Raw genomic sequence first — 55,625 nt, 5'->3', positions numbered from 1 at the left:
GGCGGCTTGATGGTGACGGCGAATTTGAAACCGATCGCGGTCGACTGGAAGGTCGACGCCGTGCCGGTCACGCTGATCGGCATGACCATGACCGCGGTGACGTTCGCAGCGACCATCGACCGCGTGCTCAACGGCCTGACGCGTCCGTTCTTCGGCTGGATCTCCGACAATATCGGCCGCGAGAACACGATGTTCATCGCCTTCGGCATGGAAGGTTTTGGCATCTGGATGCTCTATCTCTGGGGCCAGGATCCGATCTGGTTCGTGATCCTGTCGGGCTTCGTGTTCTTCGCCTGGGGTGAGATCTACTCGCTGTTCCCCTCGACCTGCACCGACACGTTCGGCGCAAAATTCGCGACCACCAATGCCGGCCTGCTCTACACCGCGAAAGGCACCGCCGCGTTGCTGGTGCCGCTCGCGAACTATGTGCAGCAGACCTCCGGCCATTGGGACAACGTGTTCATCCTCGCGGCCGGCGCCAACATCCTGGCCTCGCTGCTGGCGCTGTTTGTGCTGAAACCCTGGCGCAAGGTCGTGGTCGCGCAATCGACCATCTGAGCTCGCTCCCACACCACCATCTCGCGCACGACGCCCGGCCTCGCGGCCGGGCGTTTTCGTTTTGTGCGAAGCACCAATTATTCTCCAAATCCGAACGGAACTGCGCACTTTCCTGGAGGCGCCTCGAAGATAGGGCTTGCATTCTGGAATATGGTATACCAAGCTTCCTGTCGCGCTTGCGACGATAAGACACAATGTTTGCGACATCAGGTCATCTTGGCATCTGATGCCGACCAGACAGGCGCTTGGGAGGTTGTTGATGATGTCCAGCACGGACGGCGCGGTAACCGCTGCGCCCTTACGAACCGGTTTCCGTTGGCTCCAGCTCGGCATGGGCATCGCCTGCATGGCGATGATCGCCAATCTGCAATATGGCTGGACGCTGTTCGTCGATCCGATCGACGCGGCCCACCATTGGGGACGCGCGGCGATCCAGCTCGCTTTCACCATCTTCGTCGTCACCGAGACCTGGCTGGTGCCGGTCGAAGCATGGTTCGTCGACAAATACGGCCCGCGCATCGTCATCATGTTCGGCGGCGTGATGATCGCGCTGTCCTGGGTCCTCAACTCCTATGCTGACTCGCTTCCCCTGCTCTACGCGGCCGCGGTCGTCGGCGGCATGGGCGCGGGCGCGGTGTACGGCACCTGCGTCGGCAACGCGCTGAAATGGTTTCCCGACCGCCGCGGTCTCGCCGCCGGCGCGACAGCCGCAGGCTTCGGCGCGGGCGCCGCGCTGACCGTGGTGCCGATCGCGATGATGATCGCATCGAGCGGCTATCAGCAAGCGTTCCTCACCTTCGGCATCGGCCAGGGCCTGATCGTGTTCGTGCTCGCCTTCTTCATCCAGCCGCCGCGGCTCTCGATCCCGCCGAAGAAGAAGCAGCTCAATCTGCCGCAGACCAAGATCGACTTCACCCCGCCGCAGGTGCTGCGTGCCCCTATTTTCTGGGTGATGTACCTCGTCTTCGTCATGGTCGCCTCCGGCGGCCTGATGACCGCGGCGCAGATCGCCCCGATCGCGCACGACTTCAAGATCGCCGATACGCCGGTCACGCTTCTCGGCTTCCAGATGGCGGCCTTGACCTTCGCGATCTCGCTGGACCGCATCTTCGACGGCTTCGGCCGCCCGTTCTTCGGCTACGTGTCCGATACGATCGGCCGCGAGAACACCATGTTCATCGCCTTCGGCACCGCGGCGGTGATGTTGCTGACGCTCTCGGCCTACGGCCACGTGCCGGTGGTGTTCGTGCTCGCGACTGCAGTTTATTTCGGCGTGTTCGGCGAGATCTATTCGCTGTTCCCCGCCACCTGCGGCGACACGTTCGGTTCGAAATATGCGACCACCAACAACGGCATGCTCTACACCGCGAAGGGCACCGCCGCGTTGCTGGTCCCGCTCGCAAGCGTGATCTCGGCCGCCTATGGCTGGAAGGCCGTGTTCGTGGTGGCGGTGGCGCTGAACGCGACGGCCGCGCTGATGGCGCTGTTCGTGATCAAGCCGCTGCGTCGCTCCTTCATCCTGGGCAAGGAAGCCGAGAGCGCCAACACCGCAACGGCGAGTGCCGAGACCAGAGCCAAGACCGGGACGGCGTGAGCCGCCACACTCCGGCACGACGGTCAAAAGGGGCGCAGCGATGCGCCCCTTTTTCTTTGCGTCACGACGACAAACGTCAGCATTGCTGCCGCAAGAATTTTCGGATCAGCCAAATCCAGCGCTTGACCTTTGGCATTATGTATACCACACTTAGCTCCGTCATTCACCCAAGGAGGCTGCAATGCTGGTCGGAGACATTCTGCGCAAGAAGACACCGCGCGTTGTCACGGTGCGAATGAACGAAACGGTTTGTATCGCCGCCAAGCTGATGCGGGCCAACAACATCAGCGCGCTGGTGGTGAAGGACGTGGTCCGCTCGGAAGGCAACACCGCGGTCGGCATGTTCACCGAGCGCGACGTGGTGCGCGCGGTCGCCGAGCACGGCGCCAACGCCGTCAACGTCAAGGTCTCACAGCTCGTCTCGGTGCAGCAGCTGGTCTCCTGCACCTCGTCGGACACGATCGAGCACGTCAGGCATCTGATGAACCGGAATCACATCCGGCACCTGCCCGTGATCGACGACTACAGCCTCGTCTCCGTCATCAGCATGCGCGACATCGCGGCTGCCGTTGACGAAGCGACCAACAGCACGTCGCAAGCAGCCTAAAGCGCGACCACTCTTCCCCTGTGACTGCCGGCCCCGGCTCGGACACCTCCGAGCCGGACCGGATCTTTCGTCCCAAATTCCGCTACCCCCGCGAGGATTTCATGAAGATCTGCATCTACGGCGCCGGCGCGATCGGCGGATATCTCGGCGTGCAGCTGGCGCGCGCAGGCGCCGATGTCAGCCTGGTCGCGCGCGGCGCGCACCTCGCCGCAATGCGCGAGCACGGCCTGACGCTGCTCGCCGGCGAGGAGAAGCACACGGTCTATCCCCGCTGCACCGACAATGCGGCCGAGCTCGGCGTGCAGGACTACGTCATCGTCACGCTGAAGGCGCACTCAATCACCGGCGTGATCGAGAAGATGCAGCCGCTGCTCGGGCCGCACACCCGCATCGTCACCGCGGTCAACGGCATCCCCTATTGGTACTTCCACAGGCACGGCGGCGATTACGAGAATTCGACGCTGGAGAGCATCGATCCCGGCGGGCGGCAATGGCGCGAGCTTGGCGCCGAACGCGCGATCGGCTGCATCGTCTATCCCGCCACCGAGATCGAGGCGCCCGGCGTGATCCGCCACGTCTACGGCAATAATTTTCCGCTCGGCGAGCCCTCCGGCGAAATCACCAGCGACGTGCAGCGCCTCGCCGACCTCTTCGTCGCGGCCGGCCTGAAGGCGCCGGTGCTCGATCGCATCCGCGACGAGATCTGGCTGAAGCTCTGGGGCAATGTCTGCTTCAACCCGATCAGCGCGCTGACTCACGCCACGCTCGACGTGATCTGCACCGATCCTTCCACACGGGCGCTGTCGCGCGCGATCATGGTGGAGACGCAAGCGATCGCCGAGACTTTTGGCGTCAAATTCCGCGTCGATGTCGAGCGCCGCATCGAGGGCGCCCGCAAGGTCGGCGCGCACAAGACCTCGATGCTGCAGGATCTCGAGCGCGGCCGCCCGATGGAGATCGACCCGCTCGTCACCGTGGTGCAGGAGATGGGCCGCCTGACCAGGATCCCCACACCGGCACTGGACTCGGTGCTGGCGATGGTGACCCAGCGCGCCCGCGTCGCCGGCCTCTATGACGGCGTCTCCTCGCCATCCGATCCTCGCGCATTGGCGGTGGCGTGATGGCGGGCGAGATGAAACAGTGGCTCCGCTTCCGCCACGCCGGCGCGACCTGCTTCGGCACACTCTCCGCGTCAGGCATCAGCGTGCATGAAGGCGAGATGTTCGGCCGCAACTCGGCGACGGGTAAGACGCTGGCGCTGTCGGAGGTCGAGCTGCTCGTGCCTTGCGCGCCCAGCAAGATCGTCGCGCTCTGGAATAATTTTCACGCGCTCGCGGCAAAGCTCAATCAACCCGAGCCGCCGGAGCCGCTCTATCTGCTCAAGGCCACCACCACCATCACGACACCCGGCGCCGTGATCCGCCGTCCCTCCTATTACGACGGCAAGACCACCTATGAGGGCGAGCTCGGCATCGTCATCGGCAAGACCTGCGCCCGCGTTTCGCCTGCCGAGGCGGACGGTTTCATCTTCGGCTACACCTGCGTCAACGACATCACCGCCAACGACATCCTGACCAGCGATCCCACCTTTCCCCAGTGGGCCCGCGCCAAGGGCATCGACGATTACGGCCCGTTCGGCCCTGTGATCGCGACCGGCCTCGATCCGGCAAAGCTCACGGTGCGCACCATCCTCAACGGCGCGGAGCGGCAGAACTATCCGATCTCCGACATGATCTTCAGCGCGCAAGCCCTGGTCAGCAAGATCTCCCACGACATGACCCTGCTCCCCGGCGACCTCATCGCGGTCGGCACCTCGGTCGGCGTCGGCGTCATGAAGGAGCCGGTCAACACGGTGACGGTGGCGATCGACGGCATCGGCGAGCTGACGAACGAGTTTCGGCTGTAGGAGGCGAGGACGTTAGACGTCCAGGTCGGTTTGCGCGTAATTGAGGAAGTACCCCGTGAACACCGTCGCCCCCAAATAGGCAAACGCATCGGTCAGTTGCTCATCGTTCCAGCCGCCTTTCTGAGCTGCTTTCCAGGTGGTGTCGGCAACATGTCCCGAATTGGCAGCGGCTTCCCTCACCAGCCCTGCCAGCACATCGATTTTGGCGTCGCTTGTCGAAATGCCCGTCGCCAAAGCAGTGACCTGCTCTTCGGTCCAGCCATTCATCTGGGCGAGCCGACTGGCGATACGGGTCATGTAGTTGTTGCCGACCCCAGCCGCAGCCGCGAGAGTCAGGGCCGCCCCCACCTTCGGATCGAAGGTCGTGGCGGCAAGCGCAGCGCGTAGCGACGTATACGCTGTCAGGACCGCCGGAGAATGCGCCATCTGGGCATGCAGGTTCGCGGGGCGTCCCATCGGGGTGGCCTCAACGATCTTTTGCAGGAGCGCCCGCGATGCAGCGGGGGCGTCCTCGACTGTGTGGGTTGGGATCCGGCTCATCGGTATCACCTCATTTATGGGTTGCTGGATGCATCGAACGCGCGGACGGATCGGCGCCTTGAAGAAGCGCGTTCCAATCCTGCGCCTTCGCCCACGACTCGAAGTCGTGAAAGGCGACGTCGGGGAATTCACGGCGGAGCGCCGCGCGATCGAATGCGAAGCCGACACGGTCAAACCACTCGTACATCTTGGCGCCGTCTTCACCCAGGCGTTGGCGGATGACGTCCAGTGGGACCTGGAAATAGGTGAACGGCCGGCCGGTGACACGCGAGAGAATGGCGAGAACGTCGTTGCCCGTGAGTTCATCGCCTCCGAGGTCGAAGCGCTTGCCTGCAAAGCGGCCTGGGTCCTCAAGGAGACGAACGGCGACGGCGCCGATGTCCGCGAGGGCGACTTGCGCGAGCGGTCTCGTTGGTGGGAGCGGCGCGGCGTAGATGCCCTTCGCGAGTTGCTCTTTGCCGAAATAGAGGTTTTCCATGAAATAGACGGGCGCCAGGACCGTGGCGCGCACGCCGATCCTGGCGATGTGCTTCTCGACCTCGTATTTGCTGTCGAAGTGCGGGACTCCCGTCTGTCGATTGGCAGAGCCGACGGAGGTGAAGACGAGATGTACGCCTGCGGCCTTGGCCGCGTCAGCGGCGGAGATGCCCTGTCGCGTCTCGGCTTGCGGACCTCCTTCGAATGGCGTCGTCATCAAGAACAGCGAGGCCGCTCCCTCGAGCACCCTCGTAAGCGCGGCTGTGTCTTCGAGTGACGCGCGCACGAGCGTGACGCCGGCGCTAGCAAGCGCTCTCGCCTTGGCGGAGTTGGTATCGCGCGTGACGGCGCGAACCTCGTGACCGCGTTCGAGCAGGTTCTTCACCACCGCGCCACCTTGTTGGCCTGTAGCTCCCGTGACGACAACAGTAAGCTTCTGACTCATGACACTCTCCTCTCACTGTGCGGATGCGGCGTGGCGCCCGGTTTGCAGCGTGCGGCTCCACCAGGACAGGTCATCCAGCAGAGCGACCGCCGCCTGTTCGAGATGCGGAAAATCCGCGAATTCCTTGCCCTGCTGCCAGATGGCGAGGAACTCGGCCATGCCGACGTTCACAGATTTGGGAATCGGCGCCATCTGAAGTTCGACGGCGACCATGCGCAATTGCTCGATGGCGCGTGCGGCGCCGACGCCGCCATAGCCGACGAAGGCCGCCGGCTTACGGTTGAATTGCTGGAAGGCGTAATCCAGCGCGTTCTTCAGCACTGCGCTGTATCCGTGATTGTATTCGGGCGTGACGAAAACGAGCCCGTCAAGCTCGGCGAGCTTCGCCGCCCAGCGCTCGGCGACGTGATGCTTTGGTGGCATCCAGGCTGGCGATGCCGGTTCATCGAAGAATGGCATCGGGTAGTCGCGCAGATCGATAATTTCGACGCTGAGATCGGTGCGGTGGGCCGCAATCCTGTGAAACCATGCGGCCGCCCGCTCGCTGAAGCGGCCCTCTCGCGTCGAGCCGACGACGATACCGATATGCGGGATCTTGGGCATGTGGGCTGTTCCTTTCAGGTGATCGAACAATCGGGGACTGAGTGCGTGTCCCGTTGCCCGCTACATGGCCGTCACATGTTTAATTGACTACATGGGGATATCGGATCTAACTCCCCCATTTTTCGAGGGAATGTCGACGATGCTCGACCTGAATGATATCGGCCTGTTTGTACAGGTCGTTCGCTTCGGCAGTTTCGCGGAGGCCGGACGCCGTCTGGGGATTCCCGCCAATACGGTCAGCCGGCGCATTCAAGAATTGGAGGAGCAGCTCGGCGCTCGGCTCATGCAGCGATCAACCCGGAAGCTGAAGCTCACCGATGCCGGGCACGAACTCTATCGTCATAGCGCTGTGGCCGTGGACGGACTGCAACAAGCGGGAGAGGATCTAATTGCCGGCGCGCGGGTACCCAGGGGGCTGATACGTGTGGCGATGCCCGCCGACTTCTTCGACTTCTACAGGATGGAATGGGTGGCCGAATTCCTGGCCTCACACCCACTCGTGCGTGTCGAGTTCGTGTTAAGCGACGCCACGGTCGATCTTATCGAAGAGGGCATCGATGTTGCCTTCCGAGGCAATGCAACGCGTGGTCCGAACTATGTTGTGCGCAAGATCCAGAGCCGCTCGATCGGACTTGTCGCCAGCCCCTCCTACCTCACCGCGCGCGGGACGCCAGCCACATTGCAGGACCTGACCCGTCATGACTGCCTGTTCGTGCCACAGGCTCGGGACTATGCGACGTGGCACCTTCAAGGTCCCGACGGCTCCGACGAGGAGGTGAACGTTACCGGCCGCGTGATGGCGAATACCGCGCAAGCGATCCGAAAGGCGGCGATAGCAGGCCTCGGCATCGCGCTCACTCCGATACTGGGGACGGCCGATTTTACGGCCGGCCGGCTGGTGCCGGTATTGCCCCAATACGCGCGTCGCAATCTCGGCATGAGCGTCGTCTACCCCAACCGGGCTCACCTGCCATTGGCCGTTTCAGCTTTCATCGATTCCGTCGTCGGCAGGATGCGGGCCGAAATTGTCAGCGCACAAGAATTGCAGTAATTCGCGCCAGCGCCAACCGATGACGGGCATACGCGCCCTCCCGCGTTCTCGGATAAGACCGAAGAACGTCGCAGTTGGGTCGGAAGTGGTCAAAACCTATTCGCGGGGAGTAGATTGAGGGTCCGCAGGTTTTGCACAGCCCCGCCCCCAAAATAACCGGCAACCCGCCCGGCCCTTGATCTCGGTTCCGCTCTCCAATAGCAATCATGGCGAGATTGTGCCGGCGTGGGGCGTCACGATGTGGCTGTTTTTCCTGGTTGCCTGGGCTGTCCTGCTCGCCGCCATCGCGTTTCTCGCTCCGCAGGCGTTTGGTTACGACGTCACCCATTTGCCGGCCGCGTTTGTCGCCCTGCCGATGCCGCAGCGCATTGCGGTCGGTGCGATCCTGGTGGTCGGGCTGGCGCTGATCGGCGCCTCGGCCTGGCGGCTCTCGCGCCAGGACCGGCGCCTCGACGCGCTGCGCGACCGCCTCAAGAAGACCCGGGAAGACGTCGTCGTCGCCCACGCCCTGCAAAATCACCTCGACACCACCGTCCAGCACCTGATCGAGAGCGATCCCAGGGAGGCCGTCTCCGCGCTCCACGACAAGCTCGGCGAGACCGAGCAGCGCGCGCTGCTCCAGCAGGGCCGCAACCAGTCCACCGACATGCACGACCAGCTCGCCGAGATCCGCCGCCGCCAGCAGGGGCTGCGCGAGATGGTCGGCAAGGTCGCCGATCAGCGCCGCGCGGTCGAGCCCGTCTTCACCGAGATACGCGACCGCCAGAACCAGCTCGAACGCGCGCTGCTCGACCTCGAGACCGACGACCGCAAGAACAATCTCGCCGACCGGCTGAAGAACATCGCCCGTGACGTATCGACGCTGCTGGGCCGGGTCAACGCGGTGCAGGACACGTTCGCGACGCTCAACCAGTACAAGGAAGATCTGGCAAAATCCCATGCCGAGCTGGTGCCGCTGCGCTCATCGGATGCCGGCATCAACGCCCTGATCGGCGAGCTCGGCCTCAGCCATGACCGCCTCGTCAAGAGTGTCGACGAGATCGAGGCCGGCGGTGAGACGCCGCTCAGCGCACGCGTCGAGACCCTGTCGAACAACAGAAACGAGATCGAGCAGCGTCTCGCGCGTATCGACGACAGCGCCAACATCCTCAAAGCCATCCGGCTCGATTTCGAGGAGCTCGGTCAGCGCCGCGCCCAGCTCGAACGCTCGCTCGCCGACGTCGAGACCGATCCCGACGGCAAGACGCTCGTCGACCGCCAGAACGCGCTGAACGATTTCGTGCTCCAGTCGCGCCAGCGCCTCGGCGCGTTGCAGGAAACGCTGGCCACGCTGAACGCCTTCAAGACCGAGCTGTCGAAATCGCGGGCCGATCTCGTGCCGCTGAAGGCGCCGGTGTTCGGCATCGAGGCCATGATCGCCGATGTCAGCACCACCCGCGATCTGCTGGCCAAAACCGTCGGCGAGATCGAGGCCAATGGCAATGTCACCCTCACCTCGCGCGTCGATGCGCTGACGAGGAGCAAGCGCGAGGTCGAAGATCGCCTCGCCCGCATCTTCGAGAATTTCAACGCGCTCGATGGCTTGCGCAAGGACATCGGCGGCATCTTCTCGACCATCCGCAACAGCCTGAACCGGATCGGGTGAAGGCTAAACGACAGACCGACTCGAACCGCGACTGACCTGCACGCGACCAATCGCACATGCGCTTCATCCTCGGCCTCCTGTCTGCCCTGCTCGGCGCGCTCGCCGGCTGGTCCGGCCTTGCAGCGCTGGTGGTCATGCTCGCGGGGCCGGACCGCGATGGCGGCATCGCCATGGGAGCCTTCTTCGATATCGGCCCGATCGGCGGCGTAGCCGGCCTGATCGCGGGCATCTGGTTGTTCGTGCGCTTCGGCCTGGTCCGGGACGCAACGCCACAGCCGCCTGCGGAAAGCTCCGATGCCCCGCCTCACCGCGCCACGCGGCTCTCCTTCCCCTTTGCCGCCACCGTGCTGCTCATCGCGGCCATCCTCGGCTATTGGGGATGGTACGAATTCATCCGCTCGCCCAATCTCAGCCACGGCTTCATGACGCTCCAGGTCGAGTTTCGGCTTCCCCCCGGCATGACCCTGCCGGACCAGGAGGAGGACGTGCATATCGAGGTCGAGGAAGCGACGGGCTATGCCAACGCGATGTTGCCGGCGAACTGGCGCGCGCATGACGGGGACCGCAAGGCGATCATTTCCACGGCGTCTCTGATGTACAAGACACGCCACCGCGCCGTCAGCCTGACGCTTCCGGGCGTGCCGACGCAGCGCTGGCCGATCGATCTCGGTTCCGATCCTGATCCCACGCCCGGCTTTTCGCCCTGGCGCACCGCGAGCGAGCCATCACAAGCCAAGATCGAGATGCATTTCCGCCTCAGCGCCGATCGCTGACGCGGCGTTCCGAAACATTTTTGACACACATCACTTCTGCCCGATCAATGCCGCCAACAAGCCGCGGGGGTGCCGCACTGTGGTCGCATTCGGCCGCCCTTGTGTGAGACGTGTCTGGGGGCACGGCTCAGCCGTGTTTGGACCAAACCTGCTAGGGGTATGACTGTGAAGAAGATTGTAATTGTTCTGGGTGCGACGCTTGCTCTGGTGACGGCTGCGAACGCTGCGGATCTGCCGCGCCGCCAGCCCGTGCCGGTCTATCCGGCCGAGCAGGCCCCGATCGGCAAGATGCCGATTGGCAAGAGCCCGATTGGCAAGGCCCCGATCGGCAAGGCGCCCGGCCCGGTCGCAGCGCGCTACTGAGGCGCAAAAATCTGCGCAAGCGGCCGACAGTCGAGGGGCACACGTGACGAACAAACCTGATCGATCGGGATTCTGCATCCTTGCAGGTCTCGCGCTTGCGGCCATGGCCGCATGCATGACGCCATCGGCCTCGGCCCACGAAGCGAACAAGCGCGTTGCCGATGCAAATGCGCTTGCTACGACCGACCCCACATCGCAACAGGCGCCGCAATCGACGCGGCGCTCCGTCGCGCGTGCGGAGAAGGGTCCGTACTACGTCGACTTCCGCGCGCGGACGGCGGCGAGCTGGGGCCATGCCTTCGTCTGGTACGGCAAGACCAGCGAGCGCGCCGTCGAGGTCGCGGGTCTCACGCCCAAGGGCGACACCTTGAGTTACGTGCTCGGTCACCTCACCTGGGTGCCATCCGAGACCGGCGCGAGCTACGGCGATCTCGATCCGGACTATCTGACCGCGAGCTATCGCGTCTATCTGAACGAAGCCGACGCCAGGCGCGTGTTCGCCTACATCAAGAAGCTGCAGGCGAGCTCGCCGGTCTGGAATGCCGAGACCACCAACTGCACCGGCTTCATCGGCGACATTGCCGAGTACATGGGACTGAAGGTCCCCTATCGCTGGCAGCGACCGGAAAACTTCGTCAACAGCCTGAAAGACATCAACGGCGGCCGCCAGATGGTGCGGCTGTCGGCGGAGTAGCCGAAGCGCTCTCACTGTCATTGCCCGCGAAGGCGGGCAATCCAGTATTCCAGAGACAGCGAGATTAGAACCGAGAAGCCGCGGCGTACTGGATACCCCGCCTTCGCGGGGTATGACGACGGAATGCGAGGAAAGAGCCTGCCCCATGGGCAACGGCGCACCCGAATTATCCGCCCCGCGGAATCACCCTCACGCCCTGCATGACGCCCCGCCCTCACCGCACAGCGGCGAAATAGACTTTTCCTGACCCCAGCGGCATCCTCCCGCCATCAATCGATAACAGAGCCTGCGGGCCACCCGGGGAAACATCATGCTGCAGACACGTTTCACAAAGCTCGTCGGCGTCGAGCACCCGATCGTCCAGGGCGGCATGCAATGGGTTGGGCGGGCCGAGCTGGTCGCAGCGGTCGCGAACGCCGGCGCGCTCGGCTTCATCACCGCGCTGACCCAGCCGACGCCGGAGGACCTGACCAGGGAGATCGCGCGCTGCCGCGACCTCACCGACAAGCCGTTTGGCGTCAACCTCACCATCCTGCCCGCCATCAAGCCGCCCCCTTACGCCGAATACCGCGCCGCCATCATCGAAGCCGGCATCACCGTGGTCGAGACCGCCGGCAACAAGCCGCAGGAGCATGTCGACGAGTTCAGAAAGCACGGCGTCAAGGTCGTGCACAAATGCACCAGCGTCCGCCATGCGCTCTCGGCCGAGCGGATGGGCGTCGACGCCATCTCGATCGACGGGTTCGAATGCGCCGGCCACCCCGGCGAGGACGATACCCCCGGCCTGATCCTGATCCCGGCCGCCGCCAACAAGGTCAAGATTCCCATGATCGCCTCCGGCGGCTTTGCCGACGCCCGCGGCCTCGTCGCCGCCCTGGCGCTGGGCGCCGAGGGCATCAACATGGGCACCCGCTTCATGGCGACCAAGGAGAGCCCGATCCACCAGCTCATCAAGGAGAAGATCGTCGCCAATGACGAGCGCGAGACCGAGCTGATCTTCCGCACCATGCGCAACACCTCGCGCGTCGCCAGGAACGAGATCTCGACCAAGGTCGTCGCCATGGAGAAGGAAGGCGCCAGGTTCGAGGACATCCGCGAGCTCGTTGCGGGCGCCCGCGGCAAGATGGTCTATGCGACCGGCAATTCGGACGAAGGGATCTGGTCGGCCGGCCAGGTGCAGGGCCTGATCCAGGACATCCCGAGCTGCGGCGAGCTCATCTCGCGCATCGTGCGCGAAGCCGAGGCGATCATTCGCAGCCGGCTCGAAGCCATGATCGCTCATCCAAGCGCGCAAGCCGCGGAATAATCACTGCAAGAAGCGAGAGTAATTCATGAAGGCTTATGTCTACGGCCCTGACGGCGCTCGGATTTCCGACGTCGCTCAACCAAAACCAAAAGGCACGCAGGTGCTGGTACGCGTGCGCGCCTGCGGACTGAACCGCGCCGACACCGGCATGCGCAAGGGCCATGCCCATGGCGCCGCGGGTGGCGTCGGCACCGTGCTCGGGATGGAATGGGCCGGCGAAGTCGCCGAGCTCGGACCGGATGCGAAGGGCGTCAAGGTCGGCGATCGCATCATGGGCTCGGGCGGCGCGGCCTTCGCCGAATACACACTCGCCGACCACGGCCGGCTGTTTCGCGCGCCCTCGAACATGAACTTCGAGGAGGCCGCCACCCTGCCGGTCGCGCTCGCGACCATGTACAACGCCGTCGTCATGGTTGGCGGCGTGCAGCCCGGCCAGGCTGTGCTGATCCAGGGCGCCAGCTCCGGCGTCGGCCTGATGGCGATGCAAATTGCAAAACTCAAGGGCGCCAAGCTCGTGATCGGCTCGTCGACCGATGCCTATCGCCGCGGCCGGCTGACCGAATACGGCGCCGACCTCGCAGTCGACTCCTCCGACCCCAAATGGGTGGACGCGGTGTTGAAGGCGACGAACGGCGAAGGCGTCGACCTCATTGTCGACCAGGTCTCAGGCCAAGTCGCCAACCAGAACCTGGCTGCGACGAAGATTTTGGGCCGCATCGTCAATGTCGGCCGGCTCGGCGGCACCCATGCCGACTTCAACTTCGACCTGCACGCGGCCCGCCGCATCTCCTATATCGGCGTCACCTTCCGCACCCGCACCATCGAGGAGGTCCGCGCGATCTTCGACGAGGTCCGGAAGGACATCTGGGGCGCGGTGGAGTCGCGCAAGCTGCAACTGCCGATCGACAAGGTCTACGCCTTCTCCGACATCGACAAGGCGTTCGAGCACATGGAGGCGAACAAGCATCTCGGGAAGATCGTGGTGACGGTGCCGTAGGCATCATTCCGGCGGAGGTCTCGTAGGGTGGGCAAAGCGAAGCGTGCCCACGATCTGTATCCGTCACGGAGGAATGGTGGCACGGCGCTACGCGCCTTTGCCCACCCTACGATACCGCGCAAGACGCGGATCGCTCCTGCAACTCACTAGCGACTACTTCTGTGGATCGTCGCTTGATGTTCGCGGACGCCCTGCTAAATCCCCGCCATGAGCGGACAACACGACAAGACATCGGTCGCGGCCATCTCGATCCTGGCCAGCGGCGGCATGGCGGCGGCCAAATTCGTGGTCGGGATCGCGATCGGCTCGCTGGCGCTGGTCTCCGAAGCGCTGCACTCCACGATCGACCTGGTTGCGACCATCATCACCTGGGCGGTGGTGCGGGTCTCGGACAAGCCGGCCGACGACGAGCACCATTACGGCCACGGCAAGCTCGAGAGCATCTCCGCGCTCGGCGTCACTGCCCTGCTCTACGTGCTCGCCGGCGGCATTCTGGTTCAGTCCTATAGCCACCTCCGCGAGGGAACCCCGCCGCCGACGATTTCGGCCGTGCCGTTCGTGGTGCTGGTGATCGATATCGTCGTCAATCTCTGGCGCGCCCGCGCCCTGCACCGGGCCGCCCGCAAGACCCGAAGCGAGGCGCTCGCTGCGGATGCGCTGCACTTTGCATCAGACGTCATGGGCTCCTGTGCCGTGATCGTGGGCCTGATTCTCGCAGCCTTCGGCTTCTGGTGGGGTGACGCCGCGGCCGCCGCGGCCGTGGCCGTGATGATCGCCCTGCTCGGCCTGCGGATGGCACGCTCCACGGTGCAGACGCTGCTCGACCGCGCGCCGGAAGGCGCGTTGGAGAAGGCCACCACGGCGATCCGCAGCGTGCCCGGCGTGATCGATGTCGAGCGGCTGCGGGTGCGCATGGTTGGGGCGACCACGTTCATCGACAGCATCGTCAACGTGCCGCGGACCTACCCGATCGACCGCGTCGAGGAGATCAAGCGCAACGCGCAAGCCGCCGTCACCAAGACGTTCGGCGATGCCGACCTCACCTTCACCGCGGTCCCCGTCGCGCGCGACAACGAGACCGTGCGCGACCGCATCATGGTGATCGCGCACAATTCGGGCCTCGCCATCCACCACGTCACGGTGCACGACTTGGGTACAATTCAAGACTTGGGCGGCAAGCTGATCGTCGGCATCGACCTCGAGGTCGACGCCGAGATGGCCCTCGAGGCCGCCCACGACGTCGCCAACACACTCGAGCGCAAGATCCAGGAGGAGTTCGGCGCGGACGTCGAGGTCGACGTCCATATCGAGCCGCTGGAACCGGAGCTGCCGTTCGGGGTCGATTCCGCGCCGGAACGGGTGCAGACCATTGCCGCCGCGCTCACCGAATATGCCGCCGGCGGCGAGATCCACGACATCCATAATGTGCGCGTGCGCGATACCGAGGGCGGCGAGATCGTCAACTTCCATTGCCGCGCCACGCCGTCGATGAGCGTGATCAAGGTGCACGAGCAAGTCGATGCGATCGAGCGCCGCTTGCGTCGCGCGTTCCCGAGCGTGAAGCGCGTCATCAGCCACGCCGAACCGCCGCGTGCGTGAGGGAGTCACACGTTCTCGTTTCGGACTCGTCACGCACGTGAGTTTGCGGACTCAAAACGCGCGAAGTCTCCATTGGATAAGAATTATTTCGCGTTAACCTTTCGTTGACTCTCGACAGCCTGCGCAAACTGGATTCAAATCGCTGTGATTCGAAAGCAACGTGGGGCTGCTTTCGAAACTCGTCGTAAGCTGGTTTCAGGGGGCCGAAGGCATGGCGCGCGCAGACGCCGCGGACGCGTGCGTCCAATCCGATTCGATCAAAGGATTGGCGCAATCGATCGCGAAACCTGCCTATCATCGGCTCCTGATCGCGGAGCCGGCGCTGCGTCGCGCCGTGCCGACGCTCATCATCGCCTTCCTCATCACGATCTGCCTCGGTGCCTTCGTCCAGGTCGTCGATCAGACGCGCCAGAAGCGCCAGGTGATCCAGAACGACATTTCATTCCTCGCCGAACTGCTCGCCGAACGCATCGACCGCCTCACCTCCGTGCGCGCGGAGCGGCTGAAGAGCGTCGAGAACCTGCCAACGCTGCTGCCCGACATGATCCCGTCCCGGGCCAGGGTCTCGGGCCGCCACGTCGTCGTCACCTCGGCCGGAATCGAACGCCGCGTCCTCGCCCGCATTCCGATCGACAGCGATCCCTCTGGCAACGACAGCCTGCTCGATGCGATCACCACCGCGCAGTTGCTTGCCGCGCCGCCGCGCGACAATGACGTCTCCAACATGACGCTGCCGAACGGCAACGCCGCGATGGCGACCTCGCGGCCGATCAAGTCGCTGCCGGGCCTCGTCACCGTGATCCAGGAACGCAACGAGCCGATCTGGGGTTCGGACGCAGCCCTTTCGGTGACGCTGTCGGCCACCACCGGCTTCGTCGTCCTGATCCTCGGCTTCGCCTTCCACTGGCAATCGACCCGCGCCCGCGAAGGCGACCTCATCAACGACGCCGTGCGTGGCCGGATCGACACCGCGCTCAACCGTGGCCGCTGCGGCCTGTGGGACTGGGACCTGTCGCGCGGCCGGATCTTCTGGTCGCAATCGATGTTTTCGATGCTGGGCCTCGACGGCCGCAACGAGCTCCTCACCTTCGGCGAGGTCAATGCGCTGGTGAAGTCGGACGACATCGACCTGTTCGCGATCGCCGACCAGCTCATCTCGGAAAAGATCGACCACATCGACCAGACCTTCCGCATGCAGCATGTCGACGGCCACTGGATCTGGCTCCGCGTCCGCTGCGAGCGGACGCACGGGGCGGGCGATTCCGGCGTGCACCTGATCGGCATCGCGGTCGACATCACCGAGCAGAAGAGCCTCGCCGAACGCACCGTGGAAGCCGACCTTCGCCTGCGCGACGCGATCGAGACCATTCCGGAAGCCTTTGTGCTGTGGGACGCCAGCGACCGCCTGGTGCTCTGCAACTCGCATTTCCAGCGCCTGCACAAGCTGCCCGACACGGCCGTGATCCCCGGCACCTCCTACGAGACCGTGCTGGAAGTCGGCCGCATGCCGGAGGTCCGCACCCGCCACAACGAGACCGCTGCCCAAGGCCCCGGCGCGCGCACCTTCGAGGCCCAGCTCGACGACGGCAGCTGGCTGCACATCAGCGAGCGCCGCACCAAGGACGGCGGCTACGTCTCGGTCGGCACCGACATCACCCGCATCAAGGAGCACGAGCAGAAGCTCGTCGACAACGACCTTCGACTGCGCGCCACCGTCATCGACGTCAAGCGCTCGCAGGCGGCGCTGGAACGCCAGACCATCGAGCTCGCCGACCTCGCCGAGAAATATCAGCGCGAGAAGACCCGGGCCGAGGAAGCCAACCAGACCAAGTCGAAATTCCTCGCCAATATGAGCCACGAGCTGCGCACGCCGCTCAACGCCATTATCGGCTTCTCCGAGATCATGGGCTCGGGCATGTTCGGTGAGCTGGGCTCAGAGAAGTACCAGGAATACTGCCACGACATCCTGACCAGCGGCCATTATCTGCTCGAGGTCATCAACGACATCCTCGACATGTCCAAGATCGAGGCCGGCCGCATGAAGCTCGACATGGAGGAGCTCGACCTCGGACAGACGCTCGCGGAATCCCTGCGCGTCGTCGCCGGCCGGGCCCAGGACAAGAATCTGGCGCTTGACGCCGAGGTCGAGAAGTCCATCTCGGTCGTCGCCGACCGCCGCGCCACCAAGCAGATCATCGTCAATCTGCTGTCCAACGCCGTGAAGTTCACGCCCGAGGGCGGACGCATCGTGGTGCGCAGCCTGCAGCTCGAGGACAGGATCGTGCTGATGATCGCCGACACCGGCATCGGCATCGCGCCGCACTCGCTGGCGCGGCTCGGACGCCCGTTCGAGCAGGTCGAGAGCCAGCTCACCAAGACCTATCACGGCTCCGGCCTAGGGCTCGCGATCGCGCGCTCGCTGGCGCAGCTCCACGGCGGCTCGATGAAGCTGCGCTCCAGGCTCGAGGTTGGCACCGTCGTCCGCGTGACGCTGCCGCGCGACGCCATCAAGGCGGCAGCCGGAATTTCCGCCGCGGCGTGAATTTCATGATGACTATCTGCGGGCTTGCTCCGCCTCTCCCGCTTGCGGGAGAGGCCGACGCGCCCCGGGCGATGCGAAGCATCGTCCCGCGCGCGGCGGGTGAGGGCTCTCGCCACGCAGGGACATCCTCGGCAATCCCTGACAATCCCGATGCGGAGACACCCCCACCCCAGCCCTCCCCCGCAAGCGGGAGAGGGAGCCCAGCGCCGATGCCGTTACATCGTGCACACCAAGTGCGATCCGCTTCAGGATTGCAGCGACGGCGCCACTTCGCGTGCGACATTGACCAGCGCCGCGATCAGCGGCGTCATCGGATCGCGCTGCGGGATCACCAGACCGATGCTGTAATTGACATCGGGATCGGTGATCGGGATCGAGCGGACCTTGTCGGAGAGGCCGAGCGTCTCGGCGAGCTTGGCCGGCATCACACTCGCCCACCGCCCGGTCTTGACGTGCGTGTACAGCACGAGCAGCGAGTTCGAGGTGAGTGTCGGCGTCGCCTCCGCGCCGACCGAGCGCAGCGCGCGGTCGATGATGCGGCGGTTCTGCATGTCGGGTGTCAGCAGGCACAGCGGCACCTGGCCGACCTCGCTCCAGGTCACGGACTCCCGGTCGCCGAACATCGCATCCGGCGCGGTCAGGAGGCGGTAGCTCTCGTTGAACAGCGGAATGGTGCGCACCTTCCCGATCGGCTCGTTCTCGATATAGGTCAGCCCGGCATCGACCTCGAGATTTTCGAGCAGCCCGAGCACCTCGGACGAGGTCGTCGACTGGATGCGGAAGCGGACCTCGGGATGCTTGGCGCGGAACGGCGTGGTCAATGAGGCCACCATGCCGAGCACGGTCGGGATCGCCGCAATACGAATCTCGCCGGAAAGCTTCTCCTTCAGCGAGTTGATCTCCTGGCGCATCGCGCGGGCATCGCCCACGATCCGCCGCGCCCAGTCCAGCGCCCGCTCGCCTTCGGGGGTAAATCCCTGGAATCGGGACCCGCGCTCGACCAGCATCACGCCGAGGATCTCCTCGAGCTGCTTCAGCCCGGTCGACATGGTCGGCTGGGTGACGCCGCAGGCCTCTGCCGCCCGTCCAAAATGCCGCTCCTTGGCGAGCGCCAGCAGCAGTTCAAGCTTATCGAGCAACCGTGTGTCCTCTCGAATTCTGTCGTGGCATACAAGCTATCACGCCGGGCCCGCACCAACACGCAAAAACCGGCAACCGATACAAGTTTCATTGGCATTTCGTATCGACCGATTGCGCCTCAAAATCGATCTGAATTCGCAATCGCAGCATGAGACAGCTTTATTGATCTTCGAACGATTCCAAATAGTTTGCAGCGTAGGGACGCTCTGGTTGAGAACGAAAAATGACAGCGGTTTACGAGCCTTCTTACGAGCCTCGTTACGAGTCTTGGGACGAGACGCGCGGCGCCGAGATCATCGCCGAACATGCCAGGGAGGAAGGCGCGACGCTCGTCATTCTGCACGCGCTCCAGGAAGCGTTCGGCTATGTGCCGGAGGCCGCGATTCCCATGGTGGCGCAGGCGCTGAATCTGTCGCGCGCCGAAGTTCATGGCGTCTTCACCTTCTACCATGACTTCCGCCACAAGCCGGCCGGCCGCCATGTGCTGAAGCTGTGCCGCGCCGAGGCCTGCCAGGCCGCCGGCAGCGATGCGCTGGCTGCGCGCGCCGAAGCGAAGCTTGGCGTCTCGCTTGGCAACACCACAGCGGATGATCGCGTCACGCTGGAGCCGATCTACTGCCTCGGCCTGTGCGCGACCGCGCCGTCGGCGATGCTCGATGGCCGCCTTGTCGGCCGGCTCGACGAGAAGCGCATCGACGCGCTGGTCGCGGAGGCGCAGCGATGAAGATGAAGATTTTCGTCCCGCGCGATGCGACCGCTGTCGCCGTTGGCGCCGATGAAGTTGTCGCTGCGTTCGAGCAGATCGCAGAGCAGCGCGGCCTGCCGATCGAGATCGTCAGGACCGGCTCGCGCGGACTGCATTGGCTGGAGCCGATGGTCGAGGTGGCGACGCTGAAGGGCCGCGTCGCTTACGGCCCCGTCAGTGCTGAGGACGTCGCCTCAGTGTTCGAGTCCATGACGAGCAACGGACCGCACGCCCTGCGTCTTGGCGTCGCGGACGAGATCCCCTGGCTGAAGCGCCAGACCCGCCTCACCTTTGCCCGCTGCGGCGTGATCGATCCGCGCTCGCTCGAGGATTATCGCGCTCATGGCGGCTACAAGGGCCTGGAGCGCGCGCTGTCGCTCGGCTCCGATGCGATCCTCACTGAGGTCACCGCCTCCGGCCTGCGCGGCCGTGGCGGCGCGGGCTTCCCGACCGGCATCAAATGGAAGACGGTCGCGCAAGCCAAGGCTGACCGCAAGTTCATCGTCTGCAACGCCGACGAGGGCGACAGCGGCACCTTCGCCGACCGCATGATCATGGAAGGCGATCCCTTCCTCGTCATCGAGGGCATGACGACGGCCGGCATCACTGTCGGCGCCACCAAGGGCTACATCTACATCCGCAGCGAATATCCGCATGCGGTCGCGGCGATGAAAGCTGCGATCGTCGCAGCACAGCGCGGCGGCTATCTCGGCGACAAGATCGGCGGCTCGGCCCATAGCTTCGACATGGAAGTGCGCGTCGGCGCCGGCGCCTATGTCTGCGGCGAAGAGACGTCGCTGCTGGAGAGCCTCGAAGGCCGCCGTGGCCTCGTGCGCGCAAAGCCGCCGCTGCCGGCGCATCACGGCCTGTTCGGCAAGCCGACCGTCATCAACAATGTGCTGTCGTTTGCAGCCATCCCCTTCATCCTCGCCGAGGGCGCCAAGGCGTACGCCGATTTCGGCATGGGGCGCTCGCGCGGCACCATGCCGATCCAGCTTGCCGGCAACATCCGCCAGGGCGGGCTGTTCGAAACGGCGTTCGGCGTGACGCTCGGCGAACTCGTCGACGACATCGGTGGCGGCACCTTCACCGGCCGCCCGGTCCGCGCCGTGCAGGTCGGCGGTCCGCTCGGGGCCTATTTCCCGCGCGCCCTGTTCGACACCCCGTTCGACTACGAAGCCTTCGCCGCGCGCGACGGCCTGATCGGCCATGGCGGCATCGTCGTGTTCGACGACAGCGTCGACATGCGCAAGCAGGCGCGTTTCGCCATGGAATTCTGCGCCGTCGAATCCTGCGGCAAGTGCACGCCCTGCCGGATCGGCTCGACCCGCGGCGTCGAGACCATCGAGAAGATCATCCGCGGCGAACGCGTCAGTGAAAACCTCGCGCTCGTCGAAGACCTCTGCAACACCATGAAATTCGGCTCGCTCTGCGCACTCGGCGGCTTCACGCCCTACCCCGTGCTCAGCGCATTGAAGCACTTCCGGGAAGATTTTGTCCCCGCCCCGACCACGCTTCAGGCCGCGGAATAGGAGAACGACGATGTCTCTGATCGAAGAAATCGACTACGGCACGCCGCGCTCCAAATCGGAAACGATGGTGACGCTGACCATCGACGGCAACAATGTCACGGTGCCCGAAGGCACCTCGATCATGCGGGCCGCGATGGACGCCGGCCACCAGATCCCAAAACTCTGCGCGACCGACATGGTCGATGCGTTCGGTTCCTGCCGTCTCTGCGTCGTCGAGATCGAGGGCCGCGCGGGAACGCCGGCCTCCTGCACCACGCCGGTGATGCCGGGGCTCGTCGTGCACACCCAGAGCGAGCGGCTGAAGAAGCTGCGCAAGGGCGTGATGGAGCTCTACATCTCCGACCATCCGCTCGACTGCCTCACCTGCGGCGCCAATGGCGATTGCGAATTGCAGGACATGGCCGGCGCCGTGGGCCTGCGCGACGTCCGCTACGGCTATGAGGGCGAGAACCACGTCTTCGCCAAGACACCTGGCAAGTCCCACGGCGAGATCAACGCCGCCTGGATGCCGAAGGACGAGTCCAACCCCTACTTCACCTATGATCCCTCCAAGTGCATCGTGTGCTCGCGCTGCGTCCGCGCCTGCGAGGAGGTGCAAGGCACGTTTGCGCTGACGATCTCCGGCCGCGGCTTCGACAGCCGCGTCTCTCCCGGAATGAGCGAGAGTTTTCTCGGCTCCGAATGCGTCTCCTGCGGCGCCTGCGTGCAGGCCTGCCCGACCGCGACGCTGACGGAGAAGTCCGTGATCGAAATCGGCCAGCCCGAGCACTCGGTCGTCACCACCTGCGCCTATTGCGGCGTCGGCTGCACCTTCAAGGCCGAGATGCGCGGCGAGGAAGTCGTCCGCATGGTGCCGTACAAGGACGGCAAGGCCAATCGTGGCCATTCCTGCGTCAAGGGCCGCTTCGCCTGGGGCTATACCAATCACAAGGAGCGCATCCTCAATCCGATGATCCGCGAGCGGATCGAGGATCCCTGGCGCGAAGTGTCCTGGGACGAAGCGTTCTCGTTCGCCGCGGCCAGGATGCGCGGCATCCAGAAGAAATACGGCCGCGACGCCATCGGCGGCATCACCTCGTCCCGCTGCACCAACGAAGAGACTTATCTGGTGCAGAAGCTGATCCGCGCGGGCTTCGGCAACAACAATGTCGACACCTGCGCCCGCGTCTGCCACTCGCCGACCGGCTATGGCCTGTCGCAGACCTTCGGCACTTCGGCCGGCACGCAGGATTTCGACTCGGTCGAGAATACCGACGTCGCCATGATCATCGGTGCCAATCCGGCCTCGGCCCACCCCGTCTTCGCATCCCGCCTGAAGAAGCGGCTGCGCCAGGGCGCGAAGCTGATCGTGATCGATCCGCGCCGCACCGAGATGGTGGAATCGCCGCATGTGAGGGCGCTGCATCTGCCGCTGATGCCCGGCACCAACGTCGCCGTCGTCACGGCGCTGGCGCATGTCATCGTCACCGAAGGTCTCGTCAACGAAAACTTCGTGCGCGAGCGCTGCGACTGGAGCGAGTTCGAGGAATGGGCCGCCTTCGTCGCCCAGCCCAAGCACAGCCCGGAAGCGACCGCCATCCTCACCGGCGTCGATCCGAATGATTTGCGCGAAGCGGCCCGCATCTACGCCACCGGCGGCAATGGCGCGATCTATTACGGGCTCGGCGTCACCGAGCACAGCCAGGGTTCGACCACGGTGATCGCGATCGCCAACCTCGCGATGGCGACCGGCAATATCGGCCGTCCCGGCGTCGGCGTGAACCCGCTGCGCGGCCAAAATAACGTTCAAGGCTCCTGCGACATGGGCTCGTTCCCGCACGAGCTGCCCGGCTACCGTCACATCTCCGGCGATGCCGTGCGCGACCAGTTCGAGGCGCTCTGGAACGTCAAGCTCAACCCGGAGCCGGGCCTGCGCATTCCCAACATGTTCGATGCCGCCATCGAAGGCACGTTCATGGGCATCTACGTGCAGGGCGAAGACATCCTGCAGTCCGATCCCAACACCAAGCATGTGGTGGCGGCGCTGTCGGCGATGGAATGCGTCATCGTCCACGACCTCTTCCTCAACGAGACCGCGAACTACGCCCACGTGTTTCTGCCCGGCTCGAGCTTCCTCGAGAAGGACGGCACCTTCACCAATGCCGAACGCCGCATCCAGCGCGTGCGCAAGGTGATGTCGCCGAAGAACGGCATGGCCGACTGGGAGGTCACCATCGCCCTCGCCAAGGCGATGGGCCTGGAGATGAACTACAGCCATCCGTCCGAGATCATGGACGAGATCGCGGCGCTGACGCCGACCTTCGCCGGCGTCTCCTACGCCAAGCTCGACGAGCTTGGCTCGGTGCAGTGGCCCTGCAACGAGAAGGCGCCGGAGGGCACGCCGGTGATGCATATCGGCGGCTTCGTCCGCGGCAAGGGCAAGTTCATCGTCACCGAATATGTCGCGACCGACGAACGCACCGGTCCCCGCTTCCCGTTGCTGCTCACCACGGGCCGCATCCTCAGCCAGTACAATGTCGGCGCGCAGACACGGCGCACCGAGAACGTGGTCTGGCATGCCGAGGACCGGCTGGAGATCCACCCGCACGACGCCGAGCTGCGCGGCGTACGCGACGGCGACTGGGTGCGGCTGCAGAGCCGCGCCGGCGAGACCACGCTGCGGGCGGAGATCACCGACCGCGTGTCGCCGGGCGTGGTCTACACCACCTTCCATCATCCCGACACTCAGGCTAACGTGATCACGACCGACTATTCGGACTGGGCCACCAATTGCCCCGAATACAAGGTGACGGCCGTGCAGATCTCGCCATCGAACGGACCGTCCGACTGGCAGAAGAGCTACGACGAGCAGGCGCGGCACTCCCGTCGCATCGCGCCCGCCGAGGCTGCGGAGTAACAGGATGCACGTGCCTGTCCAGGCGATCGACCGCGATATCTGGCGCGACGGTGTTGCGTCGGAAGGGACGCGGCTGATCCCGGAAGAAACGCCGCTGGCACTGACCTATAATGGCGGCACCTACGCCGTCATGATGGGGACGCCGCAGAACCTCGAGGATTTTGCCGTCGGCTTCAGCCTGGACGAAAGCATCATCACATCGGTCGACGACATCAAGTCGCTCGATGTGGTCCGCCTCGACGACGGCATCGAGCTGCGCATGTGGCTCGAGCCGGACAACGCCGCGCGCATCAGCGAGCGGCGCCGCCACATTGCCGGGCCCACCGGCTGCGGCATCTGCGGCATCGACTCCATCGCCGAAGCCATACGGCCTGCGGCCATCGTGCTGCCGGGCCAGACCTTCACGCCCGAGCAGATCATGGCGGCGATGCAGACCATCGCGCCCCTGCAGGCGATCAACATCCAGACCCGTGCGGTCCACGCAGCGGCCTTCTGGTCGCCTTCGAACGGCATTGGCGCCTTGCGCGAGGACGTCGGCCGCCACAACGCGCTGGACAAGCTCGCGGGCTCGCTGGCGCGCAGCCGGACGGACGCAAGCTGCGGCATGGTTCTGCTGACGAGCCGCGTGTCGGTCGAGATGGTGCAGAAGACGGCCGCGATCGGCGCACCGGTGCTGGTCGCGGTCTCCGCCCCCACCGCGCTCGCGGTCCGCACCGCGGAGGCCGCCGGCATCACGCTGATTGCGATTGCCCGCAGCGACGGGTTTGAAGTGTTCACGCACCCGGGCCGCATCACGGCTCATCGTGCTCCGGAGATCGTTCATGTCGTCGCCTGACCGCCTCGTCTACATGGCCAACCAGATCGGCACGTTCTTCCGCAGCCAGGGCCACGACAAGGCCGTGCCGGGGATCGCCGACCACATCAAGAAGTTCTGGGATCCCCGGATGAAGCGCGCCATCTTCGCGCACCTCGATGCCGGCGGCGCAGGCCTCGAGCCGAACGTGCTCGAAGCCCTCGCCTCGCTCAAGCAGCCCTGAGCGCGGGCGCCGGGCCGCGCACTCTATCGAAATCGCACGATTATCTCGCCGATACCGGGCGCGGCCAAGCGTCGGCTCGCAATTTATTGCGTGGCTCATGGGTGCGCACCGGCATTATGCTGTCCCTTCAGACAATGAGGCGGCAGATGACCCGGAAGAAACTCGAAGGCATTGAAGACTACCAGGGCGCGGCCGCAGGCTGGGGCGCGCTGAAAGCAGTCGCCGACGCCGTTCGTGGGCAGATGGCCCCCGGCAAGGAGACCCATGGTCTCCTCACCATGAACCAGCCCCACGGCTTCGATTGTCCCGGTTGCGCCTGGCCGGACCCGAAGCACACCTCATCGTTCGAGTTCTGTGAAAATGGCGCCAAGGCCGTGACCTGGGAGGCGACGGCCAAACGGACCACGCCCGAGTTCTTCGCCAGCCACACCGTCAGCGAACTCTGGACCTGGCAGGATTACGACCTCGAAAACGAAGGCCGCCTCACCCACCCCATGGTGTACGACCGCGCCACGGATCGATATCTGCCGATCTCGTGGCAGGACGCGATGAGCCAGATCGGCGCGGCGCTGCGCGCGCTCCCCGACCCGAACATGGCGGAGTTCTACACCTCGGGACGCGCCTCGAACGAGGCCGCCTTCCTGTATCAATTGTTCGTCCGCGAATACGGCACCAACAACTTTCCCGACTGTTCGAACATGTGCCACGAGGCCACCAGCGTCGGCCTGCCGGAATCGATCGGGGTCGGCAAGGGCACGGTGACGCTGGAGGACTTCGACCACAGCGACTGCATCTTCTGCATCGGCCACAATCCCGGAACCAACCATCCACGCATGCTGACCACGCTGCGCGAGGCGTCCAAGCGCGGCGTGCCGATCATCGCGATCAATCCGCTGCGCGAGCGCGGCCTGGAGCGCTTTACATCGCCGCAGAGCCCCGTGGAGATGTTGACGCTCGACTCCACGCCGATCGCGTCGTCCTATTATCTGGTGAAGGTCGGCGGCGACATCGCGGTGCTCAAGGGCATGATGAAGACCCTGCTTGCCCTCGATGCAAGCAGCCTTGCGGAGGGCGGCCCCGGCCTGCTCGACCGCGAGTTCATCGCGGCCCACACCACAGGCATCGAGGCCTTGCTGGCCGATATCGAGGCGACCTCCTGGGATGCGATCGAGGCGGCGTCCGGTCTCTCGCGGTCTGACATCGAGTCCATCGGAAACGTCTATGCCAAGGCCAATCGCGTCATCATCAACTACGGGATGGGGATCACCCAGCATCGGCACGGCACCGGCAATGTGCAGCAGATCGCCAATCTGCTGATGCTCCGCGGCAATATCGGACGCGAGGGCGCCGGCATCTCGCCGTTGCGCGGCCACTCCAATGTGCAGGGCGACCGGACCGTCGGCATCACCGAAATCCCAAATGACGCTCTGCTCGACGGCATCGCCCGCGTCTTCGGTTTCGAGCCACCGCGCGCGAAAGGACATAACGCGGTCGAGGCGGTCGAAGCCATCCGGGACGGCCGTTCGAAGGCGCTGATCTGCCTCGGCGGCAATCTCGCCGTTGCCATGTCGGACCCGCAAGCCACCTTCGAGGCGATGCGCGCGCCTCGATCTTGCCGTCCATATCGCGACAAAACTCAATCGCTCGCACCTGCTGCTGGCCAGGCAATCGTTCATCCTGCCATGTCTGGGACGCACCGAAATCGACATGCAAGCGACCGGCCCGCAAGCCGTCACCGTTGAAGACTCGATGTCGATGGTGCATGCATCGCGCGGCGGCCTGAGGCCCGCATCCGAGCACCTGAAATCCGAACCGGCCATCATCGCCGAAATGGCGATGGCGACGCTGCCAAACACCAAGGTGCAGTGGTCCGAGATGATTGCGGACTACAACAGGATACGCGAGGGCATCGAAGGCGTATTTCCTGCCTTCAAGGATTTCAACGCGCGCGTCCTGCATCCCGGCGGCTTCCGTCTTCGCAACACCGCCTCCGAACGCGAATGGCTGACACCGAGCAAGAAGGCCAATTTCCTGGTCTATCCCGGCCTCGAAGAAGATCCGCCGAACGAAAATGCACTGACGCTGACCACGATCCGCAGCCACGATCAGTACAACACGACGCTGTATGGGCTGAACGACCGCTATCGGGGCATCAAGGGGCGCCGCGACGTGGTCTTCGTCAACGCGCAGGATCTTGCGAAACGCGGATTGAGCCATGGCGACGTCGTCGACGTCAGCGTTGACGATCCGGCCGAGCAAGGCCTGAGCGAGCGCATCCTGCGCGGCGTGACGGCTGTCGCCTACAAGATCGCTGAAGGGTCGGTTGCGGCCTACTATCCGGAAGCCAATGTGCTGGTCGCGCTCGATCACTACGACGCGAAGTCGGGAACGCCGTCGTACAAATCCATACCGGTGCAGATCAAGCCGGCCGCCGACGCGCCGCCCGAGCCAAACTAGCCGCGATTATCGACCAGCGCCTTGAACACGCGCCGCACCTCGCTCTGGGTCTCCTTCACCCGGGCCTCAAGCGAGGAGAAATCCGGCGCATCGCCGGCGCGCGCCATCACACGCTGAAGGTCGGTGCCCGCCGTTTCCGGCTTGAAGCGGTCGCTGACACAGAGCCGCAGGATCTGCGTCAGATCGTGATAGAGCCGCGCCGCGGCGCGCAAGATCTCCGCCTCCGAATGCGGCAGCACGCCGAGCCTGGCGGCGTTGTCCAGCACCTGCACCGTGCTGACGTCGAGAATATCCGGCTTGTCATGGGCATGAACGAGCTGGAGATATTGCGCGATGAAATCGATATCGACCATGCCGCCGGAGGCATATTTCAGGTCCCAATAGTCGGTCTCGCCCTTCTCCTGCGCGATTGCGCGGCGCATGTCGGCGACGTCATTGGCGGTGACCGAGGGATCACGACGACGGGTCAGGACCTCGCGGATGATGCTCTCGATCCGCGCGGTGAATTCGGGCGATGCCGACACCACGCGCGCGCGCGTCAACGCCATGTGCTCCCAGGTCCAGGCCTCGTTGGCCTGATAGTCCGCAAAGGAGACGAGGCTCGATGCCACCGGACCGGCGCGTCCCGAGGGACGCAGCCGCATGTCGATCTCGTAGAGAACGCCGTAATTGGTGCGGGTGGTGAAGGCGCTGATCAGACGCTGGGTGAAGCGGGCGAAATAATGCGCGCCCTGCAGTGACCTCTCACCGTCGGAGTCCGGATTGTCGCTGTCGAAATCATACAGCAGGATCAGATCGAGATCCGAGGACGCCGTCATCTCGCGGCTGCCGAGCCGGCCCATCGCGATGATGGCGGTCTCCTGCCCCTTGATGCGACCGTGCTGGGCCGCAAAGCGATCGGCGACGAGGCCGTGAACGGTGTGGACGATGCCTTCGGCGACGTCGGCGAAGGCCGTGCTCGCCTGCTGCGCCGAGACGGTGCCGGAGAGGATGCGCGTGCCGATCAGGAACAGGCTCTCCTGCCCGAACAGGCGCAGGCGGTCCAGAAACTCCTCGTAGGAGCCTGCATCGTGCACCGTGGTCGCAAGCCGCGCCGACAATTCCCGCTTGTCCGGCATGGCGCCGAAGAAGCGTGGATCGATCAGGCCATCCATCAGCTGCGGCTGCCGCGCCAGCATCTCGCCAAGCCGGGGCGCCGCGCCAAGCACGCGCGCGACGAGCGCAACGAGATCGCGGTTCTGGCCGAGCAGCGTGATCAGCCGGCCGCCGCGCTGGAGTGCCTGGAGGAATTGATCGAACGCGACGACGGCGCGGTCCGGCTCCTCGGCACGCGCGAGGCCGTCGATCAGGGCCGGCACGAACTCGACGAAGGCGTTTCGCGTCTGCTCGTTGCGGAACACGCGGTAGTCGCCGGTGAGCCAGTCGCGGACGGTCTGCGCCACGGCAGCGGGCTTCTTGAAGCCGAGCGTCGTCAGGTGCTGAAGCAGGCGCGGATCGTCAGGACCGGCGCGATAGTCGATTGCAGGCAGGCTTGCCGTGCCGGTCGGATCATCACCCTCGAACAGCTTTTCGTAATGCCCCTGCACGATCCCGAGCTGCCGCAACAGGTCGTGCGCGAAACTCTCGCGGCTGTCATAGCCGAAGAACCAGGCGAAGCGTTCGACCACCTCCTTGTCCTCGGGCAGCGCATGGGTCTGCTCGTCGGCGATCATCTGGAGGCGGTGCTCGACCCGGCGCAGGAATTCATACGCCGTGGTCAGTTCGTCGCGCGCAGCAGGGGTGATCCAGTTGCTGGACGCGAGGATGTTGAGCGCCGCAAGCGTCGGCCGGACCCGTAGTTCCGGATGACGGCCGCCGGCGATCAGCTGCTGGGTCTGGGCGAAGAATTCGATCTCGCGGATGCCGCCGCGGCCAACCTTGACGTTGTGGCCCTCGACCGAGACCTCGCTCTGGCCGCGATAAGTCTGCATCTGCCGCTTCATGTCGTGGACGTCGGCAAGTGCGGCGAAGTCGAGATGCTTGCGCCAGACGAACGGCGCGATCTCGGCCAGCATCGCCTCGCCAGCCCTGGCATCGCCGGCGCAGGCCCGCGCCTTGATCATCGCGGCGCGCTCCCAGGTGCGCCCTTCCCGCTCGTAGTAGTTCAACGCGGCATCTCGCGAGATCGCCACTTGCGTCGAGGACGGGTCAGGACGCAGCCGCAGATCGACGCGGAAGACATAACCGTCATAGGTGCGCTGCTGGAGAATGCGCGCCATGCCTTGCGTCACCCGGACGAAGAACGGCTGCGGCTCGATGTCGGGCGCAAGGGTCGTGGCATCGGGATCGAAGAACACGATGAGATCGATGTCGCTGGAATAGTTCAGCTCGCCCGCGCCCATCTTGCCCATCGCGAGCACGATCAGGCCGCAGCCGACCTCCGGCGCCTCGGGATCGGGTGGCATGAGCTTGCCGCGTGTGGCTTCCTGTCGCAGCAAGTACTGCAGCGCCGCCTGCACCGACGACACCGCGATGTCGGTCAGCGCGGCTGTCACCCGCATCACCGGCCAGACTCCGCCGACGTCGCACAGCGCGATCAGGAGCGCCGCCTCCGCCTTCATCCGGCGAAGCAGCCGCATCACCTCGGCTTCGTCGGGGGCGGCGAGCACCGCGCCCCTCGCCTCTGCGATCAGCGCAGCCAGATGCGCATCCGGCTCGCATTCGAGCAGCCGGATCAGGCGCAGCGGATCGGCGCGCACCAGATCGAACAAATAAGACGAGAATTCCGCGATGCCGGCGAGAATGTCCCGGGCAAAGGGATGGATCAGCAGCGCTTCAACACGAGCCGAGTGTGCCGGCTCAAGCTCGGCCAGCCAGGTTGCAAAACGCGGTTCTTCGATTGTGGAAACGGCAATATGGGGAGCCTCCGCGAAGCACGCGGCCAGGCTCTCACCATGCTTGTCCGCGTTTCCCGGCGCGGAGTGGTTCATGCCACCTTCTGTGGCACATCCGGCATTGGCGGAGCAACCCTGTCGCCGGCCCCCGCGCGCGCCGGCAGCAGCAGCGTGACGACGAGGCCCGGATGGGCATCGCCCAGCCGCAATTCGCCACCATGCAACGTGGCGACGGCGGATGCGAGGCTGAGGCCGAGGCCGGAGCCCGGCATGGTACGGCTCGCCTCCAGCCGCACGAATCGCTCGACGGCATGCTTGCGGTCGGCTTCGGGAATACCAGGACCGCGGTCGGTGACGGTGAGCAGCACCTGGTCGCCCTCGCGCCTGGCCTCGATCGTGATCTGACGGGCGTCCATGCTGACCACGGTTCCAGCCGGTTGCGCGGCCGGCTTGCCGTATTTGATCGCGTTCTCGACGAGATTGGCGAGCGCCTGGCTGATCAATTCGCGATTGCCGTGAATGGGCGCGGCTTGCGTCTTGACCTTGAGGGTCATGCCGTCGTCCTCGGCCAGCGGCTCGTAGAGCTCGTGAATGCCGCCTGCGACATCGGCTGCGTCGAAATCATCCATGTTGCCGCGTGCCTGGCCGGACTCCGCGCGCGCGATCATCAGCAGCGCGTTGAAGGTGCGGATCAGTCCGTCGGATTCCTCGATGGTCCGCTCCAGCGCCGCGCGGTAGTCGGCCTCGCAGCCCGATTTCGCCAGCGCCTCCTCGGCGCGGTTGCGCAAGCGCGTCAGCGGCGTCTTGAGATCATGGGCGATGTTGTCGGAGACTTCCTTCAGCCCCACCATCAGCGCCTCGATCCGCTCCAGCATGGCGTTGAGGTTTTCGGCGAGGCGGTCGAGCTCGTCGCCACTGCGCCCGACCGGCAGGCGCTCGCTGAGATCGCCGATCATGATGCGATGCGCCGTGCCGGACATCGCGTCGATGCGCGTCAGCACCCGGCGCGCGACGAAAATGCCGCCGCCGAGGCCAAGCACCACCACGATCAGCACCGACCATTGCGCCGCCTTGGCGACGATGCCGAATAGGCGCCGCCGCTCGGCGAGGTCGCGGCCGATCAGGAGGCGGAAACCGTTCTCCAACTCGGTGACGCGCACCAGCGCGCGATGGTCGCGGTCATCCGCGTCCTCGATCCGGCGATAGGCGGTCTCCGTCCAGCCGCGCGTCGCCATCACGCCGGGCGCCAGCGAGCCGACATTGCCGGCGACCGCCTGCCCGGTTGGCGTGGTCACGAGGTAGAGATTGGCGCCGGGCCGCAGCGCCCGATACTCGATCGCGCGCACGAGGTAGTACATGCCGCGGCGACCGTAGATCTCAGAGATCTCCGAGGTCTCGGCATTCACCGTCTGCGTGATCTCTTCAGTGATCAGCCGCCGCGTGTTCCAGGCGAAATAGCCGAGCAGCGAGGCCGCGAAAATCGCAAACAGGAACAGGTAGACCAGCGTCAGCCGGAATGCCGTGGTGCGGACGAGTTTACCGAATGCCGTCACGGATCATGTACCCATTTCTTGCTTCGCGTCTGCCATCACCGGCCATCGCCAAAATCTATATTCCACTTTGTTTCCAGCTACTTAGCTTCATGTGCTATCGTCTCACTTCGTTGAAAATCGCCGAACTCCAGCCGGCTCTGGCAAAAAAATGGTAAGTTGACGCGGCATTCCCTTTCAAAGTATCCGTGACGACCATCCTAAACAGGTCGATTGCGGAACGACTGGCCATGACGAGCAAAGCATCCGTGACGGTAGCTGGTAAGCGAAAGGGGAATGTTAAAGTGGCACTCAATTCGAACCAAGTTAAATCCCTGCAAGCTGGCGTTCATGCGGACAATGGAGGGCTCTACTTGGTGGTGCGCGGGAGCGGCGGTCGGGTGTGGGCCTTCCGCTTCACTGACCTCGAGGGCAAGCGGGCGCAGATGGAGTTCGCCAAGGCTGGCGACCGCGACAGCGCAGGCGGTGACGTTCTGACCCTAAGCAGCGCGCGCGAGAAGGCGCGCGACTACAAAGTCGCGTTGAAGCGCGAGGGCATCGATCCGCGCGTCAAGAAGCGGGCCACTGCTCAGGGCATCAAGACGTTCAAGGAGTTTGCGGAGGAGCAGTACCCTGATTGGTGCCAAGGGCTGTCCAAAGAAGAGTTGAACCAATGGCAGCGCTCCATCCGCGACGTGCCGAGCTTGCACGAAAAGAAGGTCCAGGAGATCACCACCGAGCACGTGTTGGAGGCACTCAAGGCGATCTGGACCGTGAAGCCGGTCACAGCATCGCGGACACGCCAGAGGATCGAGCGGCTGATGGACGCCGCCAAGGCGTTGAGACTCCGCACGGGCGAGAACCCGGCGGCATGGCGCGGCAATCTGAAACACCTGCTACCGTCGCCCCGCAAGCTGAATCGTAAGAAGAGACATCGCTCCGCGCCGTATACGAAGATGCCGCAAATGATGACGGAGCTGCGCTATGATCTCGGCAACGCCGCGCGCTGCACAGAAGTCGGCATCCTCACGGTGTCGCGGAGCCAAGAAATCCGGCTCATGGAGTGGACCGAGCTCGACTTCGAAGCAAAGACGTGGATAGTTCCGGCTGAGAAGATGAAAATTAAGGGCGAGCTAGAGCCGAAACCCCATCTCGTTCCACTGTCAGATCAGGCCATCGAGATCATCCAATCGATGCGGCGCACGGATAAGTACGTATTCCCCTCCGACCATGTGGACGAACATCAGCCGTTCCGGGCGAACGCGCTTGTTGGGGCCATCGAGCGCACTGCCGTCAAATCCACCATGCATGGCTGCCGCACGAGCTTCCGAAATTGGGGTGCTGACAACAAGGAGCATAATTTCCGTCGCGAAGTGCTCGAGTTCTGCCTGTCACACCGTATCGGCGATGAGGCTGAACTGTCGTATTGGGACAGCGAGATGATCCAGCGACGCCGCGAGGTGCTTCAGGCGTGGGCTGACTTCATCAAGCCGCACAAGAATGCGTCGGGAGAGCAACCAGCCGAAAGAAAGCGGCAAAAGCTCAGACTCGTTGCCTAACGAGGCGCGCCAAAATTTGGTTGAGCGATCTACAACGCGGTGTCAAGATATTCGAGGCAAGGCGAATTGGAGAGAAAGCTGTCGCATTTCGTATGTGTGGTCCGAGGCTTTTAAGCAGCATAGCGCCGTCGCGCGTTAACTCTCAGAGCGTCCCAGTCATTCGCCTATTGGGCTACTTCCGATCGTCGCCAGCTTACTAATAGAAGAACCGCCGCGCACAGCTCATTCATCACCTACACGATTGATCCGCAGGATGACTTCAACACAGTACAGCAGATTATGAATGGTCTGCGCGATCTCGATCTGACGCTGAATTCCATTGAGCGACAGCTGCGATGAAGCGCCCAAGTTCCGACTCAAGGCAAGGCACGTTAAGCATTGGTGCAAATCCTCATCTCCGCATTGCTGCTGCAATAGCCAAGACATCCGCTAATGTCAGCATAAAGGCGGTCCGCCCCCAGCGGAGCGGCTGCTTTCATAAGCCGTCAAGAAAAGGATTGAGATGAATGTCTCTGGATGCTCCCGAATTGCTGCGCGACGGCTAAGCCCCCTATCATTTTGCACAACCCGCTCAACGCCGTAATAGGCTGGAGGCTGCCCTAATCAGGGATGCCCCCCGTTCGCGCTTTATCCATTAGCGTCCGCTCGATGCGCTCGGCTTGTTCCTTCGTCAAATTGACCGCCAGACTGATCCCAACCACCGCTGGCCCCCTACGTTGCCGATCGTAAACCATCCAGCCCTTGAACCCTTGGCGAACCAAGAACCTGGATGGAGGAGACCCCTCGTCGCGCTCCATCATTGCCGATCCCGCATGTTTATCATCGGACCATCACCTCAATCCTTCAACGAGGGTCCTCCAGCCGAGCGCATCGTTCGCCGTTAGCAGCGAAGCACAAAGCGTTGCCAAGTAGTGTGGCAGCTCGCAATCGGGACGCGCGTTCATATTGCCGACCAACGCGGCGACCGAGTTCTTAAGATCGCCTCGGTCGAGATAATTGAAGGCCTGTTGCTTGCACCGCTCGACAAGCTTGTCGCGCGTCATGTCAATTTTCAGGGAACGTTGCATTTTCGCCTCCCTAACCGATGACTGCTTCCAATAGTGGAGTTGGAACGGAGCAGGTTTGGCGTGTCTGTTCGAAAAGCGACAAACAGCCGCTCTTTTGGTCGCAAGTGTGGGAATTAGGATACAGGCGCACGTCGCAACCGTACCTGTCGGCGCCCGGGCTCCCCGCGGTCCAAGTCCAAGCCCATCCTCCGGCCGCACCTTGTCTATGGTTTATGACTACGCCGAATGCGGCGGTCGAGCCGATCCATCCCCAAGGCCATGCCGGTGATCCTGACGACGGAGGAGGGAACGCGATGTCTGGATGCGCGCGCCGTTGGAGGAGGCGAAGGCGCCACAGAGGTCGCTGCCGGATGAAGTGGTCAAGATCGTGATGCGTGGTGCGGACAAAGAGGATGGAGCGGCAGCTTGAACGCGACAATTTGGTCGGTCCGCACTCACCACGGGAAGGCAGCGCACCGTTGCATGGCACTTCGTCACACTGCCTACTCCTTGTTCAAACAACGAACTACTTTGATAATATTTTGAGCGCCCTCTACATTGTCTTTGTGCGCAACGTACTTAACATGGTCCTTGATGCATCACACCTCTGGAGATTTTATGAATTACATTGGCGTTATCACAGCCGCAGCAGCACTCGCAGCAGCCGTCGCCGCACCGGCGCTTGCAGGAAGTGCGACGGAGAACCCCGAGTGGCTAATGAGGCAGAAGGCTTGCAAGAAGGACGCTTCTGCGCAGGGGCTTCATCTGTCGAAGAAGCGTGCGTATGTCAAAGAGTGCATGGCTAAAGGCTAGCATTTATCAGCTACATTGCATCAACACCCCGCTTCGGCGGGGTTTTTCTTCGCCATTTGTCCATACGGCGGACCTGCATGCGACGGACTTCATCGTCTAGCGCTATGTCAATGGCAGGCGCGAATACTTCGCGCGAGGCGTTCGCGCCAGCGCTTGGCCCGCAGGCTGCACGCCGGGCATTCGCCGCCCATAGGCCCATTGTGCTGCGCACCCCGTCAGGGGTGCTCGCTTCGAGACGGGCTGCTCCTCATCGATCTGCAGGCAGGACCCATGACGTCCAACGGTTTTCGCCGGTGACAGGAACACTCCAAGTCCGCTTTAGGTCAAAGGACTAAACCGCTCGCGCGATAAGGCGCTGCGGCGGGCGGCACAGCCAAGACGATCGCGCAACGGGACGTCCTGTCTTGAGATCGAGGGGTTTCGACAACCTCACTCAAGACAGGAGCATCCCCATGACCGACGAGGCCACGAGCCCATTGCGGCAGCGCATGATCGAAGACATGACGATCCGCAAATTAGCGCCAAAGACCCAACAAGGCTATATTCGCACCATCAAGGATTTTGCTGCATTCCTCGGCCAATCGCCCGACACGGCGAGTTTCGAGGACGTCCGGCGCTTTCAACTACATCTGGCGGCGAACGGCGCGCACGTCCCGATTCTCAATCACACCGTGGCTGCGTTACGATTCTTCTTCAGGGTCACGCTCAGGCGCTCCGACATCATCGAGCACACCACGTTCCTCCATGAGCCCCGCAAGCTGCCGGTGGTGCTAGCCGCGCCACCTCCTCCGGACTGGCGCTTTTCGGACGCCGGCTGTCTGAGCATGGCGATGGTCTCGGCATCGCGGCGTCCGAAAACCTGCACAAACTGCGACATAGCAGATGCAGGGTGCTCAAAAGAAAAAGCCGCCCGAAGGCGGCCTCTGGTGTTGCGTGTTTTGATCAACCTGATCAGGTGACGCGGAACTGCTGTCCGCTGTGCTTTCGCCGATACGCCATGAAGCCAACGCCAATAAACCCGAGGATCATCATCGCCCATGTGGAGGGCTCGGGGACGGCGGCCGAGATGGTAACGACAGAACCATTCCTTCCGGTTAAGGTCTCTCCAGCAACCGCATTAATATTGAACCCATTATCAGCGTAAAGTGCCGGATGAAGATAGTCGGAGTCCGTTTCGGCTACTACATTGCCAGCTGCAGGACCTGTTCCGAACCAACCACCAACCGAGCTGTCGCCAAAAAAGATGCCATTATTGCCAAAGTTATCCTTTGTTATTGAGAAAAATACAAAAGCGCTTCCGGACGCATCGACGCCGCCCGCCAGGGTATCTAGTTGAAAGGTTTCGACTGCGCCTCCGGGCGCACCCCAATCAATAGCGAAGTTGAGTATTTCAGCCTGCGCAACCGACGTTATAAGCGTAGCTGCAGCAAGGGCTACCCCTGCTAAGAGAGCCTTGAGCTTCATTCATTCCCCCACGGTTTCAGGCCTCGGCGCAAGCCAGGCTAACAAGCGCGTCATGTTAGGTGAAGATACCGCCGGGTTGATTCGCGAGCGATACGACGGATGTCGTATTTCGTCGCCTCAGTTGCAATTATTTACGTGCAAAATTTAACTGCGCGCCCCGTTGCGTCGCCGCGTCCCATCTTCCGGTTCGCGGCCCGCGCCCCGACGGCCTTCGCCGATCCATGGACAACCTCATAAGCCGCCTTCCGCTTCGCGATCAGCTTCGCGCGCTGGGCCGGCGTCAGGTCGCGGCGGATCAGGTTTTCGTCGATTTCGGTCAGGAGCCGGCGGCGGCCGACAGCCGCGCGCGATGGAGCCTCGCGCTAATATCTTTCGATAATCACCGACCCACTACCTTCAAAGCTTCTCGTCACGCGGGCTCGTGCGTATCGGCCCAGACATCAAAGCAAACCCGTTCAGGTTTTACGTCTGCCTGATAACCGGGCTTCCCATCGCCGAAGCCACCTTCCGCGCTGGCTGAATTTCCCAGCGCTGGAATTCCGCGAAAACTTCCCGCAACGAAGCGCCAGCCATCGGGCGACGCTTCACAAGCTTTGGTCGTTTTCAAGCTGTCGTTTCCGCTCGATGAAGCTTTGGCCTTAACCGTCAGATTGTAGTTCTTGCTCCGCGGTCCACACCACGGGAGAGCAAGTCCAATTAGGAAACTGAGCTGGCAGGTCACCGGCTCCGTCCTGCTAATCAAGCGACCACATACATCGATCAGTCCCGCGAAAGCTCCGAGAACTGCGGTCAAGGCCACAATCATTCCAGTCAATTTAGCCATTGTCGTTCCCCATCAACGGGCCAAAGAAGTTTAGACGCCGTCCAAGGCCACGTATAGCGGCCGATCCCATCTAGAGGGGATGGAAATGACGGTCTCGCCGGCGGCTGCGCTGGATCAGTGGCCCGCGGTCGGGCGCCGGCAATCAGGATCGCCGACTGATCGGTGACAGCATCGGCGCCCTCTGGAGGGGTTCGCGCCGATCGATACGCGACCTTAAGACACGAACGAGATGCCCGCGCGGTCATCCTGTCGCCATGCCAAGCGACAATCGAACGATGTTCGAAAGTCGTCAAATGACAATTGGAAGTCGGTCGATGGGATCGAGGTATTTTTCAACCTTACACAGGCGCCGAGGACGGAGAGGTTGAACATCTTGCAGGGCATGATCGTCACTTCGCCTGGCAGAGAAAGCGTAACAAGCTGTTCGAGCGTCTTGCGTGTGACGCGTCGCCGCTCACCACCCGTCCATTCAACAGACACTTTCGGCCTCTCAAGGTTCAGTCAGCATCATAGGCGGGGTCGCCGACCAAGGGGGACGGCGACCCCTCGCCGCGAAGGCGCCGGTACGCGAGACGAGGACGACTTCGCGACTATATGGAGCATCGGCGCTGGCCCGCCCCGGCGCAAAAACGGCCGTGCGCTAGTGTTACTTGGGTCGCCGCCTGATTACGTCTGCCGCTGTGGATCGGCCGCGCGAGACCATTTCTTCAACGCTTCGCAGCGTCTGAGCTAATTTGGACCGAAGATGTCGAGCGTGCGTCGCATCTTTAGGCTCCGAGAGAAAAGCAATCTTCACGAGGAAGCGGTTCAATCGCGATGTGACCAGAAGATTGTCAGAGTGTTGCGAGCGCAGGTTCGTGATCTGTCGTCGCATCTCAATGAGATCGAGCCTGTCATCGTCGGGCATATTCGCCAAATTGAAGTTCATACCCATGTGTCAGATAAACGAAACCGCCGCGCCGAATATCTTGGCGCGACGGCTGCGCCATGGTGAACCCGAACGGGGCAATGTCCGGTGCAGAGAGGCTATCGCTCCGCAGCCCGGGTGCAATCGAAGACGCGAATTAAGCTTGATGTCGCAGCTGGGGGTTAATTCTGGAACTGCGTGCGCGCCGTGGGCGACAGCGGCGCGCGCGTTGTAAGCTGCCGCCGGTTATCATCAGCACTCTTTAGGCCCCTCTACCGGGATGAACCGAACTGTGATCGCGATCGAGATGTCGAATAGCCGGCCCGTTTCGGATAGGCTTTGCGTCTACTTTTTCGCTCGCGGGGAGGCCGCCATGGCCACGTTCATCCTAGTGCATGGCACTTTTGTGAAGTCTGCTGAATGGCCTGCATTGCAGCAAGGTCTGGAAGAGATTGCGGTATCGAATGGCCAAACTGCACAGATCAAACAGATCCCATGGACAGGAAAAAATACCGCGAGAGCACGGGAGGCTGCCGCCGTAGACATTTCCAGATCGGTCAAACGATCCGATCGATGAATCCGAATGAAAGATCTTTCTGATCGGGCACAGTCATGGCGGGAGTGCCATCGCCTACTTTCTCAAGAACCATCTGGCGGCTACTACCGTGGATGGATTCGCATTTCTGTCTACACCGTTCGTGGCGATGAGGCAGAGGGTGGAGGCCGAGCGGATACTGGCGATACTGACCTTTTTCCTTTCGCTGCAGCGCTAGGCATTCCGGCGCTCTCGCCGCCAACCGTCCGCCTTTTCGGCCTTGCCGTACTACTAGTAGCGGGCCTTTTCGGAAGCGCGATGTTTTTCAAAGTTTCGTAAATCGACGACGCACGTTGTTCAACAGCAGACCGCTGATATTCCCGCAGGAAACTATGTTTTTCTTCGTTGCTCCGGTGACGAAGCTGCTGCTGCTCTTTCAGCAGCTCAATTCGTGGCGTGGCTCGGCGCGAAGGTATCTCGGTTTTGGCCTGCTCTATTCGCCCGCTATTTTTTTCGCGAGGCGGCTCGGTGGCCGGATTTACTTATGTCGCGCTGTTGGCCGCCGCCGCCGCGGCGGTAGGAACACCCGGGTCCGATCCCGCACACACTCTACCTACATCCCTTGTTCACGAAGGCCTCTTCCACCGGATGGCTTATTCGATCGCCGACGCTTTCGCGCAGGTGAATTCGCCACTCTCATTGCTCGTCGCAGTAATGCTCTCGGTTACGGTAGTCGCGTCGCTACCTATTTGGATCAGCATAGTCGCCGCGTCCTTGGTTCTCTTGCTACAGGCCGCAACTACTCGGATGTTTGGCTGGACAGACTTCTTTGCTGGTTTCTTCGTCGAGCTTGCCATTGAGCCGCTTCCCTTCGAAGCGCATGTTCTAACGCACATCAACTGGAGTGAGCAGGCCGGATTGAAAGGCGTCGTTCACAGTTGGACATAGGAACATCCCGCCGCGATAAGGAATATTCAGGGTTCGATAACAGCAGCACTGCGCCAGTGAGGGGCGTGACGGCGCCTAAGTGCGCAGCGGGAGTTGCACGGCGAAATGACGGCTCGCGTGAGCCTCGACATGGCCGACCGCGCCGGCGGACCGTCCTACTGTTGAGGATTGCCGATGTCGAATGCGCCTAGACGGTAATCTTCACCCACCGATTGCTCAGTCGTCGGCCGCGTGATCAAGGTGAACGTGGCGTTGGGGTAGCGCGTCCACACCTCAATGTCCTCTGAAGTGACGGTTATATATCCGAAAAAGCACTTGTATCGACCGGGCTCGGTTACCCGGCCGACTTTGTCCCATGTGATCTTATTTACGCGCATTCTTGCTCAATCGAGAAAGAAACCCGCTCACCTTCCGGGAGCGGGTTTCTCCTGCCCATGCGTATCGCGCCCTGTCCGTACTGAGCGCAACAATTAGCGTAGTTCGCATTGTTTCCGCGCGGTTACTTCTTGCGGCAGGGCGAGCAAGGCGGCCGCAGTTACGGGGTTTCCTGCTAGTTCCACTCGTTTTCGGGCAAAGAGCCAGGAGGCGGCTTCAGCTCATCGAGGCCGGCTTCGATGATCGCTATCTCGTCTTGGATCGCCTGAACAGCGTTCGCTGGGTTGATGCCGGAGACGGACTGTAGTTCGCCCAGCACCTTACGGCGATGCGCAAGTAGATCAGCGAGGGAGCGCCGATCTCGCACTCTCACGTAGGCAGCGACGATCAGTTGCATGGCGGTCGACACGTCCGGCGTCCCCATCCGCGGCTTGACGGTTATCGTGGCCGGCTCAATTCGGTCAGGCCAGCTTTAGTTATGCGGTATTCGATGCCATCTTTCGTTGCGCGTTGCTCGATCCATCCATTTCGCAGAAGGGTAAGCGTTGTTCTGGGAGTGTCGGGCAGCTTCATGCAGGCGATCCAATCGGCATCGCGCAGGTGATTGAGAAATTGCCGGTGATACTGATTAAAGGCCACGCTGTGCTTTTCTTGACGGCCGAGATCATCTTGCAAAATTGTCTCAAGCGAGTTTTCCGTTTCCATGCTCGCATAACTTCGCATCGCACTATTTACGATCGGTTACGCGGTCGGGAAAAGTCGGCAATCTTTTCTAAATGGTTCAAAGTTACTCTTCGAGCATGGATCGCGAGGACGCATCGGCGGGTTGGTTGGTTCCGGCTCTCAGGCGAAGCTACGCTCGTCTAGCAGCGTGGATGACGCGGGGTAACCGCGCGCCCGAGCCCAGCCGCTTGCCGACGCCGCCGCGCTCAGAGCGGCCGGCTCGCTTCCCCGACCCGCCGCGGCGGCCAGCGCCGCCGCGCATTTAAGCATTGCAACCTCCGAATGACAAACAATCGCACATCGACGCGTCCATGGTCGCCTGACGAAGAGGCGGAATTGCTCTCACTCTTTGGCGCAGGTTCCACAGCTGAGGAGGTCGGCGAGCGGCTACGCCGCACCCGCCAAGCGGTTTACGCTCGCTTGCAGCGCTTTCAAAAACAGCGGGGGCGAGCGAGCAGGACGAGTGGGAAGTTATTTGCTCAGTTGCCAGGGTGATCTAGCAACGGCGATCGATCTCTAACGTCGCAAGATCACACCCGCAGCGGATCGCGAGCCGATCCGATCGCATCGTCCGTTCGCCCGCGCTGAGGTAACCTTCAGCCGGTACATCGAAGGTTCAATTGCATCCGATTCAAAAGACGCCAAGATGAGGCGATCGCATTGGGATCGACTGATGACCAGCCCGACTGATGACGAATTGCGCGCCGCGGTCACCGCCGCCATTGAGCAGTGGAAGACGTCGCGCCAGCTTCCCCACCTGTCGCCGAGCGATTGTGAGACGTTGAACAAGTTGATCATCACCGGACTTCAAACCGTGCTGTTCCAGCGTGCGAAGGCCTTCGATAAGCGTTAGAACGCACAGCTTGATCAAACCCGGCGGAATTCGACGACGCGATCCTTAATCAAAGCATGCGCGCGAAAGCCCGCGTTCATCCAAGCCCTTGCTTGGGTATGTCCAACCTTCATCGAGCTTTGTTGCCCCACCACGCCGTGAATTTGTGAGCCGATGCCGGGAGCTTTCTCCTAAGCATCTCTTCTATTTCGGAGAAGGTCAGCCGAACGATTTGTCCACGTTCGCTCAAGAGCCGATGCAATGGTTCGTAGATCGATTTTCGGAAGGTCATGGTCTCAGCACAGGCAAGGCACAAATTTGCTTATCGTACACGAGCTCGGTTTCAAAATTCGGCGTCGGCCAGCCCGAGCCGGGCCTCAGACGCCGTAGGCGCGACCGATCTGCTTCGTCATGACGATCGCAGCTGCGGTGTAGCGGCCATCTGACCAATAGTGATCACACATCGTTAGGAATAGGAGCGCCAAGAGCGCAATCAGAATTCCCTTGCACATAGCGGACTTCTCCAGTGAGGAGACTGCCAACAGAGCAGGTAAAATCGAAGCGGATCGGGTACTCCCGAGGGAGCCGCGGTGCGGCGATTACAATCATCTCAGCATTGACCCGAAGCTGTAATTTTCGGTTAACCCGTTTCAGACTGACGCCGCATTTGCTGCCTTCGATGAGAAGGCCCCGGGTCATGCCCGGGGCCTCCCATGTTTAGCGATTACCTTGCTGCCCGCCTTGTCCCGGCTTCTGTTCGCCGGGGTGCTGCGTCTGCTGGCCCGGCTTCTGGTTGGGGCTCTGGCCCTGCTGACCACCCTTGTCGCCTTGCTGGTTCTGCTGGCCGCCTTGGTTCTGATTGTTCTGGTTCATGCGAAGCCTCCTTCGGCCGCGTCAGACGGGTGCAATCCAATCGCAGGAGCGCAGGCAACGTTCCTGACGCGCTCGCAGCAAACGTCAACGCGGCGCACCCGCTGTGTGCACTTTTGTGCTCGTGAAAGGGGTAGCGCGATGACAGCTCAACAGCCTCCTCGCTCCTTAACCCTCGGAGGACTTTGATGTTGAGCTAAGCATCGGATGCTGCATGTTGGCGTCTTCTTCCTTCGAGGAAACCTCAATGGGCGAGATCAGCTCCCGAGTGCAAGCGAACATGGACGTCGTCCTAGAACAAGTGTGCGCCGAGCTTCCGCATGGTGGCGATCACGAAAGTCGAAAGTACATCGCGGAGCAACTGATTGAAGCGGCTGAGGCGGGACACCACACTTTAGGCGACCTCACTGCCGTCGCCCGACGCGCTCTGCTTCAGATCAACAGTCGTTCGAATTCCGCTTGAGCGAGGTGATGGGGCTGGCTAGCTGGCGGGCCTCCGCCCAGTGCGAGACCGCGTATGTCCCCCACGGCCCCGTCCCCAAGTCCGCAATTTGGACTGGCCCGATTAACAACCGGTGTGCAACATGATCCGGCTGCTGGGGCGATCCCGGCAGTCCTACGGCCCCGCGCTGCGGATAGGTGCGGACCCCGAGGCGCGGGGCCGATTTGGCTAGCCTGCCGTCGACGGGTGCTCGCCCGGTGCCAGCAGCTACTGCCCTTTGGGTGTGCACAATGGCCAGCGGGCATCACTGCCGCCGGCCATCGCTGCGCTACCTGGGCTGGGGGTAATAGGCAGCGCTGAGGCAAGCCTGCCGAACGGCGATTAACAACCCACTAACCAATTCTGGCAGGCTCTGCCTATTTCGCGGGCAAGAACGCGGCGGTCTGGGCCGCCGCTCGCTCGGATGTTTGAGTAGACGTTAGGTGTATGCTTCAACTTGTCTGCTGTCGCCATCGGCTTGTACCGACCTGCCTTTTCCTAGGGCCGACGTCGAACGACGCCGCTGAGGTCGCGAGTGGTAACCCAACTTCAACCGTTGTGGCTAGCCGACATCCTTTGTCTAGATTTCGACATTGGCTCTGAGGAGCAGAGGGGAACAAAGAAATTCTCGAATTCCTCACTAGCGCGATGCTGGCCGGTTTAGCTTGTCCCCTTCGTTGCCTGGCCCTGCCCCTGATATTCAGTATCTTCGGGGATTTCGCGCAGAAAGCTTTGCCCCTTTTGCAAACGGCGCCCAAGCGCTTCGACAAATCCTTCAAAGCGCTCCCGACCCTTGAGTTGCGCCGCAGCCTGTGCGTCGTTGGGCAACGGTGGCGTGATCGTCAGCCAGAACCTAGTGAAGAGGGCCAGGGTCTCGGCCGTCAAGCCGACATCACGCTCTAGCCTCTGCATCTGACGCGACAGCCGGTCGAGGCGCCGGGTAAACGCCGCCTCCTGTCGGTCCGCTCCATCTGGGGACAAAAATGAGATGACTGCCGCTTCCACGATCGCGGACCGGGACAGCCTCTTACGATCGGCAAGGTCCGAGATCTGTTTCAGAAGCTCTGGCGGGAAATACACGTTCATCCGGTCGCGCATATCGCCTCAGAGCTCCATACCGTCATTGGGGTCCATGGCGACCTGTCGCGCGACGCCGCGCATCTGCTGACGCATAAGTCGAGACTGGCGAACTGCGTCCTCATCTTCGTCAAGGACGACGGAAAATTCCTCCGCCGGTGTCGGCTCCGTCGTCTCCTTGACGATCGCAACGTGATCAGGCACTTCGGGCTCGCGACGGAGGCCACTGTTCGCCCTATCTTCCTCTCCCTGCCCCCCGTCGGCTGGAAGTGGCGCCGGCTTCAGCGCTCCAAGCGTTGACCATCCGTCCGTTCGCGATGATCGACCGGATGCCGCTGGATCAGGCGGCTGCGAGATTCGTTCGGTGAACCGCCGGTCCTCGTAATAGCGAACCTTCCTTGCCCGGATCGGGGGCGTACCCGCCACCATCACGATCTCGTCCATCGGCGGAAGCTGCATGACCTCCCCCGGCGTCAACAGCGGCCTTGCCGTCTCCTGGCGCGAGACCATCAGGTGCCCCAGCCAAGGGTTCAACCTGTGCCCGGCATAGTTCTTCATCGCCCGCATTTCGGTCGCCGTACCAAGCGCGTCGGATACGCGTTTGGCCGTCCGCTCGTCGTTGGTCGCGAAGCTGACGCGGACGTGACAATTGTCGAGAATGGCATTGTTGGGCCCGTAGGCCCTCTCGATCTGGTTGAGCGATTGCGCGATCAAGAAGCTCTTGATGCCGTACCCCGCCATGAAGGCGAGTGCGGACTCGAAAAAATCAAGCCGCCCCAGAGCTGGGAACTCGTCGAGCATCATCAAGACTCGATGCCGACGGTCGCGGGCGTGCAAGTCCTCGGTCAGGCGCCGGCCGATCTGATTCAGCACCAGGCGGATAAGGGGCTTGGTCCGCGAGATGTCGGATGGCGGCACAACGAGGTAGAGCGTCGTCGGGCTGGCATCGTCGATCAGATCCGCGATCCGCCAGTCGCAACGTCGGGTCACCTGGGCCACGACGGGATCGCGGTAAAGTCCCAGGAACGACATCGCGGTGGACAGGACGCCGGAACGTTCATTCTCCGATTTGTTGAGGAGCTCGCGCGCGGTCGAGGCGACCACGGGATGGGCGCCCTGCTCGCCAAGGTGCGGCGTGGTCATCATCGCCTTGAGCGTCGTCTCAATCGGCCGCTTCGGGTCGGACAGAAAGGCGGCCACGCCGGCCAAAGTCTTGTCCGACTCGGCATAGAGGACATGAAGGATGGCGCCGACCAGCAGCGAATGACTGGTCTTCTCCCAATGGTTCCGCTTGTCGAGGGAGCCTTCGGGGTCGACCAGGACGTCGGCGACGTTCTGAACATCGCGAACCTCCCACTCCCCGCACCGGACCTCGAGGAGCGGATTGTAGGCTGAGGACTTTGGATTGGTTGGGTCGAACAAGAGAACGCGGCCATGACGCGAGCGAAAGCCCGCAGTCAGTTGCCAGTTCTCACCCTTGATGTCGTGCACGATGGCCGAGCCTGTAGGAAGCCCCTAGTTTGGCACCACCTGGTGCACTGGAATGACCACCGGATAACGGAAGAAAATCGTTCTGCCTGCAAGCCGCCAGTCGGCGATTTTCTTCTATTTTGAGCCGGCGTCGCGTAAGAGACGCCCCTGCTCGGTCACCCATTTGGCGCGCGCAAGATGACTCTCATATGCGCTCCGCGCACGGTCTGGCTCTCGCTCTGGGTCCATATGCAAGACCACTCGAGCCACTTCGCGCCAGTCCGCCCCCTCGCCTTCCGCCTGCAGAAGGCGGATGTACGTGACGACATGCTGTTCGTCATAGGCCGTCAGCGCCGGCTCGTTCGGCGCACTGTCCGCCACGTCTGGATCGAGGGATGGTTTCTGCATCATACCCGTTTTAGAGCACCAAGAAGCTACGCCATGGTTTGGTCGCAATCCAGACCTCCGTTTCCTGTTGGAATCCTGGTATTCTTTCGAATCGTTCGGTAAAATCGGCGACCCGGCCGCGCTCATAGCGCCGCCACAGACGATAGCATGTTTGAATACGAATAGGAACGATCGTTCCTAGAACGATCGTTCCGGCTCAGCTCCCTTATCGCCATGGATCTCAAAGAGATCATGGCTGTGAACCTGCGTCGGAAACGCCACGATCTACAAATGACGCAGGAGGAGCTGGCCGAGCGCGCGGGTTTAAGCGCCCGTTACGTCGGCGCCATCGAGCGCGGCGATGTATCAGCAAGCGTCACCGTGCTCGGACAAATTGCTGAAGCATTGGGGATCGAACCGGGAGATCTGCTCAAGAGGGCTCCGCGGCCTAGCAAATCGTAAGCCGCCTCAGGCCAGCCGCGAAACGCCCCGCCCGGAGGACCGGGCGGGGCTTGGGAGCGTTGTCACTCGCCGTTCTTGCGGGCCGCGACCAGAGCAGGGTATAGCCCTCGCCGCCTTCGTCATCGAACAGGTTCGCGTAGATCGGCGCGTTGAACGAGGGATCATCGAGCTTGAGCGAGAGGTAATCGCGGCCCTCTTCGGAGCGCTTTGACCAAGCTGCGCCGATCTCTGCCTTATGTGGTGCACGACATAAAACCGATTATGCGGAGCGTGGCGTTATGCGGAGTGGCGTGATTTGAGCGCAGGTTTTTCAGCGCGTTCTGGATGGCGGCACTCCGCATAATATCGTTGAGGAGAGCCGCGGCGCCTCGCGAGAGGCGAGACGCCGCAGCGGTCGGATCAGCGCGACCAGACGACCGCGTAGCCGTCATCGACCGCGACGAGGTTGGCGTAGATCGGCGCCGGGAAGGACGGGTCGTCGAGCTTCACCGAGTGGTAGACGGTGTTCTCTTTCGAGGTCCGCTGCCACGCGGCACCTATCTCAACGTTGCCGGCCGTCACGCGCAGGTCCGGCGCCTTCTCGTTGCCGGAAGGTTCGGTCGGAAGGAAGCGTACCTTGATGTTGAGCAAGAGCGTTTTGATGGTGCCGGTGTACGAGCCATCTTCGGCGCGGGTGAAGGTGCCAATCTGTGCCATGGTGATCTCCTGTTGCTGTTTCCAAGCCCGCGACCATCGCGGCTTTGATGGCGATCGGTGAGCGCCGCAACGACCGCCCCCGCAGCCTTGGCCCGCAGCGTCAGCGGAGGACGGCGGGTTGAGCGATCTTGTTGCCTCGCGAGGAATGCCGCCGCTTGGCGGCAGGGGAAGAAGATCGCGAACGAGCCATTGCGGGTAAAAGGTCGGCGAGCGCAGCGAGCGTATTGTGGCGCGTGATCCGCCAGCAAAAGGCCGGTATGGACGTGGGCCCAAGCAGCTTCACAGGAGAGCATCGGCTCACAGGTATCGCCAAGGCCAATGACGGTGTCACCGCACCAACCAGATTCACGCGCAACTAAAGCGTCCTTCTCCGGTTCCAAGATCAAACGGGAGAAGGCTCAACTTGCTGATGTGGCCGGCACAATCGTGCAGCCGCACCGAACGGACCGAAGGCGTGTCACCGTAGCATGTTAATGAAACCTCACGTCGTGTCGGACGTAGATGCGTTCTCCAACAAAGAGGCGATCAAGGCATCCGGCGCCCTGAACCGACCGCGGCGCAGCTCCGGCGGAACGACCGCTTCCACTGCCTCAAGCTTTTCCGAGGGATCCATCCGCAGATAGACCTCGGTTGTGCGGATATCGGCATGCCCAAGCCACAGCGCCACCTTCCGGATATCGTGCGTCGCCTGCAGCATGATCACCGCGCAGCTATGCCGAAGCTGGTGCGGAGAGATCGAACGACTGCGCAAGGACGGGCACGCCTCGGCCGCAGCACGAACGTGCTTGTCGAGCACGTACTCGAAGCCCGCACGGGTCATCGGCTCATCCTGTGCGTTGACGAACAGCTCCGGCACGCGGACTGCTCCCCTGACGCTCAACCAGGCGCGAAGGTCGCGCGCGGTGTCCTTCCAGCGCGGCAGGCAGCGTTCCTTGCGGCCCTTGCCCCGGATCGTCACGCTCGCTCCGTGCTGGAGCGACAGGTTTTCGGTCAGAACGCCGACCAGCTCAGAGACCCGCAAGGCCCCGGCGAAGCAGAGGTGCATCGTCGCCCGGTCGCGCACGCCGGATCGTGTCGCAAGATCGGGGGCGTTGAGGATCGCGCGAACCTCCTCCATCGTCAGATGCCGGATGAGCTTCTGGTCGTGGCGCTTGACCGGGATGGCATGGACGCGACCGATCTGCTCCAGGGCGGAGGGCACCCGGTGCTCCACATAGCGCATGAACTCTTGATGGCGGCGAGCCGCAGGTTGCGCGTAGCGGCGCCATTGCCGCGCTCCTTTTCGATGTGTGCCAGGAAGGCGACGATCAGTGGCGCGTCCAGGTCTTCGATCGTCAGCCGTGACGGACGCGTGCCGAGCCGTTTCGCGGCGAAGTCAAACAGCAGCTTGAAGCTGAACGCATAGGTCTCGCAGCTTTCCGGACTGTAGCCGCGCTGGCGGGGCATGTAGTCACGCAGGAAGCCTGTGATGAGAGGGGCGAGCTTCGTCATAAGACGCTCCCTCCAACCAGCATTTCCGCCGCCGAGGCGATATCCGCCATCATCTCCGGCGTCGCCTGGAGATACCAATAGGTGTTCCGGATGTCGGCATGGCCGAGATAGGTCGACAGAGCGACGAAATGCCGGGTGAAGCCTGTGCGTACCGAAAGCCTAAATCCGGGCGTAGTGATGATGTAGTCCACCTAGGATGGGACGCGATTTGATGCTCCCGGTTCGCTGAACCGAGCGGGAGACCGGCGCATCCTTATCCAAGGATCGATGCGTTCTGACGTCGTTGTAATAGCGAGCGTAAGATTTCAGAACGCGGCGCAGATGTGGCTCGCCCAGGACAATGATGTGGTCCACACATTCACGTCGGATTGATCCGATCAGCCGTTCGACAAAGCAATTCTGCCAGAGTGAGGCCGGTGTAATAGGCTTGTCACGGATGCCCATGGCGTGCAGTCGGCGCGCGACGACCGCGCCGTAAATGCAATCCCGGTCCCGGATCATGTAGCGCGGAGCCTCGTTCCAGGGGAATGCCTCCGTTATTTGACGCGCGACCCATTCGGCGGTCGGATGTGCGGTGACGTTGATCCAGACGAGGTCTCTGCGGTCTATCCGAATGATGACGAATGCATAGAGGAGGTCGAAACCGATCGTCGGGACAACAAACAAGTCCATGGCGGCAACATCTAGCGCATGATTACGCAGAAAGGTGCGCCATCCCTGGGTTGGCGGCCCACGCCGCTTGGCCATGTATTTGGCGACACTCGACTGCGCGACCTCAAACCCAAGCTTGAGCAGTTCGCCGTGGATGCGCGGCGCACCCCAATGCGGGTTTTCGATGCTCATCTGCCGGATCAAGACGCGCAGCTCAGTCTCGAGTGGTCGCCCTCCCCGCGGGTGCGACTTCCAACGCCAATAACAGCGAAATCCGACCCTGTGCCATCGCAGGACAGTCTCGAGCTGAATAATTGTGAGAACCCTCAGGATTGCCGGAAACCAGCGATAAAGCTGAATAAAGAACCAGCGATCAAGGTTCGTGAGCCGAACGCGACCACGCGGTCTGCGCCTCAAGACAATCACCCGATGTTGAAGCACCGCGTTCTCGGCTTCAAGTCGCATCTTCGACCTGAATGGCGAGGCCAAGACGGCTAGAGCGAAGCAGAACATCCCGATCATCACACCAGCCTAGGCGATTCTAACGCGGCATCATACTCGGATGAGGTTTTCGGTACGCACAGCGGTACGGCCCTGATCAATATCGCAATCGGCAGCGCCCCGCTACGGTTAGGAACGAAACCACTGACGCCGACCTATCCCTGTGAATAACCGTCGGGAGGACAAGATGTGCCGCCTCAACGTTTGCTTAATCTGCCTGATGATGGCCTCTGCTCCTGCGTTGGCCCAAGTAGATCTCCGTCGACCCAACGGACCAGTCGACCTGCGTGTCGACGGCCGTCCTAACAAGCGCGTCGGGTTACCACCCAGTGCAGCGGATAAGGGCAATAGCACTCGCGAGAATCCAGTTTACGAAAGTGATTGCGCCGAGGTACGCCAACTAAATCCGAACGTCCGACAGCCCTACCAGTCTCGGGTGCGCCGGGCTTGTGGCGAAGAATAAGAAAGCGAAAAGACCCCCGATGGCGGTCTTCGTGCTGCTCTAATGGGGGGTATCAGGCCGCAGTGAGCGCAGAGGCCTCGTTGCGACGGCGATAGGCAACGAGGCCCACGCCGAAGAAACCAAGGATCATCATAGCCCACGCAGACTGCTCAGGAACGCCAGTGACAACGTCAGCGCTGAATAGCAGCGAGTAGGTGTTGCTGAATGTGGGATCAATCAAGAATGTTGGGTCGATGAAAGAATGGCTGTCGCCTTCGGTCTCAACTTGCAAAAGTACCCGGTAGACTACGTCCGCGTCGACGCTGTACTTCCCGTTGATCGTCCAGTCTCCCTGAGTCGGACTAGCCACAAGAAGAGGAGAGAAAGCGGGATTGACTGTGGTTTGAACAAGAAAGGCATCTTCTCCGACGCCGGAAGTCGTGGAGCCCATCGCGTTAATGCTTATCGGCACGGATCCCGATGGGCCGATGACAGCGAAGTAATACGTCAATGATGCTATTCCAACTTCACCTTTGCCGATACCGGTCATCGAAACGGAGGGAATTGGCGAAAGGTCAATGTCGACCGTAACCGAAGCGGGCCCAAAGAACGTACCGGCGGATAGCGAGGTTTGCCCAGGACTTGTAACGGGTTGAAAGGGTTGTGGTCCCAGAAAAGTATTGATCGAGAGAGAGCCTGAAATAGTCCAACCAGGAACACTGACGATTGCCGTTGCCGCGGCTGGAGCATGCCGCTGTTGCCACCAGCGACAGCTGTTGGCCGCCACCTGTCGCGCCACGTCCGGCTTGGCTCCCATTGCCAGCAATTCCCTGTGCATGGTCGTGCCGCGCTTCCACTGCTTGAGCTGGATGGCGCGCAGCCGATGACGCAGCCACTGGTCGAGCTCTCGCCAGACCTTCGGCGTTTGCGCCAGTCGGAAGTATGCCTTCCATCCCCGAACATAGGGCCGCAGGCGCTCCACCACATCTTGCATACTGCGCCCACCTGAGCGGCAGGTACCTTGCGTTTGATCACGCCACCCGGGGCCACCCAAAAGCCGTAGCCCAGGAATTTGCGACCAAACACGCCGGTCACCGCGCTTTTGGTCTCGTTGACCGTCAAGCGCAGCTTGCCGTAGAGCCGCCGAAGCAGCGCCATCACCCGTTCACCCGCCCGGCGGCTGCGCATGTAAACGTTCGCATCGTCGGCGTAGCGCACGAAGCAATGGCCCCGGCGTTCCAGCGCCCTGTCCACTTCATCGAGCAGGACGTTGGCCAGCAGCGGCGATAGCGGCCCGCCTTGCGGCGTCCCCATCGTGCGCTTCTGGACCACGCCATCGTCCATGATCCCGCTGTTCAGATACGCCCGGATCAGCCGGATGACCCCGGCGTCTCCGATCCGTTTCTGAAGGCGGTCGATGAGAATGTCGTGATCGACCCGGTCAAAGGTCAAAGAACTTTTCCAGGTCCACGTCCACCACGATCCGGCGGCCCGACTGCACATATGACTGCGCCGCAAGGACGGCGTCATGCGCGCTTCGGCCCGGCCGGAAGCCGTAGCTGTGCTCGCTGAAGGTCGGATCAAGAATGGGCTGCAGCACTTGCAGCAGCGCCTGCTGGATCAAACGATCTGTCACCGTGGGAATGCCGAGCTCGCGCTCGCCGCCCTCCGGCTTGGGAATCGCTACCCGTCGCACCGGACTGGGCCGGTACGTCCCCGACAACAGTTGCTCACGGATCGCCGGCCACGCCGTACGCAGATGCGCGGCGGTCTGGTCAATATCCAGACCGTCCACACCGGCTACGCCTTTGTTGGCCCGCACCCGCTTCCACGCCCGTTGCAGGTTCTCTCTCGTCAGCGCCGCCAAAGCAGCGCTGACCCTGTGCTCTCCGGTTCACGTCGCGGGCGACGAGCTTCATCGCTGCCCGGGCCAGACGCGGATTCACCGCGTCCTGCCCCGGACCGCCCTGCTTGCGCAGGCATCTGATGCGATGCTCGCCACATCGGCATGGCCTCGAATGCTCCCTCTCGTTCGGCCCTTCGCCTGCGGGATGGCTTCGCTGCCTTCCCCCCGACTACTACGGCCTCGGCTGACTTCTCGCTCCGGCTCGACACCGTCGCCCCTTCGGGCGCAAGGCGAGATCTCCCCAGGTAAGAACGCACTCCTTCACTGCACGACCGCCGGATCTACGCCGCGTCCCCTTGATCACGAGAGCTTCGCGGTTTCTGGCCCGCTCGCCCTGGTCGGCAACGCCTTTTATCCGGTTCTTGTTCATCGACCCGCAGCTTCGCTCCACGCCTCCTCCCCACACTCGGTCACCCTCATGCAGTTGCGCTTCACTTCGCTCGTTGTGATCAACTCACGATGGGACTTGCCCCAAAGAGTGCGTCCATGCTGGGCGCACCAAACAGAAAAGACCGCCCGAAGGCGGTCTCTGTCCTCTTTGCTGAAGGTAAGGATTAAGCGGCAATGAGCGCCTGCTTGCGGCGGCGCAATGCCACAAACCCAATACCAAAGAAGCCGACCAGCATCATCGCCCACGTCGATGCTTCGGGAACGGCGGCAATTTTCTCGGCCACGAACGCCGCGCCAAACTTGGCGAGATCAGCGTCGGTAAAGCCAAACACATAGAAATTGTTCGGGCCGGATGTTGCCGGAACGAAATCGTTGTCGTTGGCGACCCATAGGGTGTGTTCGGTCTGGCCGTTGACGACCACGTCTTGACCGAACGCAAGGCCTTCAATTTTTGATGGCACCTGCGTGTTCGGGACGCCATGAGCGCCAAGTGCGGAAACGATGTCCAAAAACGGACCTGACTTCGTCACGGCAGCAGCAGCCAGTGCCGAACCATTTAGGTTCGAAACGTCCGTGGCGCCCTTTATGTCGATAATGAAGAGTTGCTTCACCTTGGCCGCACTTCCATCACCCAGGCCTTTGCCGTCCCGCTCGTCGACAAGAAACTGGTGATCGTTCAACGCCACGATCTCGCTGACGCCGCTACCGGTCGTCAGATTATAAGCGTACTCATGTGTCTGATGAGTAGCGACGTCGATCGTAACGATGCGAACGGTGTTCTTGGAAGCTCCCGTAGCATCTTGGATCAGCGGGGCTTGCATGATGCCAACCAAGGTCTTTCCATCTGGCGTCAGCGCCAAACCTTCCATGCCCTTGTTCGCCGTGCGTCCTGAGGTGTTGCCGCCGATCTCTGTGTTCCCAACCGGCGACAGGTTTGCGACGTTGAGATTGGTCGGCAGCGTAAAAGTCTGCACCAATTTGCCGGTGGCGTTGTCGAACTGCCGAACGTAGGGGCCGTACTCATCGGAGACGTATACACTCTTTCCATCCGGAGACACACGAATGGACTCGGGATCAAACCGCGCATTGTTGGGATTTCCAGACTTTCCGGCGCCATAGTTGTCCGAGCGCCCGGTGAAATAATAAGTGCTATCGGTGTTCTGCGCCGGCGCACCCGATCCAAGCGGAGAGCCATCAATCTTATTGCCGAGGCCGGCGCCGGTCCCGTAGATGAGCGGCGTCGAGCTCGAAAGCAACGTTGTCTTGGTCGGGGTCGGCGTGAGTGAAAACGGAAGGGCTCCGCCGGGAGTTGCCGTCAAATTCATGCTCACCGTTTGATATCGGCTGATGTACGAAACGGTGTCATCTACATTTGAGTTGTAGGGCGTCGCGTTCGGACCGCGATCAGGCAGAGCGTAGAACGTATTGCCGCCCGCGTAGGCAATGCCCGAACCAATTCCGCCAAGGATGTTGGCAGGAAGGCCATTTTCGAGCGTCCCAGAAAGCCCTGAAAAGTCCGAAGTTTGACTCAAAGAGCCGCTCGCAAGAAGCACTACATCCGCTTTTGCTGGCGAAAACACTGCGGCCGATGCAAGCATGCGGATTCCGATGATCTCGCCCGGGTGTACCGATTTGATCTCGCCCAGGATTCCGAGATGATCTCGCCCACCATTCCGATTTGATGTCGCCCGGGGCGCGAGGCGTTCTGGCTGTCTGGTTTCTGGCATCGGCGAAGCCGCGTGGTCAATCTTGAATCGCGGCTCGAAGGACTTGTTTTTTGCTGCTCCTGCTGTGGGCATGTGGGCAACGCCCTTCGCGTTGTCCAAGCGCAGCGGCATGTCCACAGGGCCACGGGCTCAGGCCTTTCGGCCGGGCTTACGGGTTCGCCGCAGGCTCTCGCCATTGAGATCGATCCGGTGGGCGTTATGGACCAGGCGGTCGAGAACGGCGTCGGCGTAGGTGGGGTCGCCGATCAGCGCGTGCCATTGATCGACGGGAAGCTGGCTGGTGACGATGGTGGAGCGGTGGCCGTAGCGGTCCTCGAGGATCTCCAGGAGGTCGTGGCGGGCCGCGGCGTCGAGCGGCTCGAGGCCCCAGTCGTCGAGGATGAGGAGATCGACGCGGCCGAGCGCGCGCAGCAGGCGGGGGTGGCGGCCGTCACCGCGCGCCAAGGCCAGATCGCTGAACAGTCGCGGGACGCGCTGATAGAGCACGGAGCGATTGTCGCGGCAGGCCTTGTTGCCGAGCGCTGAGGCGAGCCAGCTTTTGCCGACGCCGGAGGGCCCGCAGATCAGCAGGTTGGCGTGGTCATCGATCCAGCGGCCTTCGACCAGCATCGTCAGCAGGCTGCGGTCGAGGCCGCGTGGAGTGCGGTAGTCGATGTCTTCGACGCAGGCCTCCTGGCGCAGCTTGGCGTATTGCAGCCGCTTCGACAGCCGCTTGTCGCGTCGCAATGACGCTTCGCGTTCGAGCAGGAGCGCGAGCCATTCGGCGTGGCCGAGGCTTGCGGCGTCGCCGCCGGCTTCGATGTCGGCGAAGGCCTTGGCCATGCCGTGAAGGCCGAGCGCGTGGAGCTGATCGAGGGTCGGATGGGTAAGCAAGATGAGATCTCCTAATTGTAGTAGCGCGGCCCGCGGATGTTGGGATGAAGGATCGGCGCGTCGTCCGCGGAGCGCTTGGGTGAAGGACGCCGATCGAGATTGTTGGCGAGGATCGATTTGACCGAGCCGTAGGTGCGCGCGCCGATATCGATCGCCCGCATGGCGGCGGCATCGAGCCGCTCGTGCCCGTAGGATCGGGCGAGCCGGATGATGCCGAGACAGGCGCGGAAGCCCTGTTCCGGATGCGCGCGCTCGTCGAGGATCAGG

The 55,625-nt window shown here is 62.6% G+C and carries 55 protein-coding genes and 6 pseudogenes (2 of these 61 cut by a window edge); 30 read left to right on the top strand and 31 right to left on the bottom strand.

The genetic code is table 11. From position 1 onward, the window contains the following. The 5 genes from oxlT (V1280_RS44035) to V1280_RS44015 all read left to right on the top strand — a co-directional run. A protein-coding gene (oxlT, locus tag V1280_RS44035; RefSeq protein WP_334537297.1) for an oxalate/formate MFS antiporter crosses the window boundary here: on the top strand, positions 1-558 show its final stretch. Its footprint begins 732 nt before the window's first position; only the last 558 of its 1,290 coding nucleotides appear in the window; the start codon falls outside the window, past its left edge; the stop codon is at positions 556-558. A gap of 259 nt (positions 559-817) precedes the next feature. Then, entirely contained in the window at positions 818-2,152 is a 1,335-nt protein-coding gene (oxlT, locus tag V1280_RS44030) for an oxalate/formate MFS antiporter (RefSeq protein WP_334537295.1), read from the top strand. A gap of 181 nt (positions 2,153-2,333) precedes the next feature. Further along, a complete protein-coding gene (locus tag V1280_RS44025; RefSeq protein WP_234681195.1) occupies positions 2,334-2,759 on the top strand; it encodes a CBS domain-containing protein in 426 nt (141 codons plus the stop codon). Between the two features lie 101 nt (positions 2,760-2,860). After that, a complete protein-coding gene (locus V1280_RS44020) occupies positions 2,861-3,880 on the top strand; it encodes a 2-dehydropantoate 2-reductase (RefSeq protein ID WP_334537293.1) in 1,020 nt (339 codons plus the stop codon). Between the two features lie 11 nt (positions 3,881-3,891). Beyond that, the gene (locus V1280_RS44015) at positions 3,892-4,665 is read left to right on the top strand and encodes a fumarylacetoacetate hydrolase family protein (protein ID WP_334537292.1); all 774 of its coding nucleotides are present in this window, start codon (positions 3,892-3,894) and stop codon (positions 4,663-4,665) included. Between the two features lie 12 nt (positions 4,666-4,677). Here V1280_RS44015 and V1280_RS44010 read toward each other — a convergent pair whose 3' ends face one another. The 3 genes from V1280_RS44010 to V1280_RS44000 are packed head-to-tail and all read right to left on the bottom strand — an operon-like array spanning position 4,678 to position 6,730. Beyond that, positions 4,678-5,205: a hypothetical protein gene (locus tag V1280_RS44010; RefSeq protein WP_334537290.1), complete on the bottom strand. Its 528-nt coding sequence runs from the start codon at positions 5,203-5,205 to the stop codon at positions 4,678-4,680. A gap of 10 nt (positions 5,206-5,215) precedes the next feature. Beyond that, a complete protein-coding gene (locus tag V1280_RS44005) occupies positions 5,216-6,127 on the bottom strand; it encodes an NmrA/HSCARG family protein (RefSeq protein ID WP_334537288.1) in 912 nt (303 codons plus the stop codon). Between the two features lie 12 nt (positions 6,128-6,139). After that, entirely contained in the window at positions 6,140-6,730 is a 591-nt protein-coding gene (locus V1280_RS44000; RefSeq protein ID WP_334537286.1) for an NADPH-dependent FMN reductase, read from the bottom strand. Between the two features lie 139 nt (positions 6,731-6,869). Here V1280_RS44000 and V1280_RS43995 point away from each other — a divergent pair, with 139 nt between their 5' ends. The 9 genes from V1280_RS43995 to V1280_RS43955 all read left to right on the top strand — a co-directional run bounded on the left by V1280_RS43995 (position 6,870) and on the right by V1280_RS43955 (position 17,700). Beyond that, entirely contained in the window at positions 6,870-7,781 is a 912-nt protein-coding gene (locus V1280_RS43995) for a LysR family transcriptional regulator (protein ID WP_334537284.1), read from the top strand. Between the two features lie 238 nt (positions 7,782-8,019). Next, the gene (locus V1280_RS43990; RefSeq protein WP_334537282.1) at positions 8,020-9,426 is read left to right on the top strand and encodes a hypothetical protein; all 1,407 of its coding nucleotides are present in this window, start codon (positions 8,020-8,022) and stop codon (positions 9,424-9,426) included. Positions 9,427-9,482: 56 nt separating this feature from the next. Beyond that, complete coding sequence (locus V1280_RS43985) at positions 9,483-10,199, top strand: hypothetical protein (protein WP_334537281.1); 717 nt, start codon at positions 9,483-9,485, stop codon at positions 10,197-10,199. A gap of 159 nt (positions 10,200-10,358) precedes the next feature. Then, positions 10,359-10,562 carry a hypothetical protein gene (locus tag V1280_RS43980; protein ID WP_092188913.1) on the top strand — a complete coding sequence of 68 codons (204 nt, stop codon included), beginning with the start codon at positions 10,359-10,361 and terminating at the stop codon, positions 10,560-10,562. Positions 10,563-10,605: 43 nt separating this feature from the next. Then, a complete protein-coding gene (locus V1280_RS43975) occupies positions 10,606-11,256 on the top strand; it encodes a hypothetical protein (RefSeq protein WP_334537277.1) in 651 nt (216 codons plus the stop codon). Positions 11,257-11,566: 310 nt separating this feature from the next. Next, positions 11,567-12,562, top strand: a complete 996-nt coding sequence (locus V1280_RS43970; protein WP_334537275.1) for an NAD(P)H-dependent flavin oxidoreductase — start codon at positions 11,567-11,569, stop codon at positions 12,560-12,562. Positions 12,563-12,587: 25 nt separating this feature from the next. Further along, positions 12,588-13,559: a zinc-binding dehydrogenase gene (locus tag V1280_RS43965; protein WP_334537273.1), complete on the top strand. Its 972-nt coding sequence runs from the start codon at positions 12,588-12,590 to the stop codon at positions 13,557-13,559. Positions 13,560-13,766: 207 nt separating this feature from the next. After that, positions 13,767-15,158: a cation diffusion facilitator family transporter gene (locus V1280_RS43960; RefSeq protein ID WP_334537272.1), complete on the top strand. Its 1,392-nt coding sequence runs from the start codon at positions 13,767-13,769 to the stop codon at positions 15,156-15,158. Between the two features lie 211 nt (positions 15,159-15,369). Next, positions 15,370-17,700, top strand: a complete 2,331-nt coding sequence (locus V1280_RS43955) for a PAS domain-containing sensor histidine kinase (protein ID WP_334537270.1) — start codon at positions 15,370-15,372, stop codon at positions 17,698-17,700. Between the two features lie 245 nt (positions 17,701-17,945). Here V1280_RS43955 and V1280_RS43950 read toward each other — a convergent pair whose 3' ends face one another. Continuing rightward, positions 17,946-18,839: a LysR family transcriptional regulator gene (locus V1280_RS43950; RefSeq protein WP_334537268.1), complete on the bottom strand. Its 894-nt coding sequence runs from the start codon at positions 18,837-18,839 to the stop codon at positions 17,946-17,948. Positions 18,840-19,063: 224 nt separating this feature from the next. Between V1280_RS43950 and V1280_RS43945 the strand changes: the two genes are divergently transcribed. The 7 genes from V1280_RS43945 (at position 19,064) to V1280_RS43915 (ending at position 27,507) form a co-directional block, all read left to right on the top strand. After that, positions 19,064-19,564 carry a formate dehydrogenase subunit gamma gene (locus tag V1280_RS43945; protein ID WP_334537266.1) on the top strand — a complete coding sequence of 167 codons (501 nt, stop codon included), beginning with the start codon at positions 19,064-19,066 and terminating at the stop codon, positions 19,562-19,564. Next, a complete protein-coding gene (locus V1280_RS43940; protein ID WP_334537264.1) occupies positions 19,561-21,117 on the top strand; it encodes a formate dehydrogenase beta subunit in 1,557 nt (518 codons plus the stop codon). Before V1280_RS43945 ends, V1280_RS43940 begins: the two co-directional genes overlap by 4 nt. A 10-nt stretch (positions 21,118-21,127) precedes the next feature. Further along, positions 21,128-24,013, top strand: coding sequence for a formate dehydrogenase subunit alpha (gene fdhF / locus V1280_RS43935; RefSeq protein WP_334537263.1), 2,886 nt, complete (start codon positions 21,128-21,130; stop codon positions 24,011-24,013). A gap of 4 nt (positions 24,014-24,017) precedes the next feature. Beyond that, entirely contained in the window at positions 24,018-24,848 is an 831-nt protein-coding gene (fdhD, locus tag V1280_RS43930) for a formate dehydrogenase accessory sulfurtransferase FdhD (RefSeq protein ID WP_334537262.1), read from the top strand. Then, the gene (locus V1280_RS43925) at positions 24,835-25,050 is read left to right on the top strand and encodes a formate dehydrogenase subunit delta (protein WP_334537261.1); all 216 of its coding nucleotides are present in this window, start codon (positions 24,835-24,837) and stop codon (positions 25,048-25,050) included. The genes fdhD and V1280_RS43925 overlap by 14 nt, the downstream gene beginning before the upstream one ends. Positions 25,051-25,196: 146 nt before the next feature. Beyond that, positions 25,197-26,792, top strand: a complete 1,596-nt coding sequence (locus V1280_RS43920; RefSeq protein WP_334537259.1) for an FdhF/YdeP family oxidoreductase — start codon at positions 25,197-25,199, stop codon at positions 26,790-26,792. Continuing rightward, positions 26,758-27,507 (top strand): molybdopterin dinucleotide binding domain-containing protein, encoded by a 750-nt coding sequence (locus V1280_RS43915; protein ID WP_334537257.1) that lies wholly within the window; start codon positions 26,758-26,760, stop codon positions 27,505-27,507. Before V1280_RS43920 ends, V1280_RS43915 begins: the two co-directional genes overlap by 35 nt. Here the strand turns inward: V1280_RS43915 and V1280_RS43910 are convergent. Both V1280_RS43910 and V1280_RS43905 read right to left on the bottom strand, forming a co-directional pair. Further along, the gene (locus tag V1280_RS43910) at positions 27,504-30,476 is read right to left on the bottom strand and encodes a bifunctional [glutamine synthetase] adenylyltransferase/[glutamine synthetase]-adenylyl-L-tyrosine phosphorylase (protein ID WP_334537255.1); all 2,973 of its coding nucleotides are present in this window, start codon (positions 30,474-30,476) and stop codon (positions 27,504-27,506) included. The two genes, V1280_RS43915 and V1280_RS43910, sit on opposite strands and share 4 nt — an antisense overlap. Further along, entirely contained in the window at positions 30,473-31,933 is a 1,461-nt protein-coding gene (locus V1280_RS43905; RefSeq protein ID WP_334537253.1) for a sensor histidine kinase, read from the bottom strand. The genes V1280_RS43910 and V1280_RS43905 overlap by 4 nt, the downstream gene beginning before the upstream one ends. A gap of 227 nt (positions 31,934-32,160) precedes the next feature. Here V1280_RS43905 and V1280_RS43900 point away from each other — a divergent pair, with 227 nt between their 5' ends. Further along, positions 32,161-33,468 (top strand): tyrosine-type recombinase/integrase, encoded by a 1,308-nt coding sequence (locus V1280_RS43900; protein WP_334537251.1) that lies wholly within the window; start codon positions 32,161-32,163, stop codon positions 33,466-33,468. 830 nt (positions 33,469-34,298) lie between these two features. On the opposite strand, the gene V1280_RS43895 is transcribed toward V1280_RS43900, so the two are convergent. After that, on the bottom strand, positions 34,299-34,535 hold the full coding sequence (locus V1280_RS43895) for a hypothetical protein (protein WP_334537249.1): 237 nt from the start codon (positions 34,533-34,535) through the stop codon (positions 34,299-34,301). 597 nt (positions 34,536-35,132) lie between these two features. Between V1280_RS43895 and V1280_RS43890 the strand changes: the two genes are divergently transcribed. Next, on the top strand, positions 35,133-35,327 hold the full coding sequence (locus tag V1280_RS43890) for a hypothetical protein (RefSeq protein ID WP_334537247.1): 195 nt from the start codon (positions 35,133-35,135) through the stop codon (positions 35,325-35,327). A gap of 452 nt (positions 35,328-35,779) precedes the next feature. Then, the gene (locus V1280_RS43885; protein WP_334537245.1) at positions 35,780-36,286 is read left to right on the top strand and encodes a site-specific integrase; all 507 of its coding nucleotides are present in this window, start codon (positions 35,780-35,782) and stop codon (positions 36,284-36,286) included. Here V1280_RS43885 and V1280_RS47055 read toward each other — a convergent pair. The 3 genes and pseudogenes from V1280_RS47055 to V1280_RS47050 form a co-directional block, all read right to left on the bottom strand. Next, positions 36,279-36,386 (bottom strand): annotated as a pseudogene (locus tag V1280_RS47055) (PEPxxWA-CTERM sorting domain-containing protein); the annotation flags it as partial. The gene V1280_RS43885 and the pseudogene V1280_RS47055 sit on opposite strands and share 8 nt — an antisense overlap. Positions 36,387-37,200: 814 nt before the next feature. After that, positions 37,201-37,614 (bottom strand): hypothetical protein, encoded by a 414-nt coding sequence (locus V1280_RS43875; RefSeq protein ID WP_334537241.1) that lies wholly within the window; start codon positions 37,612-37,614, stop codon positions 37,201-37,203. 213 nt (positions 37,615-37,827) lie between these two features. Next, positions 37,828-38,094 (bottom strand): PilZ domain-containing protein, encoded by a 267-nt coding sequence (locus V1280_RS47050; RefSeq protein WP_442895206.1) that lies wholly within the window; start codon positions 38,092-38,094, stop codon positions 37,828-37,830. 265 nt (positions 38,095-38,359) lie between these two features. Here V1280_RS47050 and V1280_RS43870 point away from each other — a divergent pair, with 265 nt between their 5' ends. The 3 genes from V1280_RS43870 to V1280_RS43860 all read left to right on the top strand — a co-directional run bounded on the left by V1280_RS43870 (position 38,360) and on the right by V1280_RS43860 (position 40,004). After that, positions 38,360-38,608, top strand: a complete 249-nt coding sequence (locus tag V1280_RS43870) for a hypothetical protein (RefSeq protein ID WP_334537240.1) — start codon at positions 38,360-38,362, stop codon at positions 38,606-38,608. Positions 38,609-38,894: 286 nt separating this feature from the next. Continuing rightward, entirely contained in the window at positions 38,895-39,098 is a 204-nt protein-coding gene (locus V1280_RS43865; RefSeq protein WP_334537239.1) for a hypothetical protein, read from the top strand. Positions 39,099-39,584: 486 nt separating this feature from the next. Further along, positions 39,585-40,004, top strand: coding sequence for a hypothetical protein (locus V1280_RS43860; RefSeq protein WP_334537238.1), 420 nt, complete (start codon positions 39,585-39,587; stop codon positions 40,002-40,004). A gap of 155 nt (positions 40,005-40,159) precedes the next feature. Here V1280_RS43860 and V1280_RS47045 read toward each other — a convergent pair whose 3' ends face one another. From V1280_RS47045 to V1280_RS43850, 3 genes are all read right to left on the bottom strand, one after another. Continuing rightward, positions 40,160-40,381, bottom strand: a complete 222-nt coding sequence (locus V1280_RS47045) for a hypothetical protein (protein ID WP_442895205.1) — start codon at positions 40,379-40,381, stop codon at positions 40,160-40,162. 173 nt (positions 40,382-40,554) lie between these two features. After that, positions 40,555-40,788, bottom strand: coding sequence for a hypothetical protein (locus V1280_RS43855; RefSeq protein WP_334537235.1), 234 nt, complete (start codon positions 40,786-40,788; stop codon positions 40,555-40,557). 29 nt (positions 40,789-40,817) lie between these two features. Continuing rightward, a complete protein-coding gene (locus V1280_RS43850) occupies positions 40,818-41,084 on the bottom strand; it encodes a hypothetical protein (protein ID WP_334537234.1) in 267 nt (88 codons plus the stop codon). Between the two features lie 691 nt (positions 41,085-41,775). On the opposite strand from V1280_RS43850, the gene V1280_RS43845 reads away from it, so the two are divergent. Beyond that, positions 41,776-41,955: a hypothetical protein gene (locus V1280_RS43845; protein WP_334537232.1), complete on the top strand. Its 180-nt coding sequence runs from the start codon at positions 41,776-41,778 to the stop codon at positions 41,953-41,955. A gap of 109 nt (positions 41,956-42,064) precedes the next feature. Here the strand turns inward: V1280_RS43845 and V1280_RS47040 are convergent, their stop codons facing one another. Beyond that, positions 42,065-42,226: a DUF7662 domain-containing protein gene (locus V1280_RS47040; RefSeq protein WP_442895204.1), complete on the bottom strand. Its 162-nt coding sequence runs from the start codon at positions 42,224-42,226 to the stop codon at positions 42,065-42,067. Positions 42,227-42,651: 425 nt separating this feature from the next. Further along, positions 42,652-42,807 (bottom strand): hypothetical protein, encoded by a 156-nt coding sequence (locus V1280_RS43840; RefSeq protein ID WP_334537230.1) that lies wholly within the window; start codon positions 42,805-42,807, stop codon positions 42,652-42,654. A 244-nt stretch (positions 42,808-43,051) separates the two neighbouring features. On the opposite strand from V1280_RS43840, the gene V1280_RS43835 reads away from it, so the two are divergent. Further along, complete coding sequence (locus V1280_RS43835; RefSeq protein ID WP_334537228.1) at positions 43,052-43,267, top strand: hypothetical protein; 216 nt, start codon at positions 43,052-43,054, stop codon at positions 43,265-43,267. 678 nt (positions 43,268-43,945) lie between these two features. On the opposite strand, the gene V1280_RS43830 is transcribed toward V1280_RS43835, so the two are convergent. The 3 genes and pseudogenes from V1280_RS43830 to V1280_RS43820 form a co-directional block, all read right to left on the bottom strand. Then, entirely contained in the window at positions 43,946-44,383 is a 438-nt protein-coding gene (locus tag V1280_RS43830) for a CopG family transcriptional regulator (RefSeq protein ID WP_334537226.1), read from the bottom strand. 6 nt (positions 44,384-44,389) lie between these two features. Next, positions 44,390-45,865, bottom strand: a pseudogene (gene traG, locus V1280_RS43825) (IncP-type conjugal transfer protein TraG); the annotation flags it as partial. Positions 45,866-45,967: 102 nt separating this feature from the next. Further along, positions 45,968-46,240 (bottom strand): DUF2285 domain-containing protein, encoded by a 273-nt coding sequence (locus V1280_RS43820; protein WP_334538584.1) that lies wholly within the window; start codon positions 46,238-46,240, stop codon positions 45,968-45,970. A 213-nt stretch (positions 46,241-46,453) separates the two neighbouring features. Here V1280_RS43820 and V1280_RS43815 point away from each other — a divergent pair, with 213 nt between their 5' ends. Then, positions 46,454-46,681 carry a helix-turn-helix domain-containing protein gene (locus V1280_RS43815; RefSeq protein ID WP_334537224.1) on the top strand — a complete coding sequence of 76 codons (228 nt, stop codon included), beginning with the start codon at positions 46,454-46,456 and terminating at the stop codon, positions 46,679-46,681. Positions 46,682-46,754: 73 nt separating this feature from the next. Here the strand turns inward: V1280_RS43815 and V1280_RS43810 are convergent. The 13 genes and pseudogenes from V1280_RS43810 to istA all read right to left on the bottom strand — a co-directional run. Next, positions 46,755-46,916, bottom strand: a pseudogene (locus tag V1280_RS43810) (DUF736 domain-containing protein); the annotation flags it as partial. A gap of 164 nt (positions 46,917-47,080) precedes the next feature. After that, complete coding sequence (locus tag V1280_RS43805; RefSeq protein ID WP_334537222.1) at positions 47,081-47,377, bottom strand: DUF736 domain-containing protein; 297 nt, start codon at positions 47,375-47,377, stop codon at positions 47,081-47,083. Between the two features lie 481 nt (positions 47,378-47,858). Beyond that, positions 47,859-48,599 carry a tyrosine-type recombinase/integrase gene (locus tag V1280_RS43800; protein ID WP_334537221.1) on the bottom strand — a complete coding sequence of 247 codons (741 nt, stop codon included), beginning with the start codon at positions 48,597-48,599 and terminating at the stop codon, positions 47,859-47,861. Then, on the bottom strand, positions 48,497-48,868 hold the full coding sequence (locus tag V1280_RS43795; RefSeq protein WP_334537219.1) for a site-specific integrase: 372 nt from the start codon (positions 48,866-48,868) through the stop codon (positions 48,497-48,499). Before V1280_RS43795 ends, V1280_RS43800 begins: the two co-directional genes overlap by 103 nt. Next, positions 48,865-49,059 carry a hypothetical protein gene (locus V1280_RS43790; protein ID WP_442895203.1) on the bottom strand — a complete coding sequence of 65 codons (195 nt, stop codon included), beginning with the start codon at positions 49,057-49,059 and terminating at the stop codon, positions 48,865-48,867. Before V1280_RS43790 ends, V1280_RS43795 begins: the two co-directional genes overlap by 4 nt. Next, complete coding sequence (locus V1280_RS43785) at positions 49,028-49,711, bottom strand: integrase core domain-containing protein (protein ID WP_334537218.1); 684 nt, start codon at positions 49,709-49,711, stop codon at positions 49,028-49,030. Before V1280_RS43785 ends, V1280_RS43790 begins: the two co-directional genes overlap by 32 nt. A gap of 824 nt (positions 49,712-50,535) precedes the next feature. Continuing rightward, positions 50,536-51,456, bottom strand: coding sequence for a group II intron maturase-specific domain-containing protein (locus V1280_RS43780; protein ID WP_334537216.1), 921 nt, complete (start codon positions 51,454-51,456; stop codon positions 50,536-50,538). 122 nt (positions 51,457-51,578) lie between these two features. Continuing rightward, positions 51,579-51,965 (bottom strand): annotated as a pseudogene (locus V1280_RS43775) (reverse transcriptase domain-containing protein); the annotation flags it as partial. Next, complete coding sequence (locus V1280_RS43770) at positions 51,904-52,329, bottom strand: reverse transcriptase domain-containing protein (protein ID WP_334537214.1); 426 nt, start codon at positions 52,327-52,329, stop codon at positions 51,904-51,906. The gene V1280_RS43770 and the pseudogene V1280_RS43775, both read right to left, overlap by 62 nt. A gap of 593 nt (positions 52,330-52,922) precedes the next feature. Further along, positions 52,923-53,027, bottom strand: a pseudogene (locus V1280_RS47035) (PEP-CTERM sorting domain-containing protein); the annotation flags it as partial. A gap of 108 nt (positions 53,028-53,135) precedes the next feature. After that, positions 53,136-54,356 (bottom strand): annotated as a pseudogene (locus V1280_RS43765) (esterase-like activity of phytase family protein); the annotation flags it as partial. A gap of 258 nt (positions 54,357-54,614) precedes the next feature. After that, positions 54,615-55,358, bottom strand: a complete 744-nt coding sequence (istB, locus tag V1280_RS43760) for an IS21-like element helper ATPase IstB (RefSeq protein WP_334518610.1) — start codon at positions 55,356-55,358, stop codon at positions 54,615-54,617. 11 nt (positions 55,359-55,369) lie between these two features. Further along, a protein-coding gene (gene istA, locus V1280_RS43755; RefSeq protein ID WP_334538124.1) for an IS21 family transposase crosses the window boundary here: on the bottom strand, positions 55,370-55,625 show its end. 1,283 nt of this gene lie beyond the right edge of the window; 256 of the gene's 1,539 nt are visible here — the last part of the coding sequence; the start codon falls outside the window, past its right edge — the gene reads right to left on this strand; it ends in the stop codon at positions 55,370-55,372.

Source organism: Bradyrhizobium sp. AZCC 2230, assembly GCF_036924495.1.
Lineage (GTDB): Bacteria > Pseudomonadota > Alphaproteobacteria > Rhizobiales > Xanthobacteraceae > Bradyrhizobium > Bradyrhizobium rifense.
This window is presented reverse-complemented; position numbering and strand designations above follow the sequence as displayed.

Bases quoted from the DNA above. Each gene is read 5' to 3' on its own strand.
- V1280_RS43795 (WP_334537219.1), bottom strand. From the start codon at position 48,868: ATGACGAAGCTCGCCCCTCTCATCACAGGCTTCCTGCGTGACTACATG.
- V1280_RS43835 (WP_334537228.1), top strand. From the start codon at position 43,052: ATGGGCGAGATCAGCTCCCGAGTGCAAGCGAACATGGACGTCGTCCTA.
- V1280_RS43885 (WP_334537245.1), top strand. From the start codon at position 35,780: ATGACCGACGAGGCCACGAGCCCATTGCGGCAGCGCATGATCGAAGAC.
- fdhD (WP_334537262.1), top strand. From the start codon at position 24,018: ATGCACGTGCCTGTCCAGGCGATCGACCGCGATATCTGGCGCGACGGT.
- oxlT (WP_334537295.1), top strand. From the start codon at position 818: ATGATGTCCAGCACGGACGGCGCGGTAACCGCTGCGCCCTTACGAACC.
- V1280_RS43955 (WP_334537270.1), top strand. From the start codon at position 15,370: ATGGCGCGCGCAGACGCCGCGGACGCGTGCGTCCAATCCGATTCGATC.
- V1280_RS44015 (WP_334537292.1), top strand. From the start codon at position 3,892: ATGAAACAGTGGCTCCGCTTCCGCCACGCCGGCGCGACCTGCTTCGGC.
- fdhF (WP_334537263.1), top strand. From the start codon at position 21,128: ATGTCTCTGATCGAAGAAATCGACTACGGCACGCCGCGCTCCAAATCG.
- V1280_RS44000 (WP_334537286.1), bottom strand. From the start codon at position 6,730: ATGCCCAAGATCCCGCATATCGGTATCGTCGTCGGCTCGACGCGAGAG.
- V1280_RS47040 (WP_442895204.1), bottom strand. From the start codon at position 42,226: ATGACCTTCCGAAAATCGATCTACGAACCATTGCATCGGCTCTTGAGC.
- V1280_RS43960 (WP_334537272.1), top strand. From the start codon at position 13,767: ATGAGCGGACAACACGACAAGACATCGGTCGCGGCCATCTCGATCCTG.
- V1280_RS43800 (WP_334537221.1), bottom strand. From the start codon at position 48,599: ATGCGCTATGTGGAGCACCGGGTGCCCTCCGCCCTGGAGCAGATCGGT.
- V1280_RS43910 (WP_334537255.1), bottom strand. From the start codon at position 30,476: ATGAACCACTCCGCGCCGGGAAACGCGGACAAGCATGGTGAGAGCCTG.
- V1280_RS43895 (WP_334537249.1), bottom strand. From the start codon at position 34,535: ATGCAACGTTCCCTGAAAATTGACATGACGCGCGACAAGCTTGTCGAG.
- V1280_RS43850 (WP_334537234.1), bottom strand. From the start codon at position 41,084: ATGGAAACGGAAAACTCGCTTGAGACAATTTTGCAAGATGATCTCGGC.
- V1280_RS47045 (WP_442895205.1), bottom strand. From the start codon at position 40,381: ATGCGCGTAAATAAGATCACATGGGACAAAGTCGGCCGGGTAACCGAG.
- V1280_RS43875 (WP_334537241.1), bottom strand. From the start codon at position 37,614: ATGGCTAAATTGACTGGAATGATTGTGGCCTTGACCGCAGTTCTCGGA.
- V1280_RS43985 (WP_334537281.1), top strand. From the start codon at position 9,483: ATGCGCTTCATCCTCGGCCTCCTGTCTGCCCTGCTCGGCGCGCTCGCC.
- V1280_RS43785 (WP_334537218.1), bottom strand. From the start codon at position 49,711: ATGAGCATCGAAAACCCGCATTGGGGTGCGCCGCGCATCCACGGCGAA.
- V1280_RS43990 (WP_334537282.1), top strand. From the start codon at position 8,020: ATGTGGCTGTTTTTCCTGGTTGCCTGGGCTGTCCTGCTCGCCGCCATC.
- V1280_RS43925 (WP_334537261.1), top strand. From the start codon at position 24,835: ATGTCGTCGCCTGACCGCCTCGTCTACATGGCCAACCAGATCGGCACG.
- V1280_RS43965 (WP_334537273.1), top strand. From the start codon at position 12,588: ATGAAGGCTTATGTCTACGGCCCTGACGGCGCTCGGATTTCCGACGTC.
- V1280_RS43945 (WP_334537266.1), top strand. From the start codon at position 19,064: ATGACAGCGGTTTACGAGCCTTCTTACGAGCCTCGTTACGAGTCTTGG.
- V1280_RS43995 (WP_334537284.1), top strand. From the start codon at position 6,870: ATGCTCGACCTGAATGATATCGGCCTGTTTGTACAGGTCGTTCGCTTC.
- V1280_RS43830 (WP_334537226.1), bottom strand. From the start codon at position 44,383: ATGCGCGACCGGATGAACGTGTATTTCCCGCCAGAGCTTCTGAAACAG.
- V1280_RS43920 (WP_334537259.1), top strand. From the start codon at position 25,197: ATGACCCGGAAGAAACTCGAAGGCATTGAAGACTACCAGGGCGCGGCC.
- V1280_RS43780 (WP_334537216.1), bottom strand. From the start codon at position 51,456: ATGCAAGATGTGGTGGAGCGCCTGCGGCCCTATGTTCGGGGATGGAAG.
- V1280_RS43870 (WP_334537240.1), top strand. From the start codon at position 38,360: ATGTCGAGCGTGCGTCGCATCTTTAGGCTCCGAGAGAAAAGCAATCTT.
- V1280_RS43865 (WP_334537239.1), top strand. From the start codon at position 38,895: ATGGCCACGTTCATCCTAGTGCATGGCACTTTTGTGAAGTCTGCTGAA.
- V1280_RS43805 (WP_334537222.1), bottom strand. From the start codon at position 47,377: ATGGCACAGATTGGCACCTTCACCCGCGCCGAAGATGGCTCGTACACC.
- V1280_RS43840 (WP_334537230.1), bottom strand. From the start codon at position 42,807: ATGAACCAGAACAATCAGAACCAAGGCGGCCAGCAGAACCAGCAAGGC.
- V1280_RS43915 (WP_334537257.1), top strand. From the start codon at position 26,758: ATGCAAGCGACCGGCCCGCAAGCCGTCACCGTTGAAGACTCGATGTCG.
- V1280_RS44005 (WP_334537288.1), bottom strand. From the start codon at position 6,127: ATGAGTCAGAAGCTTACTGTTGTCGTCACGGGAGCTACAGGCCAACAA.
- V1280_RS43900 (WP_334537251.1), top strand. From the start codon at position 32,161: ATGACGAGCAAAGCATCCGTGACGGTAGCTGGTAAGCGAAAGGGGAAT.
- V1280_RS44020 (WP_334537293.1), top strand. From the start codon at position 2,861: ATGAAGATCTGCATCTACGGCGCCGGCGCGATCGGCGGATATCTCGGC.
- V1280_RS43890 (WP_334537247.1), top strand. From the start codon at position 35,133: ATGAATTACATTGGCGTTATCACAGCCGCAGCAGCACTCGCAGCAGCC.
- V1280_RS43820 (WP_334538584.1), bottom strand. From the start codon at position 46,240: ATGCAGAAACCATCCCTCGATCCAGACGTGGCGGACAGTGCGCCGAAC.
- V1280_RS43845 (WP_334537232.1), top strand. From the start codon at position 41,776: ATGACCAGCCCGACTGATGACGAATTGCGCGCCGCGGTCACCGCCGCC.
- V1280_RS43940 (WP_334537264.1), top strand. From the start codon at position 19,561: ATGAAGATGAAGATTTTCGTCCCGCGCGATGCGACCGCTGTCGCCGTT.
- V1280_RS43815 (WP_334537224.1), top strand. From the start codon at position 46,454: ATGGATCTCAAAGAGATCATGGCTGTGAACCTGCGTCGGAAACGCCAC.
- V1280_RS44025 (WP_234681195.1), top strand. From the start codon at position 2,334: ATGCTGGTCGGAGACATTCTGCGCAAGAAGACACCGCGCGTTGTCACG.
- V1280_RS44010 (WP_334537290.1), bottom strand. From the start codon at position 5,205: ATGAGCCGGATCCCAACCCACACAGTCGAGGACGCCCCCGCTGCATCG.
- V1280_RS43970 (WP_334537275.1), top strand. From the start codon at position 11,567: ATGCTGCAGACACGTTTCACAAAGCTCGTCGGCGTCGAGCACCCGATC.
- V1280_RS43980 (WP_092188913.1), top strand. From the start codon at position 10,359: ATGACTGTGAAGAAGATTGTAATTGTTCTGGGTGCGACGCTTGCTCTG.